The 56570-nt window shown below is 71.2% G+C and carries 55 protein-coding genes and 2 pseudogenes (1 of these 57 only partly in view); 22 read left to right on the top strand and 35 right to left on the bottom strand.

Annotation, left to right across the window (positions count from 1 at the left end):
* Positions 1-444 carry the start of a hypothetical protein gene (locus SSQG_RS21785; protein WP_167545793.1) on the bottom strand. The gene continues 810 nt to the left of window position 1, outside the view, so the window shows 444 of its 1254 coding nt (coding positions 1-444); its start codon is at positions 442-444; the stop codon falls past the left edge of the window.
* A 145-nt stretch (positions 445-589) separates the two neighbouring features.
* Positions 590-1708, bottom strand: a complete 1119-nt coding sequence (locus SSQG_RS21780; RefSeq protein ID WP_039935322.1) for an alpha/beta hydrolase — start codon at positions 1706-1708, stop codon at positions 590-592.
* 240 nt (positions 1709-1948) lie between these two features.
* Between SSQG_RS21780 and SSQG_RS21775 the strand changes: the two genes are divergently transcribed.
* From SSQG_RS21775 to SSQG_RS21750, 6 genes are all read left to right on the top strand, one after another.
* The gene (locus tag SSQG_RS21775; RefSeq protein ID WP_039933351.1) at positions 1949-3793 is read left to right on the top strand and encodes a phosphatidylglycerol lysyltransferase domain-containing protein; all 1845 of its coding nucleotides are present in this window, start codon (positions 1949-1951) and stop codon (positions 3791-3793) included.
* Positions 3794-3855: 62 nt separating this feature from the next.
* Complete coding sequence (gene folP, locus SSQG_RS21770; RefSeq protein WP_003991995.1) at positions 3856-4746, top strand: dihydropteroate synthase; 891 nt, start codon at positions 3856-3858, stop codon at positions 4744-4746.
* Positions 4743-5246 carry a nuclear transport factor 2 family protein gene (locus tag SSQG_RS21765; RefSeq protein WP_003991994.1) on the top strand — a complete coding sequence of 168 codons (504 nt, stop codon included), beginning with the start codon at positions 4743-4745 and terminating at the stop codon, positions 5244-5246. Before folP ends, SSQG_RS21765 begins: the two co-directional genes overlap by 4 nt.
* Before the next feature lie 295 nt (positions 5247-5541).
* Positions 5542-5901, top strand: a complete 360-nt coding sequence (folB, locus tag SSQG_RS21760; RefSeq protein ID WP_039933349.1) for a dihydroneopterin aldolase — start codon at positions 5542-5544, stop codon at positions 5899-5901.
* The gene (gene folK / locus SSQG_RS21755; RefSeq protein ID WP_003991992.1) at positions 5898-6509 is read left to right on the top strand and encodes a 2-amino-4-hydroxy-6-hydroxymethyldihydropteridine diphosphokinase; all 612 of its coding nucleotides are present in this window, start codon (positions 5898-5900) and stop codon (positions 6507-6509) included. The genes folB and folK overlap by 4 nt, the downstream gene beginning before the upstream one ends.
* A 62-nt stretch (positions 6510-6571) precedes the next feature.
* Positions 6572-7060, top strand: coding sequence for a DUF3180 domain-containing protein (locus SSQG_RS21750; RefSeq protein WP_003991991.1), 489 nt, complete (start codon positions 6572-6574; stop codon positions 7058-7060).
* 114 nt (positions 7061-7174) lie between these two features.
* On the opposite strand, the gene folE is transcribed toward SSQG_RS21750, so the two are convergent.
* The 6 genes from folE to dacB all read right to left on the bottom strand — a co-directional run bounded on the left by folE (position 7175) and on the right by dacB (position 14934).
* Positions 7175-7780: a GTP cyclohydrolase I FolE gene (folE, locus tag SSQG_RS21745; protein ID WP_003991990.1), complete on the bottom strand. Its 606-nt coding sequence runs from the start codon at positions 7778-7780 to the stop codon at positions 7175-7177.
* 130 nt (positions 7781-7910) lie between these two features.
* The gene (gene ftsH / locus SSQG_RS21740; RefSeq protein ID WP_039933347.1) at positions 7911-9953 is read right to left on the bottom strand and encodes an ATP-dependent zinc metalloprotease FtsH; all 2043 of its coding nucleotides are present in this window, start codon (positions 9951-9953) and stop codon (positions 7911-7913) included.
* Between the two features lie 185 nt (positions 9954-10138).
* Positions 10139-10699, bottom strand: a complete 561-nt coding sequence (gene hpt / locus SSQG_RS21735; protein WP_039933346.1) for a hypoxanthine phosphoribosyltransferase — start codon at positions 10697-10699, stop codon at positions 10139-10141.
* 60 nt (positions 10700-10759) lie between these two features.
* A complete protein-coding gene (gene tilS, locus SSQG_RS21730; protein ID WP_003991988.1) occupies positions 10760-11836 on the bottom strand; it encodes a tRNA lysidine(34) synthetase TilS in 1077 nt (358 codons plus the stop codon).
* A gap of 195 nt (positions 11837-12031) precedes the next feature.
* Positions 12032-13159 (bottom strand): zinc-dependent metalloprotease, encoded by a 1128-nt coding sequence (locus SSQG_RS21725; RefSeq protein WP_003991987.1) that lies wholly within the window; start codon positions 13157-13159, stop codon positions 12032-12034.
* Positions 13160-13353: 194 nt separating this feature from the next.
* On the bottom strand, positions 13354-14934 hold the full coding sequence (dacB, locus tag SSQG_RS21720) for a D-alanyl-D-alanine carboxypeptidase/D-alanyl-D-alanine endopeptidase (RefSeq protein WP_039933344.1): 1581 nt from the start codon (positions 14932-14934) through the stop codon (positions 13354-13356).
* 79 nt (positions 14935-15013) lie between these two features.
* Here dacB and SSQG_RS21715 point away from each other — a divergent pair, with 79 nt between their 5' ends.
* Positions 15014-15505, top strand: a complete 492-nt coding sequence (locus tag SSQG_RS21715) for an inorganic diphosphatase (RefSeq protein WP_003991985.1) — start codon at positions 15014-15016, stop codon at positions 15503-15505.
* Positions 15506-15627: 122 nt separating this feature from the next.
* Positions 15628-17325, top strand: coding sequence for a threonine/serine ThrE exporter family protein (locus SSQG_RS21710; protein WP_003991984.1), 1698 nt, complete (start codon positions 15628-15630; stop codon positions 17323-17325).
* Positions 17326-17462: 137 nt separating this feature from the next.
* Here the strand turns inward: SSQG_RS21710 and SSQG_RS21705 are convergent, their stop codons facing one another.
* Positions 17463-18335 carry a DedA family protein gene (locus tag SSQG_RS21705; protein ID WP_003991983.1) on the bottom strand — a complete coding sequence of 291 codons (873 nt, stop codon included), beginning with the start codon at positions 18333-18335 and terminating at the stop codon, positions 17463-17465.
* A gap of 136 nt (positions 18336-18471) precedes the next feature.
* Here SSQG_RS21705 and SSQG_RS21700 point away from each other — a divergent pair, with 136 nt between their 5' ends.
* On the top strand, positions 18472-18846 hold the full coding sequence (locus tag SSQG_RS21700) for a YbjQ family protein (protein WP_003991982.1): 375 nt from the start codon (positions 18472-18474) through the stop codon (positions 18844-18846).
* A gap of 82 nt (positions 18847-18928) precedes the next feature.
* Here the strand turns inward: SSQG_RS21700 and SSQG_RS21695 are convergent, their stop codons facing one another.
* From SSQG_RS21695 to SSQG_RS38275, 4 genes are all read right to left on the bottom strand, one after another.
* Positions 18929-19768 carry a hypothetical protein gene (locus tag SSQG_RS21695; protein WP_244299212.1) on the bottom strand — a complete coding sequence of 280 codons (840 nt, stop codon included), beginning with the start codon at positions 19766-19768 and terminating at the stop codon, positions 18929-18931.
* 180 nt (positions 19769-19948) lie between these two features.
* Positions 19949-20122 (bottom strand): linaridin family RiPP, encoded by a 174-nt coding sequence (locus SSQG_RS40670; RefSeq protein WP_158681081.1) that lies wholly within the window; start codon positions 20120-20122, stop codon positions 19949-19951.
* A gap of 143 nt (positions 20123-20265) precedes the next feature.
* Complete coding sequence (locus SSQG_RS21690) at positions 20266-20847, bottom strand: hypothetical protein (protein WP_078507044.1); 582 nt, start codon at positions 20845-20847, stop codon at positions 20266-20268.
* A 2-nt stretch (positions 20848-20849) separates the two neighbouring features.
* Complete coding sequence (locus tag SSQG_RS38275) at positions 20850-21710, bottom strand: alpha/beta fold hydrolase (protein ID WP_276327122.1); 861 nt, start codon at positions 21708-21710, stop codon at positions 20850-20852.
* Here SSQG_RS38275 and SSQG_RS41880 point away from each other — a divergent pair, their 5' ends adjacent.
* The gene (locus tag SSQG_RS41880) at positions 21711-21893 is read left to right on the top strand and encodes a hypothetical protein (RefSeq protein WP_167545764.1); all 183 of its coding nucleotides are present in this window, start codon (positions 21711-21713) and stop codon (positions 21891-21893) included. It abuts the gene before it with no gap.
* Between the two features lie 52 nt (positions 21894-21945).
* On the opposite strand, the gene SSQG_RS39445 is transcribed toward SSQG_RS41880, so the two are convergent.
* The 6 genes and pseudogenes from SSQG_RS39445 to SSQG_RS21665 all read right to left on the bottom strand — a co-directional run bounded on the left by SSQG_RS39445 (position 21946) and on the right by SSQG_RS21665 (position 27751).
* Positions 21946-22248, bottom strand: coding sequence for a helix-turn-helix domain-containing protein (locus SSQG_RS39445; RefSeq protein WP_276327088.1), 303 nt, complete (start codon positions 22246-22248; stop codon positions 21946-21948).
* A gap of 90 nt (positions 22249-22338) precedes the next feature.
* Complete coding sequence (locus tag SSQG_RS21680) at positions 22339-23097, bottom strand: class I SAM-dependent methyltransferase (protein ID WP_003991976.1); 759 nt, start codon at positions 23095-23097, stop codon at positions 22339-22341.
* A gap of 238 nt (positions 23098-23335) precedes the next feature.
* The gene (locus SSQG_RS43710) at positions 23336-24070 is read right to left on the bottom strand and encodes a hypothetical protein (protein ID WP_338117317.1); all 735 of its coding nucleotides are present in this window, start codon (positions 24068-24070) and stop codon (positions 23336-23338) included.
* Between the two features lie 107 nt (positions 24071-24177).
* A pseudogene (locus tag SSQG_RS43705) lies at positions 24178-24774 on the bottom strand (phytoene desaturase family protein); the annotation flags it as partial.
* 53 nt (positions 24775-24827) lie between these two features.
* Positions 24828-26762, bottom strand: a complete 1935-nt coding sequence (locus SSQG_RS21670; RefSeq protein ID WP_244299206.1) for an ABC transporter ATP-binding protein — start codon at positions 26760-26762, stop codon at positions 24828-24830.
* Between the two features lie 215 nt (positions 26763-26977).
* Positions 26978-27751, bottom strand: coding sequence for a MerR family transcriptional regulator (locus SSQG_RS21665; protein WP_003991973.1), 774 nt, complete (start codon positions 27749-27751; stop codon positions 26978-26980).
* Positions 27752-27853: 102 nt separating this feature from the next.
* Between SSQG_RS21665 and SSQG_RS21660 the strand changes: the two genes are divergently transcribed.
* Entirely contained in the window at positions 27854-29140 is a 1287-nt protein-coding gene (locus tag SSQG_RS21660) for an ion channel protein (RefSeq protein ID WP_003991972.1), read from the top strand.
* 38 nt (positions 29141-29178) lie between these two features.
* Positions 29179-30585, top strand: coding sequence for a glutamate decarboxylase (locus SSQG_RS21655; protein WP_039933341.1), 1407 nt, complete (start codon positions 29179-29181; stop codon positions 30583-30585).
* On the opposite strand, the gene SSQG_RS21650 is transcribed toward SSQG_RS21655, so the two are convergent.
* The 6 genes from SSQG_RS21650 to SSQG_RS21625 form a co-directional block, all read right to left on the bottom strand.
* On the bottom strand, positions 30582-31343 hold the full coding sequence (locus SSQG_RS21650; protein WP_003991970.1) for an ABC transporter permease: 762 nt from the start codon (positions 31341-31343) through the stop codon (positions 30582-30584). The genes SSQG_RS21655 and SSQG_RS21650 overlap by 4 nt on opposite strands.
* Positions 31340-32290, bottom strand: coding sequence for a daunorubicin resistance protein DrrA family ABC transporter ATP-binding protein (locus SSQG_RS21645; RefSeq protein WP_003991969.1), 951 nt, complete (start codon positions 32288-32290; stop codon positions 31340-31342). Before SSQG_RS21645 ends, SSQG_RS21650 begins: the two co-directional genes overlap by 4 nt.
* A 72-nt stretch (positions 32291-32362) precedes the next feature.
* Positions 32363-33004, bottom strand: a complete 642-nt coding sequence (locus SSQG_RS21640) for a PadR family transcriptional regulator (protein ID WP_003991968.1) — start codon at positions 33002-33004, stop codon at positions 32363-32365.
* 10 nt (positions 33005-33014) lie between these two features.
* A complete protein-coding gene (locus SSQG_RS21635; RefSeq protein WP_003991967.1) occupies positions 33015-33566 on the bottom strand; it encodes a DinB family protein in 552 nt (183 codons plus the stop codon).
* A gap of 131 nt (positions 33567-33697) precedes the next feature.
* The gene (locus SSQG_RS21630; RefSeq protein WP_003991966.1) at positions 33698-35161 is read right to left on the bottom strand and encodes an aldehyde dehydrogenase family protein; all 1464 of its coding nucleotides are present in this window, start codon (positions 35159-35161) and stop codon (positions 33698-33700) included.
* Between the two features lie 96 nt (positions 35162-35257).
* A complete protein-coding gene (locus SSQG_RS21625) occupies positions 35258-36082 on the bottom strand; it encodes a helix-turn-helix domain-containing protein (protein ID WP_052310471.1) in 825 nt (274 codons plus the stop codon).
* 363 nt (positions 36083-36445) lie between these two features.
* On the opposite strand from SSQG_RS21625, the gene SSQG_RS21620 reads away from it, so the two are divergent.
* Complete coding sequence (locus tag SSQG_RS21620; RefSeq protein WP_003991964.1) at positions 36446-36940, top strand: ATP-binding protein; 495 nt, start codon at positions 36446-36448, stop codon at positions 36938-36940.
* Positions 36941-37032: 92 nt separating this feature from the next.
* Here the strand turns inward: SSQG_RS21620 and SSQG_RS21615 are convergent, their stop codons facing one another.
* The 5 genes from SSQG_RS21615 to rpmG all read right to left on the bottom strand — a co-directional run bounded on the left by SSQG_RS21615 (position 37033) and on the right by rpmG (position 39782).
* Entirely contained in the window at positions 37033-37251 is a 219-nt protein-coding gene (locus SSQG_RS21615; protein ID WP_052310470.1) for a DUF397 domain-containing protein, read from the bottom strand.
* A 608-nt stretch (positions 37252-37859) separates the two neighbouring features.
* Positions 37860-38093, bottom strand: coding sequence for a 30S ribosomal protein S18 (rpsR, locus tag SSQG_RS21610; protein ID WP_003991962.1), 234 nt, complete (start codon positions 38091-38093; stop codon positions 37860-37862).
* Between the two features lie 6 nt (positions 38094-38099).
* Positions 38100-39353 carry a CobW family GTP-binding protein gene (locus SSQG_RS21605; protein ID WP_039933336.1) on the bottom strand — a complete coding sequence of 418 codons (1254 nt, stop codon included), beginning with the start codon at positions 39351-39353 and terminating at the stop codon, positions 38100-38102.
* Between the two features lie 4 nt (positions 39354-39357).
* On the bottom strand, positions 39358-39615 hold the full coding sequence (locus tag SSQG_RS21600; protein WP_003991960.1) for a type B 50S ribosomal protein L31: 258 nt from the start codon (positions 39613-39615) through the stop codon (positions 39358-39360).
* Between the two features lie 2 nt (positions 39616-39617).
* Positions 39618-39782: a 50S ribosomal protein L33 gene (gene rpmG, locus SSQG_RS21595; protein WP_003991959.1), complete on the bottom strand. Its 165-nt coding sequence runs from the start codon at positions 39780-39782 to the stop codon at positions 39618-39620.
* 65 nt (positions 39783-39847) lie between these two features.
* Here rpmG and rpmB point away from each other — a divergent pair, with 65 nt between their 5' ends.
* The 3 genes from rpmB (at position 39848) to SSQG_RS21580 (ending at position 41110) form a co-directional block, all read left to right on the top strand.
* On the top strand, positions 39848-40084 hold the full coding sequence (gene rpmB / locus SSQG_RS21590) for a 50S ribosomal protein L28 (protein ID WP_003991958.1): 237 nt from the start codon (positions 39848-39850) through the stop codon (positions 40082-40084).
* Positions 40084-40389 (top strand): 30S ribosomal protein S14, encoded by a 306-nt coding sequence (gene rpsN, locus SSQG_RS21585; protein ID WP_003991957.1) that lies wholly within the window; start codon positions 40084-40086, stop codon positions 40387-40389. The genes rpmB and rpsN overlap by 1 nt, the downstream gene beginning before the upstream one ends.
* Positions 40390-40561: 172 nt before the next feature.
* Positions 40562-41110: a hypothetical protein gene (locus SSQG_RS21580; RefSeq protein WP_039933334.1), complete on the top strand. Its 549-nt coding sequence runs from the start codon at positions 40562-40564 to the stop codon at positions 41108-41110.
* On the opposite strand, the gene SSQG_RS43515 is transcribed toward SSQG_RS21580, so the two are convergent.
* Positions 41107-41229 carry a hypothetical protein gene (locus SSQG_RS43515; RefSeq protein WP_276327087.1) on the bottom strand — a complete coding sequence of 41 codons (123 nt, stop codon included), beginning with the start codon at positions 41227-41229 and terminating at the stop codon, positions 41107-41109. The genes SSQG_RS21580 and SSQG_RS43515 overlap by 4 nt on opposite strands.
* Positions 41230-41247: 18 nt before the next feature.
* Here SSQG_RS43515 and SSQG_RS21575 point away from each other — a divergent pair, with 18 nt between their 5' ends.
* Complete coding sequence (locus SSQG_RS21575; protein ID WP_039933332.1) at positions 41248-41790, top strand: DUF4232 domain-containing protein; 543 nt, start codon at positions 41248-41250, stop codon at positions 41788-41790.
* 7 nt (positions 41791-41797) lie between these two features.
* On the opposite strand, the gene SSQG_RS21570 is transcribed toward SSQG_RS21575, so the two are convergent.
* Complete coding sequence (locus SSQG_RS21570) at positions 41798-42898, bottom strand: DUF2786 domain-containing protein (RefSeq protein ID WP_039933330.1); 1101 nt, start codon at positions 42896-42898, stop codon at positions 41798-41800.
* A gap of 164 nt (positions 42899-43062) precedes the next feature.
* Between SSQG_RS21570 and SSQG_RS21565 the strand changes: the two genes are divergently transcribed.
* The gene (locus SSQG_RS21565; protein WP_003991953.1) at positions 43063-43806 is read left to right on the top strand and encodes a Clp protease N-terminal domain-containing protein; all 744 of its coding nucleotides are present in this window, start codon (positions 43063-43065) and stop codon (positions 43804-43806) included.
* A gap of 74 nt (positions 43807-43880) precedes the next feature.
* Positions 43881-45574, top strand: a pseudogene (locus tag SSQG_RS21560) (bifunctional 3'-5' exonuclease/DNA polymerase).
* Here SSQG_RS21560 and SSQG_RS21555 read toward each other — a convergent pair.
* Together SSQG_RS21555 and SSQG_RS21550 are read right to left on the bottom strand one after the other, a co-directional pair.
* A complete protein-coding gene (locus SSQG_RS21555; RefSeq protein ID WP_003991951.1) occupies positions 45575-47524 on the bottom strand; it encodes an AfsR/SARP family transcriptional regulator in 1950 nt (649 codons plus the stop codon).
* A 383-nt stretch (positions 47525-47907) separates the two neighbouring features.
* A complete protein-coding gene (locus SSQG_RS21550; protein WP_003991950.1) occupies positions 47908-48801 on the bottom strand; it encodes a glycosyltransferase family 2 protein in 894 nt (297 codons plus the stop codon).
* 208 nt (positions 48802-49009) lie between these two features.
* On the opposite strand from SSQG_RS21550, the gene SSQG_RS21545 reads away from it, so the two are divergent.
* Together SSQG_RS21545 and SSQG_RS21540 are read left to right on the top strand one after the other, a co-directional pair.
* Positions 49010-49885 carry an AraC family transcriptional regulator gene (locus SSQG_RS21545; RefSeq protein WP_003991949.1) on the top strand — a complete coding sequence of 292 codons (876 nt, stop codon included), beginning with the start codon at positions 49010-49012 and terminating at the stop codon, positions 49883-49885.
* Between the two features lie 147 nt (positions 49886-50032).
* On the top strand, positions 50033-50464 hold the full coding sequence (locus SSQG_RS21540) for a PPOX class F420-dependent oxidoreductase (RefSeq protein WP_003991948.1): 432 nt from the start codon (positions 50033-50035) through the stop codon (positions 50462-50464).
* Between the two features lie 78 nt (positions 50465-50542).
* Here the strand turns inward: SSQG_RS21540 and SSQG_RS21535 are convergent, their stop codons facing one another.
* Positions 50543-52126 carry an aspartate aminotransferase family protein gene (locus SSQG_RS21535; RefSeq protein ID WP_039933328.1) on the bottom strand — a complete coding sequence of 528 codons (1584 nt, stop codon included), beginning with the start codon at positions 52124-52126 and terminating at the stop codon, positions 50543-50545.
* A 296-nt stretch (positions 52127-52422) separates the two neighbouring features.
* Here SSQG_RS21535 and SSQG_RS43510 point away from each other — a divergent pair.
* The coding region (locus tag SSQG_RS43510) for a type I polyketide synthase (RefSeq protein WP_039933327.1) at positions 52423-56570 on the top strand (4148 nt) is incomplete at its 3' end.

Genomic DNA, 56570 nt, shown 5'->3' with positions numbered 1-56570 from the left:
CTCGAGGACCCGGCGTTCCTCCAGGACGCTCGCGCGATCCGCCTCCGCCGTGGCGTACCGGCGCAGCAGCGCGGCGTGCTCGTTGCGCAGCTTGGCCAGTTCCGTGCGCTTGGCGCGCAGTCGCTGCTCCAGCTTCCCGCGCAGCTCGCGGGACTCCTCGAGGTCGGTCTCCAGTTCGGCGACGCGCTCCTCGAAGCGCCACTCGTCGCTCGCCCGCCCGCGCGTGAGGTCGGCGACGCGCTTGCCCGCCTGGATGTCCCAGTGGCGCAGCACGACGGCGCCGACGACCGCCGTCGCCGCGGCGGCAGCGGCCAGAGCGCGGAGCACCGTCGGCTCCGTGAACACCCAGGGCCCCAGGGCGCAGACGAGGGAGACGCCTGCGATCGCCGACGGGGGCAGCAGCCTGTGCAGGGGCGGGGAATGGCGATGACGTCCACGTGGCATGGCCAGAAACTTACCGCGCGTAGGCGAATCATGGTGAGCCACCCCGCAAAAACAAAGCCACACCGATGCGTTCACACCGCATCAGAACTCGGGAAGACCCGGTAAGAAGCGGAATCCGCCCCTCACTCAATTCCCAAGATCATTTTCAACGGCCGTTCAGCCGCTCGCCGATCCACTCCAGCGTCGCCGGAATCTCGCGCCGCCACGTGTTGAAGTTGTGGCCGCCGCTTTCCAGGATGATCGACGAGATCCGCGTCCGCCCGGTGGCCTTCACCCGCTCGATGAACCGCAGCGTGTCCTTGTGGTTGGACTCGCCGGACCTGCTGCTGGTGACGAGCAGTGAGGTGTCGGGTGCGGGCTCGTGCCTGAGACACCACCACAGGTCGGCGCGATTGCGCAGTTCTTTGTCACCCTGGAAGAGATCACCCGTGGTGGCGTCGATCGGCGCCTTGTAGTACGCGGACAAGCCCGCCCCTGCGGCGTACACATCGGGATGGTGCATGGCGATCTTCAAGGCGCAGTAGCCGCCCGTCGAGTTGCCGATGATGCCCAGGCCGCCCCGCTTTTCCGTCACCCTGTAGTGCGCGCGCAAGGCCTCGGGCAGATCCCTCGCGAAGAACGACTCGGTCTGCGGACCGCCCGGGATGTCCACGCACTCCGTGTCCCGGGGCGGCGCCACCGTCGGCCGCAGCATCACCAGGATCATCGGCCGCGCCCGGCCCGCCCGGGCCAGCTCCAGTGCGGTGCGCGGATAGTGGAGCTTCTCCACCAGCGCCGAGGCCGTACCCGGGTAACCGGTCAGGACGACGGCCGCGGGGAAGGTACGGGTGCGGTACCGGGGCTGGAAGTACTCCGGCGGCAGGTACACGTACGCGGGCGTGGCGATCCGCGTCGTCCGGCCCACGATGCCGACCTGCTGGACCCGGCCGCCGGACCGGGGCCGTACCCCACCCGCCCCCGGCACCCGCCCGGTGCCGACCACCTCCAGCGGCCCGCCGCCCGGCGTGTGGTCGACGACGACGCCCTGGTCCTTCTCCTGCCCGAACAGGTCCGCCCAGCTCGCGTAGAAACCGAAGGCCTGGTTGGCGGCGAGGCCCACCGCCGCGAACAACGTCACCTGCGTGGCGAGCAGCAGACCGACGCGTCCGCCCACGGACCGCCAACCGCGCCGGGCCAGCCGCGGCCACAGCCAGACCGTGCCGGCGAACAGCAGCACCGCGGACAGCACCGCGAGCGTCAGCACCATGTTGCTCGTGAGACCCAGACCCATGGATGAATACCTGCACGCGCTTTCCGCCCAGGGCCCTCGCCACGCTCACACCTTCGCAAGGGCTTGTCCCGGACTTTCCTTGGCCTTTGAAACACCTTTGATGTGGGGAGTGAACCTCTCTCCCCGAGACACCGTCCTAGAGGGCGCAATGTCGCCGGATGCCCGAATCGGCACCGGATCCAAGGTCTCTCGCAAGAACTACGGGATGCGATGTCTGTCAGGACAGATGAGGAAATGTCGGGTGAGGTTCCGCGTCGCGGCAACGGCGCGGCTCGTCCAGGCCGGGTGAGCCGGGGGCGCCGGCTGCTGCGCGGTCCACGCCCCGAGGCCGTCCCCCTCCTCGTCGGCAGAGCGTGCGCCCTCGTGGGCCTCCTGGACATCGCGGGGGGCGTCTTCCCACGCTTCCGGCACAGCCGCATGCACGCGCTTGCCGAGGTGCTGCCGGGCGCGTTCGGCCCGTTCGCGGCCGCCCTGTCCCTCAGCGCCGGTGTGCTGTTGCTGCTGCTCGCCCACGGCCTCAAACGCGGCAAGCGCCGGGCCTGGCGGGCGGCCGTGGCCCTGCTCCCGGCCGGTGCCGTCGCGCAGTTCACCTACCGGCACTCGATCCTGGGCGTCCTGATCTCCCTGGCCCTGCTGGCGCCCCTGCTGCGCCACCGCGACCAGTTCGACGCGCTGCCCGACCCGCGCAGCCGCTGGCGGGCGCTCGCCAACTTCGTCCTCATGAGCGCCGGTTCGCTCCTGCTGGGCCTGCTCATCGTCAGCGTCCAGGGCGAGCGCATGGTCGGCGACCCGAGCCTGGCCGACCGCATCGCCCACGTCGTCTACGGCCTGTTCGGCTTCGAGGGGCCCGTCGACTACCAGGGCACCACCTCGTGGACGGTCGCCTTCTCGCTCGGCGCCCTCGGCCTGCTCACCGCCGTCACCACCATCTACCTGGCCTTCCGCCCCGAACACCCCGCCGCGCACCTCACCGAGGAGGACGAGGCCCGGCTGCGCGCCCTGCTCGACAAGCACGGCGGCCGCGACTCCCTCGGCCACTTCGCGCTGCGCCGCGACAAGGCCGTCGTCTTCTCCCCCAGCGGCAAGGCCGCGGTGACGTACCGCGTGGTCTCCGGCGTGATGCTCGCCAGCGGCGACCCCATCGGCGACGTCGAGGCCTGGCCCGGCGCCATCGAACAGTTCATGGACGAGGCCAAGGCCCACTCCTGGACCCCCGCCGTCATGGGCTGCTCCGAGACCGGCGGCGAGGTGTGGACCCGCGAGACCGGGCTCGACGCCCTCGAACTGGGTGACGAGGCGGTGGTGGACGTCAAGGATTTCTCACTCGCCGGCCGCGCGATGCGCAACGTGCGCCAGATGGTCAAGCGCATCGAGCGCGCCGGTTACGAAACCCGGGTACGACGTGTCCGTGACCTCGGCGAGGCCGAGCTGGAACGCATCCGCGGCGCCGCCGACGACTGGCGCGGCACCGACACCGAGCGCGGCTTCTCCATGGCACTGGGCCGCGTCGGCGACCCCGCCGACGGCGACTGCCTCATCGCCACCGCCCACAAGCAGGACGACCACCCCGGCCCCTACGGCGACCTGAAGGCGATCCTGCACTTCGTGCCCTGGGGCACCGACGGCGCCTCCCTGGACCTCATGCGCCGCGACCGCACGGCCGACCCGGGCATGAACGAACTGCTCATCGTCGCCGCCCTCCAAGCCGCCCCCAAGCTCGGCATCACACGCGTCTCCCTCAACTTCGCCATGTTCCGCGCGGCCCTGGCACGCGGCGAGAAGATCGGCGCCGGCCCGGTGCTGCGCGCCTGGCGCGGACTGCTCGTCTTCCTCTCCCGCTGGTTCCAGATCGAATCGCTGTACAAGTTCAACGCCAAGTTCCAGCCCCGCTGGGAACCCCGCTTCGTCGTCTACCGCGCCTCCGCCGACCTGCCCCGCATCGGCTTCGCCGCCATGCAGGCCGAAGGCTTCGTCAACCTCGCCCTCCCCCTGCCGCGCCTCCTGCGCCGCCGTCGCCCGGCCGGCCGCCGCCCCTGCGCCCACGGCACGACGGCGGAGCGGAACGTCCGGGCGGCGTGAGCGGTCCGGACCGGCCCGGGCCGCAGCGCCTGACGGCCGCCCCCTGGGCCTACGCTGAACATATGAGCAACCAGAGCGGACGCGGGCGCGTCGCGGGCCTGCCGGGATGGGACCGCTGCGCGGTCATGGGAGTCGTGAACGTCACCCCCGACTCCTTCTCCGACGGCGGCCGCTTCTTCGACACCACGGCCGCCGTCAAACGCGGTCTGGAACTGGTCACCGAGGGCGCGGACCTCGTCGATGTCGGCGGCGAGTCCACCCGCCCCGGCGCCACCCGGGTGGACGAGTCCGAGGAGCTCCGCCGCGTGATCCCCGTCGTCCGCGGTCTGGCCTCCGAGGGCGTCACGGTCTCCGTCGACACCATGCGCGCCTCCGTGGCCGCACAGGCCCTCACCGCGGGCGCCGCCCTCGTCAACGACGTCAGCGGCGGCCTCGCCGACCCGCGCATGATCCCCGCCGTCGCCGACGCCGGCGCCCCCTTCGTCGTCATGCACTGGCGCGGCTTCCTCCAGGGCGGCAACGTCAGGGGCGTGTACCAGGACGTCGTCACCGAGGTCGCCGACGAGCTCCACGCGCGCGTGGAGGCCGTACTGGAGGGCGGCATCGCACCCGACCGCGTCGTCGTCGACCCCGGCCTCGGCTTCTCCAAGGACGCCGGGCACGACCTCGCGCTCCTCGCCGGCCTCGACCGGATACTCGGCCTCGGCCACCCCCTGCTCGTCGCCGCCTCCCGCAAACGGTTCCTCGGCCGGGTCCTCGCCGGCCCGGACGGCCCTCCCCCGCCCGCACGCGAACGCGACGCCGCCACCGCCGCCGTCTCCGCGCTCGCGGCGCACGCCGGCGCGTGGGCGGTACGGGTGCACGAGGTGCGCGCCACAGCGGACGCGGTACGGGTCGCCCATGCCATCGAAACGGCGCGGGCGGCTCACCCCGGCGCAGAAGGAGCCCGGTGAGCGCCCCACACACCGACGTCGAGCAGGTCGAGGCCGCCAACACCGCCTTCTACGAGGCGCTGGAACAGGGCGACTTCGAGGAACTGGCGTCCCTCTGGCTGACCCCCTCCGACCTGGGCGTCGACGAGGAGTACCACGACCCGGCCGACTCCGGCGTGGTCTCCTGCGTGCACCCCGGCTGGCCCGTGCTCACCGGCCGCGGCGAGGTCCTGCGCTCCTACGCGCTGATCATGGCGAACACCGACTACATCCAGTTCTTCCTGACCGACGTGCACGTCTCCGTCACCGGCGACACCGCCCTGGTCACCTGTACGGAGAACATCCTCAGCGGCGGCCCCGCCCCCAAGGGCGACGAGGAGCTCGGCCCGCTCGTCGGACAGCTCGTGGTCGCCACCAATGTGTTCCGGCGCACGCCCCAGGGGTGGAAGCTCTGGTCGCACCACGCTTCCCCCGTTCTGGCCGAAAACGACGAGGAGGAGGGGGACGAGACCCCCTCCTGACTGGGTAGTCGCCTGACAAGAGCCCTCCGGAGCCGGGAACGGAGGCCGGAGCGGCCCGCCCGTGAGGACCAAGAAGTGGTTGGAATCACGGACCTCCGGGTATGGGCGGCTACCAACCCATGAGCCGCCGGGTTCGCCAGGGGAAACGCTGGATGAATCCTTCCGGGCCCGGCCCGGGCCCACACCCCCCGTGGCCCGGCCCCGTCCGGGCTCGCAGGTAGATTCGACCGAGGCCGGTGTGCCGCCCGCACACGGCACCGCCCGGCCGTGACCGACGATTGCAGGAGTGATTCGCGTGGATCGTGTCGCGCTGCGCGGCCTGAAGGCCCGCGGGCACCACGGTGTGTTCCCGAGGGAGCGCGAGGAGGGCCAGACCTTCATCGTGGACCTCGTCCTCGGCCTGGACACCCGGCCGGCCGCGGCCGACGACGACCTGGCGAAGACCGTGCACTACGGCATCGTGGCGGAGGAAGTCGTGGCCGTCGTCCAGGGCGAGCCCGTCAACCTCATCGAGACGCTCGCCGAGCGCATCGCCCAGGTATGCCTGAAGCACGACGGGGTCCAGCAGGTCGAGGTGTGCGTCCACAAGCCGGACGCCCCGATCACGGTCCCCTTCGACGACGTGACCGTCACCATCATCCGGAGCCGAGTATGACTGCACCGTTCATCAAGGGTCCCAGCGACCCGACCGTACAGCCGGTACCCGCCTCCGTCGTCGACAAGGTCGACGCCGCCGACACCACGCTGTCCAACCCGAAACGGGCGGTCGTCGCGCTCGGCTCCAACCTCGGCAACCGCCTGGAGACCCTCCAGGGAGCCATCGACGCCCTGGAGGACACCCCCGGCGTCCGCATCAAGGGCGTCTCCCCCGTGTACGAGACCGAACCGTGGGGCGTGGACCCCGGCAGCCAGCCCGCCTACTTCAACGCGGTCGTCGTCCTGAAGACCACCCTCCCGCCGTCCTCGCTCCTGGAGCGCGCGCACGCGGTCGAGGAGGCCTTCCACCGCGTCCGAGACGAACACTGGGGCCCGCGCACCCTGGACGTCGACATCGTGTCGTACGCGGACGTCGTCTCCGACGACCCGCAGCTCACACTCCCCCACCCCCGCGCCCACGAGCGGGCCTTCGTCCTGGCCCCCTGGCACGATCTGGACCCCGAGGCGCAGTTGCCCGGCCGCGGCCCCGTCGCCGGTCTGCTGGACGCCGTCACCCGTGAAGGCGTGGCGCCCCGCGGGGACCTGGAACTCCGGCTGCCCGAATAGCCGTTAAGGTCAAGACGGCCGCGGCACGGGGCCGGAGCCGGGGGGGGAACCGAAGGGACACCGTGAAAGAGCTGCGCATCAGGGTCCTGGCCGGCGTGTTCGTCGTGGCCGGGGTCCTGTCCTGGGCCGGCGCCCGCCTGTGGAACGCGGTCGGGACCCTGCCCGGCGTGCCCATGGCCGCCCCCATCGTCCTCGCCGCGATCGCCGTGATCCTGCTGGCCACGGCGCTCTCGCTGCGCGCCCGCCTGAAGGCCCAGCGCGAGCGGCAGCCGGACGCCAAGGGCGTCGACCCCATGATGGCGGCCCGCGCGGTCGTCTTCGGCCATGCCAGCGCCCTGGTCGCGGCCCTCGTCGCCGGGATGTACGGCGGCACCGGCGTCTTCCTCCTGGAGTACCTGGAGATCCCCGCCCGCCGCGACCAGGCCATCTACGCCGGCGTCTCCGTCCTCACAGGCATCGCCGTCATAGCGGCGGCCATCTTCCTGGAACGAGTCTGCAAACTCCCCGACGACGACGAACACAACAACGCGGGCACGGCCCCTACGACGTGACCCGTACCGACCGTGCCGTCCGAGCACGTAGCTCCGACCAGGTAACCGAATTCGTATCCCGGCTTGATCGTCAGCCGTTCCCAAGGACGATGTCGGGCACCACTGACAATCGGGTCAGCGCGCCAGTATCAGGCTCATCGCCTCGGCACGCGTCGTAGCGTCCCGGAGCTGGCCGCGGACCGCCGATGTCGTGGTCTTGGCCCCCGGCTTGCGGATGCCGCGCACGGACATGCACATGTGCTCCGCCTCGATGACGACGATCGCGCCCCGTGCCTCGAGGATCTTCATGAGGGAGTCGGCGATCTGCGTGGTGAGTCGTTCCTGCACCTGCGGCCGCCGGGCGAACACCTCGACGAGACGTGCCAGCTTCGAGAGGCCGGTGATCTTGCCCGTCTCCGCCGGGATGTAGCCGACGTGAGCCACGCCGTGGAACGGCAGCAAGTGATGTTCGCACAGAGACACGATTTCGATGTCCTTGACCAGGACCATCTCGTCATGCCCAAGGTCGAACGTAGTCGTCAGGACATCCTCAGGCTCCTGGCGAAGCCCGGCCAGGAGCTCACGGTATGCCCGCGCCACCCGCGCCGGCGTCTCCCGGAGACCCTCGCGGTTGGGGTCCTCGCCGACCGCGATCAGCAGTTCGCGGACGGCGTTCTCGGCCCGCTTCTCGTCGAACTCGCCGATCTGGCCCTCGCCGTCCAGCGTCACGGGGTCGGTCATCTGGTGCCTCGTTCCTGTGTCCATCACGGGGGCGGCCTGCGGGAATGGCGGAAAGCCGCGCCCCCCAGGCTAAAACCTGGGGGGCGCGGCTTTCATTCCGGGCCCGGTGGGGGCGCCGGGAGAGCGATGGTCAGCTCTCGGGGCGTTCCTCCGGGGCGTGCTCGGGCGCCGGGGTGGGCTCCGCCGCGGTGCTCTTCGCGGTGCTGATCGCCGGCGACGCGCCGTTCGCCCCGTTCGTCAGGGCCAGCTCCTTGGGGGAGAGGACCGGCGGACGGGTGGACGGCGTGCGGCGGGAGGAGCCGGTCCAGGCGGGCCTGGGCGGACGCTTGACGATCGGGGCGAAGATCTCGGCGATCTCCTCCTTGCCCAGCGTCTCCTTCTCCAGCAGCTGCAGCACCAGGTTGTCGAGGACGTCGCGGTTCTCGACCAGGATCTCCCACGCCTCGTTGTGCGCGGTCTCGATGAGCTTCTTGACCTCTTCGTCGACCAGCGCGGCGACCTCTTCCGAGTAGTCGCGCTGGTGAGCCATCTCACGTCCGAGGAAGGGCTCGGTGTTGTCCCCGCCGAACTTGATCGCACCGAGGCGCTCGGTCATGCCGTACTGCGTGACCATGGCCCGAGCCAGGCCGGTGGCCTTCTCGATGTCGTTGGCGGCACCCGTCGTCGGGTCGTGGAAGACGAGCTCCTCGGCCGCGCGGCCGCCCAGCATGTAGGCGAGCTGGTCGAGCATCTCGTTACGCGTGGTCGAGTACTTGTCCTCGTCCGGAAGCACCATCGTGTAGCCGAGGGCGCGGCCTCTCGACAGGATCGTGATCTTGTGGACGGGATCGGAGTTCGGGGAGGCCGCCGCGACCAGGGCGTGTCCGCCCTCGTGGTACGCGGTGATCTTCTTCTCCTTGTCCGACATGATCCGGGTCCGCTTCTGCGGGCCCGCGACCACACGGTCGATCGCCTCGTCCAGCATCTGGTTGTCGATCAGCTTCTTGTTGCTGCGGGCCGTCAGCAGGGCGGCCTCGTTCAGCACGTTGGCCAGATCGGCACCCGTCATGCCGGGCGTACGGCGGGCCATGGCCGACAGGTCGACGTCGGGCGCGACCGGCTTGCCCTTCTGGTGAACCTTGAGGATCTCCAGACGGCCCTGCATGTCCGGGCGGTCGACGGCGATCTGCCGGTCGAAGCGGCCGGGGCGCAGCAGCGCCGGGTCGAGGATGTCGGGCCGGTTGGTCGCGGCGATGAGGATCACGCCGCCCTTGACGTCGAAGCCGTCCATCTCGACGAGCAGCTGGTTCAGCGTCTGCTCGCGCTCGTCGTGACCACCGCCGAGGCCGGCGCCGCGGTGGCGGCCGACCGCGTCGATCTCGTCGACGAAGACGATCGCCGGGGCGTTCGCCTTGGCCTGCTCGAAGAGGTCACGGACTCGGGAGGCACCGACACCGACGAACATCTCGACGAAGTCGGAACCGGAGATCGAGTAGAACGGCACGCCCGCCTCGCCCGCGACGGCACGCGCGAGCAGGGTCTTGCCGGTGCCGGGCGGGCCGTACAGCAGCACACCCTTGGGGATCTTGGCGCCGACGGCCTGGAACTTGGCCGGCTCCTGGAGGAACTCCTTGATCTCGTGGAGCTCCTCGACGGCCTCGTCCGACCCGGCGACGTCCGAGAAGGTCGTCTTAGGGGTGTCCTTGGTGATGAGCTTCGCCTTGGACTTCCCGAAGTTCATGACGCGGGAGCCGCCGCCCTGCATCTGGTTCATCAGGAACAGGAAGATGACCACGATGAGGACCAGAGGCAGCAGGAAGGAGATCAGCATCCCGATGAACGGGTTCTGCTTGGACGGCGAGACCGTGTAGCCGTCCGAGATCTGCTTGTCCTGGTACTTGTTCTGCAGCGTGTTGGCGATGTCCACGCCCTGGTCGCCGATATAGCTCGCCTGGATCTTCGAGCTGCCGTCGACCTTTACGCCGTCCTTGAGCGTGACCTTGATGGTCTGCTCGTCACCGGTGGTCAGCTTGGCCGACTCCACCTTGTTCTGGTTGATCGCCTGGACGACCTGGCCGGTGTCCACCGTCTTGTAGCCGCCGGACGAGCCGACGACCTGCATCAACACGACCACGGCAAGGACGGCCAGCACGATCCACATGACCGGCCCACGGAAGTATCGCTTCACGTCCATCCATACGGAGCGATGTCGCCCCGTCCCTCCTGCCATAGTGAGTTTGATAAAGACTGTTCTTCGGACGGTACCCCAGCATTGTCACCTGAAGCTGCGCGGGACGGCTGGCGATCCGTCTACGCATGCTCCAACGGCGGGAAGGGCGCTGGGGTTCCCGATCACGTTCACGGCACCCCGGGCGGGGTTCAGCCGCCGTACACGTGGGGCGCGAGCGTACCGACGAACGGGAGGTTGCGGTACTTCTCGGCGTAGTCCAGGCCGTAGCCCACGACGAATTCGTTGGGGATGTCGAAGCCGACCCATTCCACGTCGATGGCGACCTTGGCGGCATCGGGCTTGCGCAGCAGGGTGCACACCTTGAGGGATGCGGGCTCGCGCGAGCCGAGGTTGGAGATCAGCCAGGACAGGGTGAGGCCGGAGTCGATGATGTCCTCGACGATGAGGACGTGCTTGCCCTTGACGTCGGTGTCGAGGTCCTTGAGGATCCGCACCACACCGGAGGACTGGGTGCCCGCCCCGTACGAGGACACGGCCATCCAGTCCATGGTGACGGGGGTGGACAGCGCCCGGGCGAGGTCGGCCATGACCATCACCGCGCCCTTGAGGACGCCGACGATCAGCAGGTCCTTGCCCGCGTACTCCGCGTCGATCTTCGCTGCCAGCTCGGCCAGCTTGGCGTCGATCTCTTCTTTGGTGATGAGCACCTGCTGGAGGTCGGCACCCATGTCTTTCGCGTCCACCCGCATCACTTTCGGTCGTCCCTGGCCGAGCGGCCCCTCAACCGACTGCTCGGAGGGGCCGTGGTTTCAGCCTTGCCGAATCACCAGTCTGCCACCCTGCCGCCGGGCCACTACCTTGCCGGGGAGGTTGATGGCTCCCTGACCGCGCCAGCCGGTGATCAGCCGGTCGACTTCCTCGATGTGGCGGGCGAACAGTGAGCCGGCGGGGGCACCGGCGGCGATGGCGGCCCGGCGCAGGACGCGGCGGCGTACGGCGGGCGGCAGGGCGTACAGCTTGGCGCACTCCAGGAGGCCTGCGGCGTCGCGGACGCCGGCCTCGGCCTGGTCGGCCCAGCTGTCGAGGGCGTCGGCGTCGTCGCGGGAGAGCCGGGCCGTGCGCGCCAGGGCCTCGACGACGCCCTTGCCGAGGGCCTTCTCCAGGGCGGGCAGGCCCTCGTGGCGGAGCCGGGAGCGGGTGTAGGCCGGGTCGGCGTTGTGCGGGTCGTCCCAGACGGGCAGGGACTGGACCATGCAGGCCTTGCGGGCGGTCTGCCGGTCGAGCTCCAGGAAGGGGCGCCGGTAACGGCCGTCGGCCCCCGAGACCGCGGCCATTCCGGACAGGGAGCGGATGCCGGATCCGCGGGCCAGGCCCAGCAGGACGGTTTCGGCCTGGTCGTCGCGGGTGTGGCCGAGCAGGACCGCGGTGGCGCCGTGGCGTTCGGCCGCGGTGTCGAGGGCGGCGTAGCGGGCGTCGCGGGCGGCGGCCTCGGGGCCGCCCGACCGGCCGACGGTCACGGTGACGGAGTCGACGGGGTCGAGTCCGAGTTCGCGCAGGCGCAGGACGACTTCCGCGGCGCGTACGTCGGAGCCGGCCTGGAGGCCGTGGTCGACGGTCACGCCGCCGGCGCGGATGCCGAGTCTGGGGGCCTCGAAGGCGAGGGCGGAGGCCAGGGCCATGGAGTCGGCGCCGCCGGAGCATGCCACGAGCACGAGCGGCGAGGGTGGGGGTACCTCCCTGCTCGAGCGCGGCCGAGAGCTTGGGGGAGGCTCGTGCGAGGGGGCGTGCGGGAGTGCGGCTGTGGCGCCGTGGTGTTCGGTGAGGAGGTCGTGGAGGACGCGGCGGACCGCCAGGCGTATCGCCGCGACCGCAGGATGGGGACCCATGTCCGGTTCCCTTCATGAAGTTTTCGGGGGGTGAACCCGATGCCAGTCACGCAGAGTGTATAGATGGTGACAGAATCGGGCCGTTCCCCGAGCATTGCACGCCTACCCCTCGCTCACGGTCCCTCGGACGGGTGATTGGAGGGGCGTTCGCCTGCCGTCTGCCGGTTCCGCTTCACGACCTTCCCGCGTCGTTCACTACTCGGCCCGCCGATGCACCCGCGCGATCCAGTCCGCCGGTTTGGCGATCTCCGCCTTGGTGGGGAGGGTGTTGGGCGAGGTCCAGACGCGGTTGAAGCCGTCCATCCCGGCCTCGTCGACGACGGCCCGTACGAAGCGCTCGCCGTCCCGGTACTGGCGGAGTTTGGCGTCCAGGCCGAGCAGTTTGCGCAGGGCCAGGTCCAGGCGGGAGGCGCCCTTGGCGCGGCGCTGCTGGAACTTCTCGCGGATCTCGCCGACGGTCGGTACGACGTCCGGGCCGACTCCGTCCATCACGAAGTCGGCGTGGCCCTCCAGCAGGGACATCACGGCGGTGAGGCGGCCGAGGATCTCGCGCTGGGCGGGCGTCTGGACGATCTCGACGAGGGAGCGGCCGCCGTCGTCCTCCTCGGCCTCGGGGCGGCCCCCGGCGAGCGTCTGGGCGGCTTCCCGGACGCGCTCCAGGACGGTCATGGGGTCGACGTCGGTCTCCTCCAGGAACGCCTGGATCTCGCCCTCGAGGTGGTCCCGCAGCCAGGGCACGGCCGTGAACTGGGTGCGGTGGGTCTCCTCGTGCAGGCAGACCCAGAGCCTGAAGTCGTGCGGGTCGACGTCGAGTTCGCGCTCCACGTGCACGATGTTCGGGGCGACGAGCAGGAGCCGGCCGCCGCCGTTGCCGCCTGCCGGGAGGTCGCGGGTGGCCGGGGCGAAGGTCTCGTACTGGCCGAGGACGCGGGAGGCGAGGAAGGACAGCAGCATGCCGAGCTCGACGCCGGTGACCTTGCCGCCGACGGCGCTCATGACCGCGCCGCCGGGGGTGTTGCCGCGCCGTTCCTGCATCTTGTCGAGGAGGGGCCTGAGGAGCTCCCGGAAGCCGGCGACGTTGGCCCGGATCCAGCCGGGGCGGTCGACGACCAGGACGGGGGTGTCGTGGCCCTCCTCCGTGCCCAGACGAGTGAAGCCCCGGACGTGTTCCTCCGAGGCCTTCGCGTGCCGCCGCAGTTCCGCGACGACGGCCCTCGCCTCGTCGCGGCTGACGTCGGGGCCCGGTCGTACGAGCCGGGTCGCGGTCGCGACCGCGAGATTCCAGTCGACCATGCCGGTTGAAGCACCACCGATGCTCGTCATGCGTCAACCGTACGTGAGCTCTCGCCGGTGGGGCAGGGCGACGAGGGTGGGATACGTCGAGGTCGGTTGCGGGTGCTCGGCGTGGTGTGCCGTGCCCACCCGTGCCGCCCCGGCGGCACGACTGCCCACGGCGGGGCGCGGCGGCCGGCTCACGGCGGGGCGGGTGCGGCGAGCGGGCGTGGCGCGCCGGGCCGCTAGCGGCAGCCGCAGTTCGACAGGGTCGTCGCCGCTCTGTCCAGGGCCTTCTGGGCCTCCTCCGGGTTCGTCGTGTCGTTGGCCATGAACGCGAAGGCCAGCAGGCGGCCGTCCTGGTCGACCACCGTGCCCGCGAGGGTGTTGACCCCGGTGAGGGTGCCTGTCTTGGCGCGGACCGCGCCGGCTGCTCCGTCCGTGTAACGGCTGGTCAGGGTGCCGGTGAAGCCGGCGACGGGCAGGCCGGTGAGGGCCGGGCGGAGTTCGGGGTGGGCGGGGTCGGCCGCCTTGGTCAGGAGCGCGGTGAGGAGGTCCGGCGTCAGCCGGTCGGCGCGGTCGAGGCCGCTGCCGTCCTTGAAGGAGGAGCCGTCGAGCGGGAGGCCGAGCTTGCGGAGCCGGGCGCTGATCGCCCGGCCGGCTCCGGCGAAGTCGGCGCGGTCGCCCGAGGCGAGCGCCGTCTGGCGGGCCAGGGCCTCCGCGATGTCGTTGTCGCTGTCGGTCAGCATGCGTTCGACCAGGGCGGACAGCGGGGGCGAGGAGACCGCCGCGAGTGTCTTCGCGCGGGTCGTGGCCTTCGACGGGCCCGGGGCCGTGGCCTTGACGCCGCGGGACTTGAGGAGGTCGCCGAAGCGGTGGGCCGCGTCCGCCGCCGGGTCCTCCACGCGGTCTGCCGGGCCGCTGGTCGAGTCGTTCGTGCGGCCCTCGTCGGCCATCAGGGGGCTGAGGGGGGCGAGGTTGGGGTTGACCCCGATCGGGTGCATTTCGGTGCCCGCGTAGAGGGTCGTGTCGTAGGAGAGCGTCACCTCGCGGACGCCGCGCTGGGCCAGGGCGGCGGCCGTCTTGTCGGCCAGGACGCGGAGGCTGGCCCACCCGCCGGCGGCCTCGCGGGCGGTGAGGGTGGGGTCGCCGCCGCCGACCAGGACGACTTCCTTCGTGTCCGGTTCCAGGGCGGCGCGGGTGGTGAGGCGGTGGTCGGCTCCCATCGCGGACAGCGCGGCGACGGCCGTGGCGATCTTCGTCGTCGAGGCCGGGGTGAGCGCGGCGTCCTGGTCCGTGCCGTACAGGCTCCTGCCGGTCGTGACGTCCACGACCGACGCGGCGGGGCGCGTGCCGAGCGCCGGGTCCTTCAGCAGGGGCGTCAGAGCCTGCGCGAGGGCCTTGCCGTCCGGGGCGGACTTGACGGTGCTGATGCCGCCGAGGCCGGTCAGCACCGGCCCGGCGCTGGGGGCGGGCCGGGGCTGCGCGGGTGCGCCGGGAGCCCGGCCGTGATCTGTGCCACCCACGCGGCCGAGGGCGGCGGCCCGGTCCCGCTCGGCCGTACGCTGACCCGAGGAGTCCCAGGGACCGGTGGCGGTCACCACACCGGCGGCCAGTGCCAGCCCGGCGGTGGCGGCGCCTGCGGCGTACTGCCAGGTCTTCGGCCGCGTGACCCGCGCGACCTGCGGTTTCCCGGCCCGTGCGAGCCGCGCGATCCGTGGTTTCGCGGCTGCGGCGGCCCGGGCCAGCCGCGGTCGTACGGCGTCCGCGATCCGCACCACGTGCGGTCTCGCGGCCCGCCAAGGCCTCAGCTCTGGCACGACCACCAGCCCCTTTCGCGATCACACAGCTGCGTGAGGGACACTTAACCACCAGAACTATGTGTTGATCATGGAGGAGCCACCGGTGGAGTTCGACGTCACGATCGAGATTCCGAAGGGTTCGCGCAACAAGTACGAGGTGGACCACGAGACCGGTCGGATCCGCCTGGACCGTCGCCTCTTCACCTCGACCAGCTACCCGGCCGACTACGGCTTCGTCGAGAACACCCTCGGCGAGGACGGCGACCCGCTGGACGCGCTGGTCATCCTGGACGAGCCGACCTTCCCGGGCTGCCTCATCCAGTGCCGTGCGATCGGCATGTTCCGTATGACGGACGAGGCCGGTGGCGACGACAAGCTGCTGTGCGTGCCGGCGCACGACCCGCGTGTGGAGCACCTGCGGGACATCCACCACGTGTCGGAGTTCGACCGCCTGGAGATCCAGCACTTCTTCGAGGTCTACAAGGACCTGGAGCCCGGCAAGTCGGTCGAGGGCGCCAACTGGGTGGGCCGTACGGACGCGGAGGCCGAGATCGAGCGGTCCTACAAGCGCTTCAAGGAGCAGGGCGGCCACTGACCTCCCCCTCCCCTGATGCCGATGGGCCGCACGCGTGCGCGTGCGGCCCGTTCGTCCGTGTGTGCGCATACTGAGGCAGTGGGGGGTACGAGGCCGACGTGTCGTACAGGGAGCACCAGGCAGTGACGGACGCGGAGGACCGCAAGCCGAAGTCGGACGAGGCGAGGAGTGGGTTCCTGCCTCCGGCCGGGACCGCCGTCGACGGGGACATGTCGACCACCTCGGAGTTCGCGATCCCCGAGGGGCTCGCCCTCCACAGGGGGGCCGTCTCGGAGTCCGAGACGACATCCGAGTTCGCCGTGCCGGACGGGCTGGATGTGTCGCACGCGCCCCCGGCGGAGTCCGAGGGCTCGGCGTTCACACCGCCGAACACGTACAGCTCGAAGTACGCGCCGTCGGCGTTCACGCCGCCGAGCGGGATCCCCGTGGTCAGTCTGACCAAGGACGTGCCCTGGCAGGACCGGATGCGCACCATGCTGCGCATGCCGGTGGCGGAGCGGCCGGCGCCGGAGCCGGTGCAGCGGCACACCGACGAGGCGGGGCCCGCCGTGCCGCGCGTGCTCGACCTGACGCTGCGTATCGGCGAGTTGCTGCTGGCGGGCGGTGAGGGCGCCGAGGACGTGGAGGCGGCGATGTTCGCCGTCTGCCGGTCGTACGGTCTGGACCGCTGCGAGCCCAACGTCACCTTCACGCTGCTGGCGGTCTCGTACCAGCCGTCCCTCGTCGACGACCCGGTCACGGCGTCCCGGACCGTGCGGCGCCGGGGCACCGACTACACGCGGCTGGCGGCCGTGTACCAGCTGGTGGACGACCTCAGCGACGACGAGACGGCGGTCTCCCTGGAGGAGGCCTACCGGCGGCTGGCGGAGATCCGCCGTAACCGGCACCCCTATCCCGGCTGGGCGCTGACCGTGGCGAGCGGGGCGCTGGCGGGTGCGGCCTCCGTGCTGGTCGGCGGTGACCTGCTCGTGTTCGTGGCGGCGGCGCTCGGCGCGATGCTCGGCGACCGGCTGGCGTGGTTGTGCGCCGGGCGCGGGCTGCCGGAGTTCTACCAGTTCACGGTGGCCGCGATGCCGCCGGCCGCGATCGGGGTCGCGCTGACGGTGGGCCACGTCGATGTGAAGGCCTCCGCGGTCATCACCGGTGGACTGTTCGCGCTGCTGCCCGGGCGGGCGCTGGTGGCGGGCGTGCAGGACGGGCTGACCGGCTTCTACATCACCGCGTCGGCGCGTCTGCTGGAGGTCCTGTACTTCTTCGTGGGCATCGTCGCGGGTGTGCTGCTGGTGCTGTACTTCGGTGTGCAGCTGGGGGCGCGGCTGAACCCGGACGCGGCGCTCGGGGCCTCCGACGAACCGGTGCTGATGATCGGTGCGTCGATGCTGCTGTCGCTGGCGTTCGCGGTGCTGCTGCAGCAGGAACGTTCCACCGTGGTGTGGGTGACGCTGAACGGGGGTGTCGCCTGGGTCGTCTACGGGGCGATGCACTACGCCGGGGGCATCTCGCCGGTGGCGTCCACCGCGGCGGCCGCGGGACTGGTGGGGTTGTTCGGGCAGTTGCTGTCCCGGTACCAGTTCGCCTCCGCCCTGCCCTACACGACCGCGGCGATCGGACCGCTGCTGCCGGGTTCCGCCACGTACTTCGGTCTGCTGGCGATCGCGCAGAGCAAGGTGGACGAGGGGCTGGTGTCGCTGTCCAGCGCGGTGGCTCTGGCCATGGCTATCGCCATCGGGGTGAATCTGGGGTCCGAGATCTCGCGGATGTTCCTGCGGATCGGGTCTGCGGAGAAGCGGCGGGCCGCCAAGCGGACCAGGGGGTTCTAGCTCCGCGGGCCTACTCGTGCCTACTGGGGGGCGGGGATTGCGACCGACGGCGGCTGCGTGTTGTCGGTGGCTTGTCGCGCCCACGCGGCGGAGCCGCACATCCAGCCCCGCGCCCCCAAGAAACGAGCAGGTCGCTTTCAGTAGCCGTTGTTGTAAGGGCCCTGCTGGGTGCCGTACTGCTGCTGTTGGCCGTAGCCCGGGGACTGGGGGTACTGGTTGTAGTACTGCTGGTCGTCGTAGCCGTTCTGGCCGCCGTAGGGCTGCTGGGGCTGCTGGTGCTGGTGGTGCTGGTGGGGCGGCTGGTCGTCCGGGGTGATGCGGCGGAGCTGGGTCGTGGCGTCGTCCATGGCGGGGGGCTGCTGCGACTGTGCCGGGGCCTCGGCCGCCGCGCGCTTCTTCTTCGAGCGTTCGCGGAGGTACTCGATGATGATCGGGACGACGGAGAGCAGGACGATCAGGACGAGGATCGCCTCGACGTTCTTCTTGATGACGTCGATCTGGCCGAGCCAGTAGCCCGCGAGGGTGACGCCGGTGCCCCAGGCGATGCCGCCGATGACGTTGTACGTGAGGAACGTGCGGTACTTCATGCGGCCGGCGCCGGCCACGATGGGGGCGAAGGTGCGCACGATGGGGACGAAGCGGGCCAGGACGATCGCCTTGGGGCCGTACTTCTCCATGAACTCGTGGGCCTTGTCCAGGTTCTCCTGCTTGAAGAGCTTGGAGTTCGGACGGCTGAAGAGCTTCGGGCCCAGGAACTTGCCGATCATGTAGCCGACCTGGTCACCGATGACGGCGGCAAGCACGATCAGCATGCAGACCAGCCACAGCGGCTGGGTGATGTAGGTGCCCTCGGCCACGAAGAGGCCCGCGGTGAACAGCAGGGAGTCGCCGGGCAGGAACGCGAAGAGTCCCGACTCGGCGAAGACGATGAGCAGGATCCCGGGCAGGCTGAACGTGGAGATCAGGTAGTCCGGGCTGAGCCACTCGGGGCCGAGCGCAAGCGTGGTCACGGGGATGTGGCTCCTGCTGCTGGGGGGATACGGGCTGGGGCTGACTGCTTCAAAGTATCAACGCAGCCGTCATGGCCCAGGTTCCACGGGCGTACTCAGGATGCACTGTGCGCGGTCCCGGTCAAAGCTGTGAACCATGGGCATCGATGAATACGGCGGCGGACAGGGCCCCCGGCCCGACGTCCTCGTCGTCACCACGAACGACGTACCCGGCTATCGCGTGCGGGAGGTGGTCGGTGAGGTCTTCGGCCTGACCGTGCGCTCCCGGCACCTGGGGAGCCAGATCGGCGCCGGGCTGAAGTCGATGGTCGGCGGTGAGCTGCGCGGGCTGACCAAGACCCTCGTGCAGACCCGCAACCAGGCCATGGAGCGGCTCGTCGAGCAGGCACGCGCGCGTGGTGCCAATGGTGTGCTCGCGTTCCGCTTCGACGTGACCGAGGCGGCGGACGTGGGCACGGAGGTGTGCGCCTACGGTACGGCCGTGGTGATCGAGCCCGTGCACACGGAGTGACCGGGGCGTCTTCGGCGGTGGCCGGAGCCCCACCGTGCACTCCGTGGGAATCCGGCTCGCCGCACTCGCCCGTACGCGGGTGTCACCTGGCGGAGGCCGCCACGGGGGCGATGGCCGCGAGGGTCTTTCCGGCCAGCTCGGCCGCCCGCTCGGCCGCCCGCTTGTCGCTCTCGCCGAAGACGTAGAGGAGCGCCGGGTGGGTGGCGCCGAAGGCCAGCACGAAGCGGTTGAGGCCCATGAACTGCCCGATGCCGAGGTGGAACAGCGTCATCGAGCCGAGGAACGCCTTCGCCGCGGGCTTGGGCAGGACGAAGACCAGCGGGAAGGAGACCTCCGCCGCGATCGTTCCCCAGGTCACGAGCTTGCCGACCGTGGGGTACTCGTGCACCAGCCGGTAGACGCGCTGATCACCGTAGTTGCGCGTGCGGATGACTCCGCTGAACGCCTCTCCGCTGAGCCACACCGGGGACACGAGCTTGACCACGCCGGACGCGACGTAGGAGATGGTCGTCTCCAGCGCCAGCGCGCGCATCGCCACGTCGCGGGCCTTCTCGCCGTCCTTGAAGGTGCCGGTCGAGGCGAGGACGACGTTGATCACTTGCTGGAGCTGGTCGGCGCCGTCCCCGCCGAAGGGGGTGCGCAGCCGCCCGGCCGCGCCCGTCACCGCCAGGACGGCACTGCCGGCCGTGCGCACTCCGCGCTTGTGGGCCCAGATCAGCGTGGCGGCGGAGGCACCCGCCTGTACCCCGTACAGGGCGACCGCCGCCTTCTTGGACTCGAGGGCGCGCGTCAGCCGGGGAAAGCGTTTGGCGAACTTGGGGCGCATGTTGGCCAGTTGGCCGCTCAGCATTTCGCCCTCTTCGAACTTACGCGTCTGGCTCAGCATTTCCAGTGCGGAGACCAGCGTACCCAGCGAAGCCACTCGGCGTGCCGTGACCTCGGGTGGAGCGCTGAGGAACATGGATAGGTGCTCCCGTTGGTGTGATGCGAGTACGGTGGATACGGCAAACGGCGGCACGGTATGCGTATCGGGCGTACCGTGCCGCCGCTTTCGTCAAACGGAGCTAGCGATGCCGGTCAGCATCGCCTGCCGGCCCGTTGTTCAGCCGGCGAGGTCGTTCGTGACCTCGTTCAGCGCGTAAGCGGTCGCGGCGGTGACCGCGACACCCTCCGGGGTGGCGAGGGCGGCCAGCGGGGTGAGCATGGTCGGGGTCGCGTCGTTGCCGATACGGCCCGGGGTCACGTCGGCCAGCTCGGTGTTGGCGAAATCAGCCACAACAGACATTGTTGTCCTCTTTCTGTCAGTAATTCGCAGAGCGAGTTCTCCAGCCGTTCGGCGGGAGGGCGCGGACTCACGCGGCACGAGGGTGCGGTGCCGAGTGAGCTCGCAGCTTCCAGTCGAGAGGGTCGGTGTTCTCGCTACGCGGCTATTCGAGAAGGCGCTTCGGCGGGGGTGACGTCTCCCTCCAGGGGGAATTCCATGGAGACGAAGACGGGCTCGATGTGCCGGTCCTCCGGGCTCGTGGGATACGAGTGGAGCAGCATGAACTGGCTGTGCGTGGCGCCCTCGGCATGCGGCAGGTGGAGCTGGATGTGGCGCCCCAGCAGCCGGTACCCGGTCGCCGTCGTCACGGGAAGCACCGCCGATCCGAAGGCGACCGCGTGGGCGAGGGCGTGCTGGGTCGCGTCGAACAGGGCCTTCGGGCTCCGGTTGCGGGCGTTCCAGGCCAGTGCGTACCACGGCCGGTCCTGGACGATCGGGACCTCGGTCCACTCTCCGGGCTTGCCGTCCGTGAGGTCGCGGTAGAGCAGGTGGTTGTCCTTGACGCCGGGGTTGGGCCCGAAGAAGCGCCAGTTCGGGGTAGGTATGCGCAGCTTGCCGCGGTGCAGGAGACCGTCGAAGCGCTGCTCGGGGATCTGTGCCACGGCCGTCGCGATCAGCCATGCGGCCAGTGACGTCGTCACCGCGGCGGTCTTCACGCGTTCGGTGTTCACCTTCATGATCACGCCAGTTCCTCCTCCCGCTCGGCGACGCTCTCGGCGGCGGCCGGGCGCACCTTGGTGGACGGCCGCCACGACGTCCCGAGCGACTCGGAGGGCGGTTCGCCGACGATGAGCTCCGTCACCTCTTCGGCGTGCTTGCGCACGGAGAGGAGGGACTCGTGATCGGAGCCGGCGACGAAGTGGTGGCGGGCCCGCGTGGAGATGACGGCCAGCCTGGCCTGGATCCCGGCGTGCAGGGTGTTGTCGCCGATGTTGTTCTCCGCCGTGACGACGGTCAACGGGCAGTCCAGGGACGTCAGTTCCGGATAGGTCTGCGCGTCCCGGTACTCCCGGTGGGCGGTGGCCCACGTACGGGGGGTGGCCAGGAACGCCCGGTAGCTCCGGTTGATGTCCGGGCGGTACTGCTGGTGCGCGTTCATGGCGGGGCGGAAAACGGAGAGACCCGTGCCGGCGAACACCTGCTCCATCACCATCCGCTGGTGGGACCAGCGGTCCACGTCGGTGCGGCGGGCGTGGCGCAGGCTGACCACCTCGGTGGCGTCGATCATGACCACGTGGGTGACGCCCCGCACCGCGTCCGGGTGCAGCGACGCGTAGGCGGCGGCGAAGTACCCGCCCAGGGAGTGGCCGGCCAGGACGACCGGAAGATCGGCGATGTAGGTGTCGCGCAGCTCCTGCACCAGCTCGAAGTGTGCTTCCAGGCCGTACCGGGCACCCGGGGTGCTGAGCCCGTAGCCGGGGCGGTTGAACCGCACGTATCCCATGTCCTCGGGAAGTGCGCCGCAGACCCAGTCCCAGTATTCCTGGGGCGCGCCCATTCCGTTGTCCAGCAGAACGGCGCGCTGTGCGTGCGCAGGAATATGAACATCGACCTCGACGAGGCTGCCGTCCGGTCTTTCGTGCAGCTGATAGCGACGCGCACGCTCGCGCTTACCGGTGAATCGAGTTACCGCACCGGTCAGAAGGCTAGCGCCGGCCAATCCAGCAATGCCGACGGCAAACTGGCGCTCCAGAGACGCCACATTCCCTCCCCCGTGATGTGAAGTGACTGTCTGCCCGAAACACTAACAGGTGATGCCGGGCTAAATTAATGAGTTAATTGACCAGCCGACCCGGGCGGACCCTGCCCCGCGGCTGTGGCGGACGAACAGCCGCACTCCGGCCGTACTTCCGCAGTTCCAGGTAGAGTTCACCGATTGTTGTCTTCAGCATCGCGTTTTCTTTGGCCAGTTCGGCCATTCGGGACGCTTCTTCGGTGTCTCTTCCGCCTTCGCCGGCGAGGCCGTTACGGCCGCCCTCAATAAACTGTCTGCGCCAGTTCGACACCGACTGCTCGGACACTCCGGCTTCCCGCGCGGCTTCCGCCGCTGTCAGGTCACCGCTCATCACTCTGACCACCAGGCCGAGTTTCTTGTCTACCGGAAGTACTGGCGGACGCCCCACGCGTGCAACCCCCTCATAGCCAACCGTGTGCAGTGTGTAGTGCGCTCAGGGTTTGACGTAACAGCACATGAACAGGGGTGCCTGTTCGCTGTAAGGGGTGCCGTCCCAGCGGGACATGCGGGCCTCGGGCTCCAGCCCGGCCGCGCGGGCGTAGCCGTCGACGTCGTCCGGAGTGGTCAGCCGGGTGAGTTCGTTGCCCACCCTGGTGGTGCCGTCGCTCTGGTACAGGATGTGTGAGCACTGCCACAGACCGCCGTCGAGCAGGGTGGAGTGGGTCTGTACGCCTGTCCCCGGCTCCGGGTAGGGGACGAAGTACGTGGTGCGGGTCAGGCCCTCGTGGAGGTTCAGGATCGCCGGCTTGTTGTGCGTCTCGATCACCAGCCGGCCGCCGGGGACCAGGAGGTCGGCCGCGCGCCGCACGGCCCGCTGCTGGTCCTCGGCAGTGGTCAGGCACGACAGGGTCGCGCATACGGAATACACCATTCCGTAACGGGATTTTGAGGTGTAGCCGCGTATGTCCCCGTGCACCGGGGTGACGTCCCCGCCGTCCTTCAGCTTGACGCGCAGCGCGTCCAGCATCTCCGGGGAGGAGTCCACGCCGGTCACGTGGCCGACGCTCCGGGAGAGCGGGATGGCGATCCGCCCGGTGCCGACTCCGAATTCAAGGGTTCCAGCCTCGGGAGCGGGGTGGCGTGCCACCAGCCCCTTTACTGCCTCGGCGGTAAGCCGGTCGTCCGGGATGAGCCGGTCGTACCAGCCTTCGAACTGTCTGCCGTAGCCTATGTCGTCGACTCCGGTATCCACAGATATTCCCCCTACATGCTGTCCCCACTGACATACCGATGGGAGCGTCATGAAGCCGAGGAGCTGGAACCGGGCACGACATGATGCCGGCTACATCGGTGGCGGAAAGCTCCGCGACCGCCCGCGTGGTTAGTCAGACATCAACGCGGTTACGCCTCAACGGAGCCTGTGGGGAGACTTCGTTATCTACACCGTACCAAAGCGTTATGGCCCGTTCCACGGATTATCGGGCGCAAATTCATCGATCCAGGCCAGGCCGCCCGAATTCGAGCGACGATGCGTCGAACGCCAAGTCCGGTGCGTCATATATCCCGAAACAATGGCGGAGAGCGGATAGTGCGGACAGGTATCCAGACATTCCGTGCACACTGGGGCCCGGTGGCGTGGCCGAGGAGCACAGGAAGACTCCGGGCAGCGGGGTGCGGTACGGGTCGAAGCGCGGTACGGGCCGTGCGATCGTCTGGTACAGCGTCATCGCCCCCGAACCGATGTCCCCGCCGACGTAGTTGGGGTTGTAGTCCTCGTACGCGGCGGCTGCGACGGACCGGTGGGCGACCACGGTGTCCCCGAACCCGGGGGCGTAGCGCTCGATGCGCGCCCGGACCAGGTCGTAGGGGTCGGTCGGGTCGCCGTTCGGAACGTGCGCGTACGCCCACACCGGGCGCTTGCCGGGCAGGGCGCGCCCGGGGTCGACCGCCGCCGGGTCCACCACGAGGACGAACGGCTCCCCGGTCCGCACTCCGCGGGCGTTCGCCGTCTCCTGCCGCACCATCTCGGCGTGTGTGCCGCCCAGATGCACGGTCCCGGCGCGGCCCACCGCCGGGTCGGTCCAGGGGATCGGCTCGGAGACCAGGAAGTCGACCTTGGCGGCGCCCGGGCCGTAGCGGAACCGCTCCAGACCGCGTGCGTAGGCACGGGGCAGCCGGCCGCCCGCGAGGGCCAGCAGGCCTTTGGGGCTGACATCGAGCAACACCGCGCGTGCGCCGCGCAGTTCGGCGAGGTCCCGCCACGTGGTGTCCGGTGTGGAAGAACGCCGCCGTGCGCGGTGATGTCCTCGGCCAGCGCCTGTGCGATACGGCCGCTGCCACCGCGCGGCAGCGGCCATCCCGTCCCGTGGGCGAGGTGGCCCAGCAGCATGGCCACTCCCGCGGACGCCAGGCTCGGCAGCTTGCCGACCGCGTGCGCGGCGACGCCGGTGAGCAGGGCGGGTGCCTGCTCGCCCCGGAAGCGGGCCGCGCCGAGCCCGCTGCCGTGGACCGCCGCCCGGCTCGCCAGCAGCAGGGCCGCCACGGGGTCACGCGGCAGCCGGCGCAGGTCGGAGAGGACGAGGTCGACGACGGCTTCGCTGCGCTCCAGCAGCGGGCCCATCAGCCGGCGCCAGCGGGGCCCGTCGACGCCCAGGTGCTCGCAGGTCTTCTCCAGCGAGCGGTAGGCCAGGGCGGCAGGGCCGTTGTCCAGGGGGTGGGCGTAGCTGATCTCGGGTTGCAGGAGCTCGACCCCGCGGGCCGGCAGGTCGAACGCGCGGAAGAACGGGGAGGCGGCGGCCATGGGGTGGACGGCGGAGCAGATGTCGTGCACCACCCCGGAGTCGAAGAGCGAAGCGGTGCGCAGCCCTCCCCCGATGGTCTCGGCCGCCTCGTGCAGCTCCACGCGCAGTCCGGCACGGGCCAGGACCACCCCGGCCGCGAGGCCGTTGGGTCCGGTGCCCACGATGGCGACGTCGGTGGTGCTCACCACTGCTCCTCACTCTTGATGGGCCGAAGCTGCAACGTCTGCTCGGTGAGTCCGGCGTACGACGGCCAGCCGACGGCGATGGAGGGCGGGGGCGACCACGGTTCCACCGGTTGCTGACGGGGTGCCGGGGCTACGGGGCCGGGCTCGGCGCGCAGTTGCGAGCCGGCGAGGCGCCGGTAGAGCTCGTCGCGTTCCATCAGGTCGTGGTGCACGCCGGTGGCCCGGACCCTGCCCCCTTCCATCACCACGATCTGGTCGGCGTCGACCACCGTGGAGATGCGGTGGGCGATGGCGATGACCGCGCACCGCCGGGAGACCCGGCGCAGCACCTCGCGGAAGTCCCGCTCCGAGTCGGAGTCCAGGTTGGAGGTGGCCTCGTCCAGCAGCATGACCGCGGGCCGCTGCAGCAGCGTGCGGGCGATGCACAGGCGCTGGCGCTGTCCGCCGGACAACCCGCTGCCCTGGTCGCCGAGTTCGGTGTCGAGGCCGTGCGGGAGCTGGGCGATCACCGAGGTGAGGCCGGCCATCTCCACCGCCTCGCGGACGGCGTCCTCACCGGCGTGGGGATTGGCGTAGGTCAGGTTCTCCCGGATGGTGCCGCGCAGGGCCGTGCTGTCCTGCTGGACGTAGCCCACCAGTCCGCGGACCGTGTCGAGGGGCAGCGCCTCGACGTTCTGCCCGCCGAGCCGGACGAGGCCGCCGTCCACCGGGTAGAAGCGCTCGATCAGCTGGAACATGGTGGTCTTGCCGGCGCCCGAAGGCCCGACCACCGCCGTCAGCCCGCGCGTCGGCACGCTGAACGAGACGCCGTTGAGGACCTGCGTCCGCTCCGCCTGCCTGCCTCGCCGGTAGCTGAAGCGCACGTCGTGGAACTCGACCGCCGGCCAGTGCGGGGCCAGTTGCCCGAGGGGCGCGAGGCCCGCCGCGCCGCCCGGCGCGTCGCCTTCCTGGGGCAGGCGGGCGAGTTCGTCCACCCGCTGGATGGCGGCCCGGCCCTGGACGAACTGACCCACCCCCATGAACAGCATCACCAGCGGCGACACCAGCTGGAAGAGGTACATGATGAACGTGGTCAGACTGGCCATGTCCATCTCGCCGCGGGCCACCCAGGACATCCCGACGCCCACGACGACGGCCAGGGCACCCTGCGTACCGACGTTCATGGACGGCATCAGCAGGGCGTTGTAGGCGTTGACCCGGATGCCCGAGCGCCGTGTCCTCTCGGCCAGTTCGCCGATGCGGGCGGCCTCACGGGACTCGGCGCGGGACGCCTTGACCGTGGGAAGGGCGGAGAGCACGCGCTGTATGCCGGCGGCGAAGGCACCGGTGTCGTCCCGGTTCCGCAGCGCGGCCTTGCGCAGCTTCCGGGCGAGGGTGACGGAGATGATGCTGGCGGCTCCCAGGCAGCACGTGGTGATGACCATCAGCCACAGATCGATGAGGAACATCAGCACGACGCCGCCTATGACCGTGGCGCCGCTGACGATCAGCTGGGCGAGGCTCTGTGCCAGGGCGATGCGCGCCAGTGAGGTGTCGGTGACCGTGCGGGTGAAGATGTCGCCCTGGGACTCTTTCGCGAACGCGGTGAGATCGGCGCGCAGGAGCCGTCCGACCAGGACCTTGCGGACATCGAAGACGATGTTCTCCCCGGCCCGCCCGATGACGTAGGCCTGGAGCGAGGAGAAGAGGGCCCCCGCGCAGAAGAGACCGACGAGCTGGGCGACGGGGCCGGTCATCGAGGCCCCGCCGCCCGCCGCCTCGATCAGGTTGCCGATGGCCCAGGGCTGGGCGAGTGAGGCACCCACCCCCAGCAGGCCGAGCAGCACGCCGGTGAGCAGCAGCCCGGTGTGCGCTCTGGCGACGCTCGCCACCGACTCCGCGCCGTTCGGGCCCCCTGCTTCCGGGCTCGCGTTTTTCACGTGACTCGCCACAAGCGCTCCCCCCGTTTGCCGACGGTCACCGCGCCTCGGCACGCTCCGGAAAGCAGCTCTGCCACACGGGTCCCGTCGTCAAGACGTTCGAAGCTAACACGCACGTCCGGCCTAAAGTTATGAGTAAATTGACCGGTGAGCGGGCGGCCGTCGCACTGCGGGAAGAGGCGAGCAAAGCCGCGAAAGTTAAGCGCTCGCCCTCCTTACGTGACTTCTTACCCGGCCCGCTCCGGGCGGTCGCGGTCCGCGTTCGCGGCGATCGCGTCCTTCAGGTGCTCGGCGAGACCCGGGCGCATCCCGTCGTACAACTCCTTGAAGCGTTCGTCGGAGACGTACATCTCGCCGAGGCAGCGGTGGAGTTCGTGGGAGCACTCGTAGAACCACGTGCAGATGTGCTGCCGGTGCTCCTCGGCCAGGGTCATGGCCGCCTCGCCGGTGGGCGGCTCGCCCGCCGACATCAGGGCGCCGTAGCGTTCCGCCCAGTCGGCGGCCTCGGCCTGGATGCGCTGCCAGTCCTCCTTGGTGTAACGCGCGGTGCGGCGCTGCGACTCGGCGTACTCCTCGGTGTCGCCCCAGCGCTCCTCCACCTCTTCCGCGTACTGCTCCGGGTCCTTGCCCCCGAAGACCTCGAACTTCTCCTCGGGCGTGAGGTTGATGCCCATCTTCCGTGCCTCCATGGCGTGCTCCACGGCCGCCGCCATCTTCCGCAGCTTCTCGATCCGGGCGGTCAGCAGTTCGTGCTGCCGGCGCAGGTGTGCGCGCGGGTCCGCGTCCGGGTCGTCGAGCAGGGCGGCGACCTCCTCGAGCGGGAAGCCGAGCTCCCGGTAGAACAGGATCTGCTGCAGCCGGTCGAGGTCGGCGTCGCCGTAACGCCGGTGCCCCGCGTGGCTGCGTGCGCTCGGGACGAGCAGGCCGATGTCGTCGTAGTGGTGCAGCGTGCGCACCGTGACGCCGGCGAAGCCCGCGACCTGTCCCACGGAGTAGCTCACTTCCGCTCCCTTCTCGGTACGCGCTCCACGGTCGGGCCTCACGCCACGTGAGGTGCAAGCGTGTCGCCCATCTGTTCACATTTGTCCGCTTATCGTGAGCCCGTGGCCCAGGACTCCCCGCAGCAGGCGCCCTCCGTCACCCCGACTACGCCCGCCCGCACCCTGCTGCGGTCGATCGTGCCCGCGGTGGCCGTGGGGGTGGTCTCCAGCCTGCTCCTGATCGGGCTGGAGACCGCCGCCGAGCAGCTCCAGGACGTGCTGTGGCAGACCGTGCCGGACGCGCTCGGGGTGGGCCGGTACTCGGTGGCGTGGATGTTCGCGGTGCTCTTCGCCACCGGAGTCGCGGTCGGACTGGTGGTGTGGAAGGTGCCGGGGCACGCGGGCCCGGATCCCGCCACCGTCGGCCTGGACGCCCCCGTGCTGCCCCCTGCGGTACTGCCGGGGCTGCTGCTGGCGACCGCGCTGATGCTGGCCGGCGGGCCCAGCCTCGGCCCCGAGAACCCGATCATCACCATGAACGTCGGCCTGGCGGCCTGGCTGGGCGCCAGGGCCGTCCCCCGGGCGCCGGGCCGGATCTGGCCGGTCCTCGCCGAGTCGGCGACGATCGGCGCACTGTTCGGCACGCCGGTGGCGGCCGCCCTGGCGATCTCCGAGGCGCTGGCCGGGCGAACGATGCGCGGCCTGCTGTGGGACAACGTGTTCACGCCCCTGATCGCCGCGGCGACCGGCGCCCTGACCGTGACCTTCCTCGACCGCCCGAGCTTCGACCTGGGTCTGCCGTCTTTCGGGCGTCCCGGCTGGGGCGACCTGGCGGCGGCGGTGGTGGTCGCCTCGGTGGGCGCGGTGCTCGCCATGTGCGCCGTGTACGCCTTCCCCTTCGTGCACGGAGCCTTCCGACGGCTGCGGCACCCGATGCTGATGCTCCCCGCCGGCGGGCTCGTGCTGGGGTGCCTCGCGGCCCTGGGCGGCCATCTGACGTTGTTCAAGGGGCTCGACGAGACCGCGACCCTGGCGCACGACCCGAACGGCTGGTCGGCCGGGGAGTTCGCCGTCATGACGGTGGTGAAACTCGCCGCCCTGCTCGTCGCCGCGTCCTGCGGTTTCCGCGGCGGGCGGATCTTCCCGGCCGTGTTCGTCGGCACCGCCCTCGGCCTGTGCGCGCACGCCCTGGTGTCCGGGGTGCATCCCTCGGTGGGCGTGTCCGCCGGTGTGCTCGGGGTGCTGCTCGCCATCACCCGGCAGGGCTGGATCAGCCTCTTCGTCGCCGCGGTGCTGGTCGCCGAGCCCGGGATCGTCACCCTGCTCGTTGTCGCCTCACTGCCGGCCTGGCTGCTGGTGACGGGCCGGCCGCAGATGCAGCTCCGGCCGGACGGGACATCGGTCCGATGACTTCCCTCTCTCACACTCAATCGACCCTGGAGGCTCCCTTGCCGCTCCACAAAGGCCCCCGTCAGTCCGGCGAGCGCCGGCTGTCCGTCAACCCTTTCTACGGCCCCGCCAACCCGCTCGGCGACATGACCGAGGCCCCGCCCACGCACCGGCTCCCGGACCAGCCCATGGCACCGGCCACCGCCCACCAACTGGTGCGCGACGAGCTGATGCTCGACGGCAACGCGCGGCTGAACCTCGCCACCTTCGTCACCACCTGGATGGAGCCGGAGGCCGGGCTGCTGATGGCCGAGTGCCGCGACAAGAACATGATCGACAAGGACGAGTACCCGCGCACGGCCGAACTGGAGCGGCGGTGCGTGGCGATGCTCGCCGACCTGTGGAACGCCCCCGACCCGGCGAGCGCCGTGGGGTGTTCGACGACCGGGTCGAGCGAGGCGTGCATGCTGGCCGGGATGGCGCTGAAACGGCGCTGGGCCAAGCGCAACGCCGACCGCTACCCCGGGGCGCGGCCCAATCTGGTGATGGGCGTGAACGTGCAGGTCTGCTGGGAGAAGTTCTGCAACTTCTGGGAAGTCGAGGCCCGCCTCGTCCCCATGGAGGGCGAGCGGTTCCACCTGGACCCGCAGGCCGCGGCCGAACTGTGCGACGAGAACACCATCGGGGTCGTCGGGATCCTGGGCTCGACCTTCGACGGGTCGTACGAGCCGATCGCGGACCTGTGCGCGGCGCTGGACGCACTGCGGGAACGGACCGGGCTGGACGTCCCGGTGCACGTGGACGGGGCGTCGGGTGCCATGATCGCGCCGTTCCTCGACGAGGACCTGGTGTGGGACTTCCGGCTGCCGCGGGTGGCGTCGATCAACACCTCGGGGCACAAGTACGGCCTCGTCTACCCGGGCGTCGGCTGGGCGCTGTGGCGGGACGGGGAGGCGCTGCCGGAGGAGCTGGTGTTCCGGGTGAACTACCTGGGCGGTGACATGCCGACGTTCGCGCTGAACTTCTCCCGGCCGGGCGCACAGGTCGTGGCGCAGTACTACACGTTCCTGCGGCTGGGCCGGGACGGCTACCGGGCCGTCCAGCAGGCCGCGCGGGACGTGGCCACGGGCATGGCCGCGCGGATCGAGGCGCTCGGTGACTTCCGGCTGCTGACCCGGGGCGACCAGCTGCCGGTCTTCGCCTTCACCACCGCGCCGGACGTGGAGACGTACGACGTCTTCGACCTCTCCCGGCGGCTGCGCGAGAGCGGCTGGCTGGTGCCCGCCTACACCTTCCCGGCCAACCGCGAGGACCTGTCCGTGCTGCGGGTGGTGTGCCGCAACGGCTTCTCAGCCGACCTCGCCGAGCTCCTCACCCAGGACCTGGAACGGCTCCTGCCGGAGCTGCGCCGGCAGCCGCACCCCCAGACCCAGGACAGGAGCGCGGCCACCGGGTTCCACCACTAGCGGCTCAGCCGCCCGAACCTCCGTACCGCCAGCGGGAAGAACACCGCCAGCAGGGCCAGGGGCCAGATCACCGCCGGCCACACGTGCCCGGACTCCGCGCCGGGCACGCCGAACAGGTCCCGTACGGCCGTGGCCGTGTGGGACATCGGGTTCCACTCGACGACCGTGCCCAGCCAGCCGGGCATGGTGTCGGGGAGGGCCAGGGCGTTGGAGAGGAAGCCGACCGGCCAGACCAGGATCTGCACGGCCTGGACCATCTCCGGTTTGCCGGCCACCAGCGCCAGGTGGATGCCGATCCACAGCATGGCGAACCGGAACAGCAGGAGCAGACCCACGGCCCCCAGGAAGGCGGCCGCACCGCCGTGGACGCGCCAGCCGAGCGCGGCGCCCACACCGATGAGCACCACCAGGGCCATCGCCGACTGCAGCATGTCGGCGGCGGAACGGCCCACCAGGACGGCTCCGTTGGCCATGGGCATCGAACGGAAGCGGTCGATCACGCCCTTGTTGAGGTCCTGCGTGACGGCGAGCATCGTGCCCTCCAGGCCGAAGGCCATGGTGAGCGCGAGCATGCCCGGGATCAGGTAGTCCCGGTACTCCCCGCTCACCCCCCGGCCGCCGCCGACCAGGTAGCCGAACATGAGCAGCAGCATCACCGGGAAGACGAGGTTGACGACCAGCTGGACCGGCTGCCGCCCCCAGCGGGAGAGTTCCCGGCGGGTCATGGTCCAGGCGTCGGTCAGGGCGTAGGCGGTCACACGGCCTCCTTCACTCGGTGGTCGTCCCCGGTCAGGTGCAGGAACACCTCGTCCAGCGTCGGTCGCCGCAGCGCGATGTCCTCCGCCTCGATCCCGGACTCCTGAAGGGCCCTTACGACCCCGGAGAGCGCCTCCATGCGGTCGGTCACCGGGGCGCTCAGCAGGCGGCGGTCGGCGTCGACGGTGACCCCGGTGAGGGGCAGCAGGGCGACGGCCGCGCCCAGTTGACCGGCGTGCCGCAGGACCACGTCGATGTGGTCGCCGCCGATCCGCGCCTTCAGCTCGTCCGCCGTGCCCTCCGCGATGACGCGGCCGGTGTCGACGACCGAGATGCGGTCGGCGAGCTGGTCGGCCTCCTCCAGGTACTGCGTGGTGAGCAGGACCGTCGTACCGCCGCCGACCAGGGAACGGACGGAGTCCCACACCTCGGCGCGGCCCCGCGGGTCGAGGCCGGTGGTCGGCTCGTCCAGGAAGAGCACCTCCGGTTCGGTGATCAGGGAGGCCGCGAGGTCCAGCCGGCGCCGCATGCCGCCGCTGTACTGCCGGACCGCCTTGCGGCCCGTGTCGGCCAGGTCGAAACGCTCCAGGAGCTCGTCGGCACGCGCGCGTGCCCGCTTCGCGCCCAGGTGGTGCAGCCGTCCGAACAGTTCCAGGTTCTGGCGGCCGCCGAGCTCCTCGTCCAGCGCGGCGTGCTGGCCGAGCAGTCCGATGCGCAGGCGTACTTCGTAGGCCTGGCCCAGCACGTCGTGTCCGGCCACCTCGATCCGGCCCGCGTCGGGCCGCAGCAGTGTGGACAGGACCCGGACCAGGGTGGTCTTGCCCGCCCCGTTCGGGCCGAGCACCCCGTGCACCGTGCCGCGCGCGACCCGCAGGTCGAGCCCGTCCAGCGCCTTCTTGTCGCCGTACCTCTTCTCCGCGCCTTCGACGGTGATCGCCGCGTCGGCCACTGCCCCTCCCTCACTAGTCAAACTTGAATACGAGTCGAAGGTAGACCCGCCTCACCCATTCGTCAAACTTGATTAGCGGGCGTCCCCGGGGTGCTGGTCCCCCGTCGCGTACGGGTTCTCCTGGTCCTCGGCGAGGATGCCGACGAACGGATCACCCTCGTCGGCGAAGGTGTAGGCGCCGCCCTCGATGCGCTCGATCAGGCCTCGGGTCCACTCGGCCTCGGAGTCGGCCGTGTGGACCCACATGTTCATGATCTCGCCGATGTGACCGAGCTGTTCGGGCCCCTCCTCGGGCACGTAGTGCTCCAGGACGGAGGCCCGCCACTGTTCGATCCGCAGCGTCCGCTCCTTCAGCAGCGCGACGGCCTCGGCCCGCGGCAGGTCGACGACGAAGCCGACGGCGGCCGTCTTCACGTCCCCGCGCTGGTCGTAGGTGACCAGCGCGTCCCGCAGCAGCCGGTAGTACTCCTCGGTCCCCTGCTCGGTGATCTCGTACTCCGTGCGCGGCGGGCCGCCGGCCGTGGACGGGGCGATCTCGTGCGCGTGCAGCAAGCCCTGTTTCGCCATCTGCTTCAGTGCGTGGTAGATCGAGCCGGGCTTGGCGTTGGACCACTCGTGCGCACCCCAGTACTCCAGGTCGTTGCGCACCTGGTAGCCGTGGGCGCGGCCGTGCATACGGACCGCGCCGAGCACGAGGAGACGGATCGCTGACATGCGGTCCAGGTTAGGACCCGGCCGCCACCCGCTGTTCCTCGGCCACCAGCTCGAAGGCCGTCCGGCCGTCCAGCGACTCCCGGACGATGTCGGCGTGGCCGGCGTGCCGGGCCGTCTCGCGGATGAGGTGGAGGCAGAGCCAGCGCATGGAGACGCGGCCGTCCGGCGGGAACCAGGGCTGGGCGGGCAGCGCGAAGGTGTCGTCGAGGCTCGGCACCGAGCGGATGAAGTCCTCCGTCTCGGCCGCGACCTTCTCCCAGTACGCCAGCTGTGACTCCACGCTCTCGCCCTCGACCAGCCGGAAGCACTCGTGCCAGTTGCTCTGGTCCCGCACGACGGCCGGGGGCTCGCCCTTGGCCATGGAGATCCACATCTGCTCGACCTCGGCGACGTGCTTGACCAGCCCGGCGAGGGACAGCTCGCTGGCGCTGGGCGTGCTCGTGGCCTGTTCGCCGGTCAGCCCGAGCACCGACCGGCGGATGCCACCGCGCTGCTCGGCGAGGAAGGACAGCAGCGCTCCGCGCTCGTCACCGTGTGCCTCCGCGGGAACGTGAGTGACCATGACCGCCACCTTTCGCCGGACCGGGGGCGTCTCCCCCTGACACCTACGACGCTACGGGCCCTTGCGGTCAGCCGCTGTCCGCAAGGGCCCGCCGGGCCGTACGAGATCCGGTACCAGGTCCGGTGCGAGCTCTAGAAGGGGAACCCGCTGCGCCCGTGCTGCACCGAGATCCACTTGGTCGTGGTGAACGAGTCCAGCATCGTGTCGCCGTTGAGCCGGCCGATGCCCGAGTGCTTCTCGCCGCCGAACGGGACGATCGGCTCGTCGTGGACGGTGCCGTCGTTCACGTGGAACATGCCCGTGTCGATCTGCTTGGCGAAGGCGACGCCCCGCTCCACGTTCCCGGTGTGGACGGCGCCGCTCAGGCCGTACGGCGTGTCGTTGACGATGCGCACGGCCTCCTCCTCGCCGTCGAACGGGACGAGGAAGACCACCGGGCCGAAGACCTCCTGCCGCAGCAGCGCCGAGTCGGCGGGGACGCCGGTCAGCACGGACGGCTCGAGGAGGTTGTCGGTCCGGCCGCCGCGCACCAGGGCCGTGGCGCCCTCGGCGAGGGCCTGCTCGACCACACCGGAGACGGCGTCCGCCTGCGAGGAGTTGATGACCGGGCCGATGACGGTCTCCGGGTCGCGCGGGTCGCCCGCCTTGAGGGTCTTGACCTTGGCGACGAACTTCTCGGTGAACTCGTCCGCGACCGATCGGTCGACGAGGACCCGGTTGGCGGCCATGCAGACCTGGCCCTGGTGGACGTACCGGCTGAAGACCGCCGCGTCGACCGCGTAGTCGAGGTCGGCGTCGTCCAGGACCACCAGCGCGCTGTTGCCGCCCAGTTCGAGCACGGAGCGCTTGAACAGCCGGGCGCAGACGGTCGCCACGTGCCGGCCGACCTGGTCGGAGCCGGTGAAGGAGATGACCTTGGGGACCGGGTGCTCGATGAAGGCGTCGCCTATCTCCGCGATGTCGGTGATGACGACGTTCAGCAGACCGCCGGGCAGCCCCGCGTCCTCGAAGATCTTCGCGACCAGGGAGCCGCCGACGACCGGCGTGTTCTGGTGCGGCTTGAGCACCACGGCGTTGCCGAGCGCGAGCGCCGGTGCGACGGACTTGATCGACAGCAGGAACGGGAAGTTGAAGGGGCTGATCACGCCCACCACGCCGACCGGCACGCGGTAGACGCGGTTCTCCTTGCCGTCCACCGGCGAGGGGATGATCCGGCCCTCGGGCGCCAGCGCCAGATGGACCGCCTCGCGCAGGAACTCCTTGGCGAGGTGCAGCTCGAAGGCCGCCTTCAGACGGGTGCCGCCGAGCTCGGCGATGATCGCCTCGGAGATCTCCGCCTCGCGCTCCTCGATGAGCCTCAGGGCCTTCTCGAAGACCGCGCGACGGGCGTAGGGGTTGGTCGCCGCCCACTGCTTCTGGGCGCGGGCGGCGGCCCGGTACGCCTGATCGACCTCGTCGGCCGTGGCTATGGTGATCGACGCGAGCTTCTCGTCGTCGTACGGGTTGAAGTCGATGATGTCCCAGGAACCGGTACCCGGGCGCCACTCACCGTCGATGTACTGCTGTGCAAGCTCGGTGAAGTAGGACGACGACATGTGTGATCCCTCGATCCCTGGCAGACCCCTGATCGCGCCTTCACGATCTGATCACACGTCATCGTACTGTTGTCTGAGGCGAGTTGGAGGGGGCCTTCAGGAGAGTTGGAGGAGCCCTCGGAGAAGGTCCCGGCTCTCCGAGGGGCCCGGGCTGTCACTCTGGAGCTCCTTGAGCGCCTTCTCGTACTGGGCGACGTCCTCGGGCTTGTCCAGGTACAGCGCGCTGGTGAGCTGCTCCAGGTAGACGACGTCCGACAGGTCTGACTCCGGGAAGCTGAGGATCGTGAACGCGCCACTTTCGCCGGAGTGGCCGCCGAGGCTGAACGGCACGATCTGGAGGCGGACGTTGGGCCGCTCGGAGATCTCGATGAGGTGCTGGAGCTGGCCGCGCATCACCTCGCGGTCGCCGTAGGGGCGGCGCAGCGCGGCCTCGTCCAGGATGATGTGGAAGTCCGGCGCCCTCTCGTCGACCAGGTACTTCTGCCGCTCCAGGCGCAGCGCCACCCGCCGTTCGACGTCGGCCTCGCTCGCGCCCTGCATGCCCCGCCGGACCACCGCGTGGGCGTACGCCTCGGTCTGCAGCAGGCCGTGCACGAACTGCACCTCGTAGGCCCGGATCAGCGAGGCGGCGCCCTCCAGGCCGACGTAGGTCGGGAACCAGCTGGGCAGCACGTCGGAGTAACTGTGCCACCAGCCCGCGACGTTGGCCTCCTTGGCCAGCGACAGCAGGGAGGCGCGCTCCTGCTCGTCCGTGATGCCGTACAGCGTCAGCAGGTCCTCGACGTCCCTGGTCTTGAAGCTCACCCGGCCCAGCTCCATCCGGCTGATCTTCGACTCGGAGGCGCGGATCGAGTAGCCCGCCGCCTCGCGCGTGATGCCTCGCGCCTCACGCAGACGCCTGAGTTGTGATCCGAGCAGCATGCGCCGCACCACCGATCCCGGCTCTCCCGCGCTCACGTTCGCCAGCCTCCCCAACGTCTCAGGGGCCGAAGTCTGCCACTAAAACACTCCGAGCAGTACTCGTCCGGTTACGGAAACGGAATCGAGCCCGCGGGCGCTCGCGCGTGAAAGGAAGAAAGAGGTAAGCGAACGGCCGGAGTTGGGCAGGAAGACAGGGGAAAAATTGGCCAACAAGCGGTACGGGACAGCTCATTCCGGTCACGTGCACGTGCATCTGCCCTTGCATCTGCTGTACGCATCCGAAACCATGGTGCCGCACCACCGCTGCATCGCACCGACCGCGAATTCCCGGGAGTGCCTCGCATGGGGACGAATGGATCGACCATGCTCGAGCCGTTACGGCAGGGCCTTCCGCCGCTGGATCTCGCGGCCGTGTCCGACGCCGCCTCCTGCGCCCTGCCCGCCCGCTACGAAGCGGTGCGTGAGGCGCGGCAGTTCACGCGCGGAACTCTCGACCAGTGGGACATGGGCGACAGTTTCGACGACGTCTGTCTCGTGGTCTCGGAACTCGTCACCAACGCGCTGCGCCACGGCCTGCCGGGCAGCCCCCCGGGCGTCAACGGTCATGAGCCTCCCGTCCGGCTGCATCTGATGCGGTGCACCGAGCGGCTGGTGTGCGCGGTGCGCGATCCCAGTCACGACAGTCCCGTCACCCGGGAGACCGACGACTTCTCGTCCGAGTCGGGCCGCGGGCTGTTCCTCGTCGACTCCTTCAGCGACAGCTGGGGCTGGCATCCGCTCGCGGGCGCACTGAGCGGCAAGGTGGTCTGGGCGTTGTTCCGGCTGCCGCGGGCCGGTTCGGAGCCGAACGCGGAATGAGAAACCGCGACGCTTCCTCGCGTCGCGGTTCTACGCGCGTTACAGCGCGTTAAGCCACTGCTTGCCCCGGTTCCTCCGGGACCTACCGGCCGTCAGCCCCCCACCAGGTGGTCGAACTCGCCGTCCTTCACGCCCAGCAGCATGGCCTCGATCTCCGCACGGGTGTAGACCAGCGCGGGGCCGTCGGGGAAGCGCGAGTTGCGCACGGCCACGTCACCGCCCGGCAGCCGGGCGAACTCCACGCAGGAGCCCTGCGAGTTGCTGTGCCGACTCTTCTGCCAGGCCACACCATGCAGCCTGGTGGCCGCCATGCCGTTGTACGCGTCGTGGTCCACAGGTCGCTCCCCGGTGGTGCACTGGCTGGTGTGGCCATTGATGCAGTGGTCAACTGACCCGGATCATAGCCCTGTTCATGTGCAGATGCATGGGCAGATGCACGTGCACGCGGGGTGGTCCTGCGGTTACAGCTTTGACGACCGTTTTACCGAAGCTCTTGCCTGTTTGACGGGCCCGCACCGCCTCGCGTTCCCGGGACCCGGTGCCCAAGTCGGGGGGTTCGGGGGAGGTCCGATGGAGGCGGAGCATCCGCAAGGCGGCTCCGGCGGGCGGCCGCGCCGGAGAAGCGGGAGCTGGGAGCGGTCCGGAGAGGCTCTCCCGCCGGGCCTGCCTGCACTGATACGGAAGCGTGCGGCGCCGGGCGGGAGCAGGGAGAAATCGTGCACACGGTGGATGGTGAGGTCGTCCCCGAGTACGAGGTCCGGGTCACACCATCACCCGACACCGGGTCGGCCGTCCCGCCCCTGACGGCCCGTCAATCCTGCGGAACGGCAGGTCCGCAGGGCCGTCTGCCACGGCCGGACCACGCATATGGGGTTCCCCACCCGTCAAGCGTGGGGAACCTCACCCCGGCCTGACGGGCTCAACGGCTGGTATACGGCAGCAGCGCCATCTCGCGCGCGTTCTTGATCGCCCGGGCCAGCTGCCGCTGCTGCTGGGACGACACCCGGGTGACACGGCGGCTGCGGATCTTGCCGCGGTCGGAGACGAACTTCCGCAGCAGGTCGGTGTCCTTGTAGTCGACGTAGGTGATCCCGGCCTGGTCCAGGGGGTTGGGCCGGTTCTTCGCGGGCGTGCGGTCGGGCTTGCGGGGCATCTCGGGTCAGACCTCCAGGAGGGTGTCGAAGGCGTGCGGCAGCCGCTGCCAGGCGTCCGGCCCGGCGGCGTACTCGGCGTCGGTCAGCAGGCAGGACTCCAGCAGGCGTTCCAGGCCGTCCCGGTCGAGGCCGGGCGAGGTGAAGACGAGGTGCTGGCAGCGGTCGCCGTGCTCGCCGTGCCAGTCCAGCGCGGCGGCGGCGCGGCGCACCGGCGGGATCATCTCCCAGGCCGCGTCCGGCAGGGAGGCCAGCCAGGGCCCCGCGCTCTCCACGCACAGGGCGCCGCCCGCAGCGTCCCAGTGGAACAGCGTGTCCGGCTTGTCGGCCAGCCAGAACCGGCCCCGGCTGCGGGCCGCCGCGCAGGTCAGGTCCTCCAGGGCGGCGTAGAGCCGCTCCGGGTGGAAGGGGCGGCGCCGCCGCCAGACCAGCGTGGAGACGCCGTGCGCGTCGGCCTCGACGGGCAGCAGGGCACACGCCGGGTGCTGGGCCGCGGCGGCCGCCTCGACGTCGAAACCGGCCAGGGCCGCCTGGGCGAGGGGCGGGAGCCGACGCCGGCGCGGGGGTGACACGGTCAGGCCGTCGTCGGTGGGGTTCGGCTCAGGGGCGCCGCCCGGTCGCAGGGCTTCTCCGGACCCGTCCGGGTTCGGTCGGGTCGTGGGGCCGAGTGGGATCCGGCGGGCCGTCGGGTGCAGTTGTGCGAGCAGTTCGCGGTCCTCGTCGTCGGCCTCCGGGGACTCGGCGACCGCGAGGACGGGGGCGTACTCCAGCTGGCGGGCGAAGGTGTCGGCGACCGTGCGCTGATCGGTGGCGGCGGCGGCGAGACCGCCGTCGGCGAGGTCGTCACCGTTGCCGAGGTACGGCAGGACCAGGGCCGGGTCGACGGCGGTGACGACCCCGGTGACGGTGAACCCGCCGGCCGTGACGACCTCGGCCATGGCTTTGGGCTCGACGGAGTCCCACAGCTCGACGACGGCCAGCGGCGTCCGCCCGGCCTCCGCGAGCCGCTCCAGCTCCGGCACCAGGTCCTCGCGCAGTGCGCAGCAGGCACAGTCGTTGACGAGCGGCGCCTCGCCCGCGTCCAGGACGCCGGTGGCGTCCCGGACGGTCCGTACGACGGTGCCGGCAGCGGCCGTGGCCAGGTCGTGGTGGAGCACGACACTGCCGGGCACGTCGGCGAGCAGCTGCGCCACGACCGCCCGGCGGGCGTCGGCGTGCAGCCCGCCGACGATCACGACGGGGAGCCCGGTAGGGGCAGCCACGGGGTCAGCCCTTCTTTCCGTACCGGCGCTCGAAGCGCTCCACGCGGCCCGCGGTGTCCAGGACGCGGGCGGTTCCGGTGTAGAAGGGGTGGCTGACGTCGGAGATCTCGACGTCGACGACGGGGTACGTGTTGCCGTCCTCCCACTCGACGGTCCTCTCGCCCGCCGTGGCGGAGAGGGTCGAGCGGGTGAGGAAGGCGTAGTCCGCGGCACGGTCGCGGAAGACGACCGGGCCGTACTCCGGGTGGATTCCCTCGCGCATGGTCAGCGCTCCTCTCGGAAGTCGACGTGGCGGCCGGCGACGGGATCGAACTTGCGCAGGGTCAGTCGGTCCGGGTCGTTGCGGCGGTTCTTGCGGGTCACGTAGGTGAAGCCGGTCCCGGCGGTGGACCGGAGCTTGATGACCGGCCGGAGTTCGTTGCGTGCCATGCCGCTATACTACTGAAAATGAATTCCATTTGCATCACCTGAGGCAGAGAGGTACGTCACCACCCATGTCCGCGCACTGCATGCTGACCGGCGCCCGGCCGGGCTTCGGCAACCGCGTCTCCCACTCCCACCGGCGCACGTCCCGCAGGTTCGACCCCAACATCCAGTCCAAGCGCTACTGGCTGCCGAGCGAGGGCCGTTGCGTACGCCTCCGGCTGAGCGTCAGGGGGATCAGGACGGTCGACGCGATCGGGGTCGAGGCGGCCGTCGCCCGGATCCGCGCCCGGGGAGTGAGGGTCTGATGGCCAAGAAGAGCAAGATCGCGAAGAACGAGAAGCGGCAGGAGACCGTCGCCCGGTACGCCGCCCGGCGGGCCGAGCTGAAGGAGATCGTCCGGCGGCCGTCCTCGACGGAGGCGGAGCGGCTCGCCGCCCAGGCGGAGCTGCGCGGGCAGCCGCGCGACGCGAGCGCCACACGGGTACGCAACCGGGACCAGGTGGACGGCCGGCCGCGCGGTTACTTCCGGGCGTTCGGACTGTCCCGGGTGAGTCTGCGGGGGCAGGCGCACGCGGGGTATCTGCCCGGGGTGCGGAAGGCGTCCTGGTGAGAGGCCGGGGCTGATCGGCCGGCCCCGCTGAGCTGCCGCCCCGGTCGGGGCCCCCGGGGACCTCGCCCCGGGGGCTCTTGACCGGTCCTGGTAGCTTGCTGCGATCGTTCCGGTAAGGGTCGGCGGGGCCGGTCCGGGCCCGGTCGGACGGCTACAGCTTTGGGGGCTTGCAGTGACTTCGGTGATCTTCTCGCGCCGCCCGGGACCCCGTCGGCGGCTGCGGGTCGCGGCGGCGGCCGCCGGCCTCGCGGGCGCACTCGCGCTGACCGCGTGCAGCGGCGACGGCGGCTCCGGGGACGACGCGGCGTCCGGCCCGTCCCCCTCGGCCGCGTCGTCCGCGTCGTCCGCCGGAACCGGCGGCGGCTCGGCCGACTCCGGCTCAGGCTCCGGCTCTGACGGATCGGCCGCCGGCAAGCTCGCCGGCAGCTGGCTCGCGACGACCGGTGGCAAGGCCGTGGCCCTGGTGGTCACCGGCAAGCAGGCCGCGCTCTTCGCCACCGGCGGCAGCGTCTGCACAGGCACCGCGGGCGAGCAGTCCGGGATGCAGATGATCCGCCTGAAGTGCACGGACGGCAGCAAGGACCGGACGACCGGGATGGTCGACTCGGTGACCGGGAGCACCCTGAAGGTCACCTGGGAGGGCGGCCGGGGCGAGGAGACGTACACCAAGGCCGAGGGCGGCAAGCTGCCGACCGGGCTGCCGACGGGCGGCCTCGGCTAGTCCATGCCGTCGAGGCCGCTCACGAGGGCGGCCTCACGGGCACGGCCCCTCGGCATGCCCGGGTGCGTGAGGGCCCTCGCGTCGGAGATGATCCACACGTCGGAACCGCTCTTCGCCATCACGCACCAGAGGTCCCCATGCGCACCCTTTCTCCCCTCACCCTGGCCGCCGCCCTCGCCGCGACGCTCCTGATGACCGCCTGCGACGACGGCAAGTCCGCCGACGGCGACGCCAAGACCGCGGGCCGGCCGGCCGGCTCGGCGTGCGCGATCGGCGACATGGGCGTGGAGGTCGCGGCCGGCGCCGCGCCGGCCGCCGGCGACACCGGCACCGTCACCGTGACGCTCACCAACAAGGGCGCGCAGTGCACGCTGAAGGGCTTCCCCGGCGTGGACCTGCTGGCCGACGACAGCACGACATCCGTGTCCCCGGACGAGGGCGCGAAAGCCCAGTCGCTCACGCTCGGCAAGGGCGGCACCACGTCCTTCACCATCACCTACGTCCGGGGTGAGGCGGGCTCCCCGAAGAGCCTCCCCGTGCGGAAGGCGTCCTTCACCCTGCCCGGCGCCACCACGGACGCGCACACCCTGACGTGGTCGTACGGCGAGGTCGCCCGGAGGGACGGGGCCGGCGGCGCGGCACAGGCCTCGGTGAGCGGCTTCGAGTCCTCCGGCGACTGACGGGACGTCAACGCAGCGGCGGCCGGTGCCCGACCTGGGCCCGGTCCGCCGCCTGCGCGCCCTCACTCCAGCCCGCCGCGTCGCGCACGCCGCGCAGACGGGTGGTGGTCGTCTCCGGGAACATCCGGTCCAGCCGGCCGGTGACGGCGACGTCGCGGGAGGCGAGCACCGGCAGCAGGTCGTCGGAAACCTGGCTCTCGGCGGCTTCGGCCAGGCGCGTGCCGATGCGGTGGGCGTAGGCGGCGAGGAAGGACTGCCGGAACGTCTTGGTGCGCCCCCGGCCGCCGGCGCGCTGCGCGGCCTCCGCCTTCGTCATGGCCGTCGTGGCCTGCACGAGGAGCGAGGTGTGGAGGAGTTCGACCACCTCAAGGTCCGTCTCGAAGCCGACGACGGTGGAGAAGCCGAGGGGCTCGTTCCACACCGCCCGGCAGTGGTTGGCGGTGGCGACGGCGTCCAGCAGCACCGCCTTGGCCTGCTCGTACGGCGGTTCGACACCGATCCGGCAGGCGCCGGGCGTGTCGGGCGAGGGCGCGCGGGACGCGAGCAGCGCCTCGTCGACGCTGTGCCGGGCCATCAGCTCCTGCGCCTTGGCACTGAGCGCCTCGGCCTCCTCCGGGAACCCGGTGGCCTCCGCCTTGGCGAGCAGCGCGCGGATGCGGGTGAGCATGCGGGACTCGGTCCTCGGCCCCCCGGGCGACTCGTCGAGGGCCTCGATCGCGGGCAGGCGCAGCAGCAGGCGGTACAGCTCCAGCACGGCGGTGGCGTGCGAGAAGCGGTCGGTGCGGGACGGGGCGTCGGCGGGGAGCTCGTCGAGCTGTGCGCTCCAGCGGCGGCCTCGGGGCCGGTCGCGCCCGGACTGCGCGCGGATCAGCTCCGCCGTAAGGCGTACGTGGACGTCGTCCAGCTCGCGCCGGACGATCCGCACGACATCGGCCGGCTGCCAGCCACGCCGCCAGGCGCCTGCCACGAACTCCTCCCCGCGGCGTGCGAGTTCAGCGTCCGCCGCGGGATCGGCGGCGAGCAGGGACGCGCCGGCGTCGAGGGCCCTCTCGCCGGTCTCGTACAGGGCTGCCTCGAACGCGCGGTCGACGGTGCTGGAGGTACTCACGGGCCGATGGTGCCACGCCACCGCCCCGGGGCCCGCGTCGCGTCGGCCCGGTGCCCCCGCCCACCCCGTACCGGGTGACCTCCTACGTGGCGACCTCGCCGAAGTAGCCGCAGAGTGTCAACTCGCGGTTGACACCCTGAGGGGGGCAACCTACGGTTGACACCATGACGACGAACCCCAACATCACGTCATCCGTACGCCTCGACGACCTGATCGCGGCGATCAAGAAGGTTCACCAGGAACCCCTCGAGCAGCTCCAGGACGCGGTGATCGCCGCCGACCACCTCGGCGAGGTGGCCGACCACCTCATCGGCCACTTCGTGGACCAGGCCCGGCGTTCCGGCGCCTCCTGGACGGACATCGGCAAGAGCATGGGGGTCACCCGGCAGGCGGCGCAGAAGCGCTTCGTGCCCAAGGAGTCGGCCGACCTCGACCCGAGCCAGGGCTTCAACCGCTACACGCCCCGCGCCCGCAACACGGTGATGGCCTCGCACAACGCCGCCAAGGCCGCGCACAACGCCGAGGGCCTGCCCGAGCATCTCGTCCTCGGACTGCTGGCCGAACCCGAGGGCCTCGCCGCGAAGGCGATCGTCGAGCAGGGCGTCTCCCTCGACAGCGTCCGCGAGGCGGCGACGGCGGCGCTCCCGCCGGCCGTCGACGAGGCCCCGGAGCTCGTGCCCTACGGCCAGGCCGCCAAGAAGGTCCTGGAACTCACCTTCCGCGAGGCCCTGCGCCTCGGCCACAACTACATCGGCACCGAGCACATCCTGCTCGCCCTGCTGGAGCACGAGAACGGCGAGGGCGTCCTCAGCGGCCTCGGCATCGGCAAGGAGCGGACCGAGCAGTACCTCGCCCGGGTGCTGGAGAAGATCGCGGAGGCCCAGAAGGACGTGCTGGACGAGTCCTGACCGCCCGGGTGGGCGGCGGCGAGGGGCGTTGTCAGACCCTCCTCGTTGTCAGACCCTCCTGCCACACTCGCGGCATGGCCGACCGGTGGGCGCTCGCTCCGGCCGAGGACGGTGGCGTGGACGTCGCCCCCCTCGGTCCGGACGGGGTGCCCGCAGGGCCGGTGACGCGGGAGACGGACCCCGCCGAGGCCGTGCGGAGCCGGCCCGGGGTCACGCGGTGGGTGTGGCGGTCCACCGCCGAGGTCTACCCCCGCCCTGCTCGCCACGGGGGTGCGAGTCGAGCGGTGCTACGACATCGAGGCCCGCCGAGACGCTCCTCCTCGGGCACGAGGGGCGGTACGGGGAACCCCGCTCGGCCGCGGCCGCCCTGGCCCGGCTGCGCGGCGGCCCCGTACCGCCCGATCCGCCGCAGCGGTCCGCCGAACCGGGCTCGCAGTCCTCCCTGTTCGAACCCCAGGGCGTCCACCTGCCCTTGGCGGACCTCCTCGCCGTCTACGCCGAGCAGCAGCGCCGGCACGAGCGGGCCGGACACCCCGACCGGATGCGCCTGCTGACGGCCGCCGAGTCGGCGGGCATGCTGGTGGCCGCCGAGATGAACCGGTCAGGGCTGCCCTGGCGCGCCGAGGTGCACCGCGCGGTGCTGCACGACCTGCTGGGCGAGCGGTACGCGGGGGGCGGCGAGCCACGCCGCCTGGCCGAACTGGCCGACGAGGTGTCCACCGCGTTCGGCCGCCGGGTCCGCCCCGACCTGCCCGCCGACGTGGTCAAGGCCTTCGCGCAGGCCGGCATCAAGGTCTCCTCGACCCGTAAGTGGGAGATCGAGTCGGTCGACCACCCGGCGGTGAAACCGCTGCTCGAGTACAAGAAGCTGTACCGCATCTGGGTCGCCCACGGCTGGTCCTGGCTGCAGGACTGGGTGCGCGAGGGGCGGTTCCGGCCCGAGTTCCTCGCGGGCGGCACGGTGACCGGGCGCTGGGTGACCAACGGCGGGGGCGGGCTCCAGATCCCCAAGGTGATCCGGCGGGCCGTCGTCGCCGACCCCGGCTGGCGGCTCGTCGTCGCCGACGCCGACCAGATGGAGCCGCGCGTGCTCGCCGCGATCTCCCGCGACCCCGGCCTGATGGAGGTGGCCGGCCGGGAGAGCGACCTGTACCAGTCGGTCTCCGACCGTGCCTTCTCCGGCGACCGCGCCCAGGCCAAACTCGCCGTGCTCGGCGCGGTCTACGGCCAGACCTCCGGCGACGGACTGAAGAACCTCGCCGCGCTCAGACGCCGCTTCCCGAGGGCGGTGGCGTACGTCGACGAGGCGGCCCGCGCCGGCGAGGAGGGGCGGTTGGTGCGGACCTGGCTGGGGCGCACCTGTCCCCCCGCGGCCCGGGCGACGGACGAGGCCGCGGAGGAGGCGGGCATCCCGCTCTCGGAGGACGACACACAGCGGGACGCACAGCAGTGGGTGCCCGGTTACGCCTCCACCAACGCCCGCGCGCGGGGCCGCTTCGCCCGCAACTTCGTCGTCCAGGGCAGCGCCGCCGACTGGGCGCTGCTCCTGCTCGCCGCGCTGCGGAAGACCTGCGCGGAGCTCTCGGCCGAGCTGGTCTTCTTCCAGCACGACGAGGTGATCGTGCACTGCCCCGAGGAGGAGACGGCGGCGGTCGTGACGGCGATCCGTGAGGCGGCGGCCCTGGCCGGACGGCTCACCTTCGGGGAGACGCCGGTGCGGTTCCCGTTCACGACGGCGGTGGTGGAGTGCTACGCGGACGCCAAGTGATCACTCGGCGGCGCGGACCAGGTCATCCGCCGGGTGATGGAGGGGAGCGGGATCGGCCGGGTGTGGGAGGGCGGGCGGACCGGCCGGGTGAAGGAGGGGAGGCCGGTCGGGCACGGCCTGGTGCGGGCCGGCCGGGGACATGACGGTGCCGGTCGCGGGACCAGTACTGTCCGCGTCCCGCCCCGTGGCGAGTTCGCGGGCGAAGTCGCGTACGAGGTCGTGCGGTGCGTAGCGGCCGTACGCCGGCTCCTGGAGCAGCGCCACGTCGACCAGGCGGTCCAGCGCGGCCTCGGTACGGCGTTCGCCGGTGCCGGTGAGGCGGGCGAGCAGGGGTACGCCGTACTCGGGCAGATCGACGGCACCGATACGGCGCAGGATGAGGGCGGCGTCCCGGTCGGTCTGGCGCTCGGAGCCGGCGAGCGCGCGGTGCGCGACCGCCAGCGAGCGGCGCACGCTCAGGTCGTCGTACTCCAGATGCCGCAAGCGCCCTTCCCGCTCGGCCAGTTGGCCGGCGAGCTTCTCGGGCGTGAGGGCGGGCCGTGCGGCGAGCCGCGCGGCGACGACGCGCAGGGCGAGGGGGAGGCGGCCGGTGAGTTCGACGAGGGCACGCGCGGCCTGCGAACCGTCCAGGCCGTCGCGACCTGAGGCCGCTCGCAGCAGGTCGGCGCCCTCTTCCTGCGACAGCGGGGCGAGCGGGAAGCGGGCGACGCCGTCGAGGGTGGTGAGCGGCGATCGGCTGGTGACGATCACCGCGCACCCGGCGCCGCCCGGAAGCAACGGCCGGACCTGTGCGGCGCTCACGGCGTCGTCCAGCACCAGGAGCGTGCGCGTCGGCGCGAGCAGGGAGCGCAGCAAGGCGGACGCCGCGTCCGGGAGTGCGGGGACACGGCAGGATTCCACGCCGAGGTCGTGCAGCAGGGCGGTGAGCGCCTGGCCGGGGGTGAGCGGGGTCATGCCCGGGGTGGCACCGTGCAGGCCGAGGTGGAGCTGCCCATCGGGGAAACGTTCCGCCACCTCATGAGCGAGGTGCAGCGCGAGGGCGCTCTTGCCCACACCGGCCATGCCGCTGATGACGGTCGTGGGGCGCGGGCCGGGTGCGGTGAGGGTGTGGCGCAGGGAGGCGCGTACGAGGGTGCGGCCGGTGAAGTGGGCGGGGGGCGGGGGCAACTGGGCGGGCGGGGTCGGCGACGTCACGGCCCCCCGCAGCACCTCGGCGTGCGCCGCCCGCACGCTCGGCCCGGGCTCGATGCCGAGCCGGTCGACGAGGCGGGTGCGCAGGCCGTGGTGGACGGCCAGGGCCTCGGCCTGGCGGCCGGTGCGGTGCAGGGCGAGCATGAGCTGGCGGTGGTACACCTCCCGCAGCGGATACTCGGCGGTCAGCGCCGCCAGTTCCGCGACGAGCTCCTGGAGCCGTGGACCGCCGAGCGCCAACTCGGCGTCGTGGCGCCACTCCAGGAGCAGCAGCCGTGCCTCGCGCAGCCGCCGGGCGAAGGCGTACCCGCCCACCTCGGCCGGCAGCCCGGCGAGCGGCACGTCCCGCCACAGCGCGAGTGCGGCCGCACACTCGCGCACGACCCGCTCCCAGTCCTGGCCGGTGTGCGCGGCACGCGCGGCGGTGACATGGGTGTCGAACACATGGACGTCCAGCTCGCCCTCGTCGACCCGCAGCACATACCCGGTCGGTACGGTCCGCAGCCGTTCGGGATCGTCGAGCAGCCGCCGCAGCCGGGCCACGTGATTGTGCAGCGAGGCCTGGGCGGAAACCGGTGGGTCCTCGCCCCACAGCGCGTCCTTGAGTGACTCGACGGACACGACCCGCCCGGCGTCGAGCAGCAACGCGGTCAGCAGGACACGGGACTTGGGGCTCACGATGCCCCGGGCTTCCCTCCCGCCCCCGCCCGCGGCGTCGCGGTACAACACCGGCGGCCCCAGCAGCCCGAACCGCACCATCGCCCCCCTGCCTTCCGGCTCCTCCGCCCTTGACGAGTTTCCACCCTTGGGCAGCGGTTTTCCGCCACCCCGGCCTTCGTCCGTTCACTCCGGAGCAAGCCCGCTGCCTGGCCTTCTTCGATCCTGGTTCAGCGACTTCAGGCCAATCGGCAGATGACGCAACGGCGAACCATTGGCCATATGTTAGCGATCCGTTGGCAATGCCTGGTGTGATCACTGCATCGGATCTGGCCCGGGGGTGCGCGCGTCTGAACGCGCAACTCGGGGGAGTGTCGCCGCCGCGGCCGGGTCCGGGTCCCGGTCGGCAGAGGTGAACGACCGGGGCCCGCTTTCCTCCCCCGCCGTATCGGCCGATCTGCCTCCGCGCCATCGGCCGATCGGCCTCAGATGACCGGTGGGCGCCCCAGCCGGGTGAGCCGCCAGACCGTACGCCAGCGCATGGGCCGACGCTCCCCGGCCGACTCCCGCACGCCTTCCACGAACCCGCCGAACCACGCCCGCAGTCCGGCGCCCGACCGGTTCCGCAGGAGGGTGAGCAGCACCCACACGCCGAGGTGGACGGGCACGAGCGCGAGGGGCAGCCGGCGGCGTGCGAGCCAGACCCGGTTGCGGGCGTTCACGCGGTAGTAGATGGCGTGCCGGGCGGGCGAGGTCTTGGGGTGCTGGAGCAGCAGTTCGGGCGCGTACAGGATGCGCCACCCGGCATCCGCGGCGCGCCACGCGAGGTCGGTCTCCTCGTGCGCGAAGAAGAACTCGGCGGGCCAGTCGCCGACCTCGTCGAGCATCGCCATCCGCAGCGCGTGCGCGCCGCCGAGGAACCCGGTGACGTACCCGCCCCGCCGCGGGTCCGACTTGCCGAGCCGGGGCACGTGCCGCTGCTGCGTCTCGCCGAGCTCGTCGGCGATGCGGAACCCGACGATGCCGAGCCGGTCGTCGGCGGTGTACAGCTCGCGCACACGGCGCAGCACGTCGGCGTCCACGAGCAGACCGTCGTCGTCCAGATCGACGACGACGTCGATGTCGCCGAACTCCCGCAGCCGCGCGAGGGCCGCGTTGCGCCCACCAGGGCACCCCAGGTTCTCGTCGAGCTCGACCGGGGTGACCTCGCCGGGCAGGGAGAGCCGCTCGGCGAACTCGGGCAGCGGGCAGCCGTTGCCGACGATCACGATCCGCTCGGGCGCCACATCCTGCTTCGCCACGGACCGCAGCAGGGCGTCGACCTCCTCCGGCCGGTTGCCCATGGTCACCACGGCGACGGCGATCCTGGGCGCCCCCATGTCCTCACCTCGTCCCGGTCGGCAACTGACGGGTTGACGGGCGATGCTATCCGTTCACGGTAAGGACCCCTTAAGTACTCCTGGCGGACGGCGGTTCGCCTACGCCGTTCGGCCGAGGCGGCACCCGACCGGACCGGGCACAGGATGTCGGGTGCGGGAGGGCGCCCGCTGCCTAGCGTGAAGGCACGAGAAGGAAGGAAGGCCGGACGTGCTGGATCGGCTCAACCAGGCCATGGCGCACATCGAGAGCCGTCTCGACCGGACCGTCGACGCGGCGGACCTGGCGCGTACGGCGTGCACCTCGGAGTACCACCTGCGCCGCATGTTCTCCGCACTGGCAGGCATGCCCCTGTCGGAGTACATCCGCCGCCGGCGGTTGACGGTGGCGGGCGCCGAGGTGCTCGCGGGGGACGAGACGCTGCTGGAGATCGCGGTGCGCTACGGCTACGGCTCGGGCGAGGCGTTCGCCCGGGCGTTCCGCGCGATGCACGGCGTGGGCCCGGGCGAGGCCCGGCGCACCGGCGCCGCGCTCGTCTCCCAGCCCCGGCTGACCTTCCGCCTGACCATCGAGGGGAGCAGCAGCATGCATTACCGAGTGGTGGACCGCCCGTCCTTCACCGTCACGGGCTTCAAGGCCCGGGTCCCACTGATCCACTCCGGCCCGAACCAGGCGATCATCGACTTCGTCCGCGGGCTCGACAAACAGGCCCTGGAGCGGCTGGGGAAACTGTCCGACCAGGAGCCGCACGGCATCGTCGCGGTCTGCGACGACCTGGACCCGAGCCGGGCGCAGGGCACGCAACTCGACTACTACCAGGGCGTGATCACCTCTTCGCCCGTCCCCGCGCCCGAAGGCACCACGGCCCTCCCGGTCCCACCCGGCACCTGGGCGGTCTTCACCACCTCCGGCCCGGCTCCCCAAGCCGTCCAGGAGCTCTGGCGGGACGTCTTCACCGAGTGGTTCCCGTCGAACCCGTACCGCAGCCGCCCCGGCCCGGAGATCCTGCGGACGGAGCTGTCGGCCGACGGCTCCGAGGCGGACGCGGAACTGTGGCTGCCGGTGGAGCGGGAGTCCTCCCGCTGAGAACGCGAAAAGAACGCCCACCGGTTCTCCGCAGAATGCTGGTCATGCCGTGGAGGTACACGGGTTCCGCCTGTGATGTAAGGCCGAAGAAAAGGCGGCAGAAAGCTGCTCGACCACAAGGCGATACGAAAGGTTGATCAACGGGGCATGACCGCTACATCTTTCAACCCCCATGCGCTGCTCGCGAAGAGCCAGATCGGTGTGCTCGCGACCATCAAGGCGGACGGGCGACCCCAGCTCTCCCCCGTCCAGCCGTTCTACGACGAGTCGGCGAACGTGATCCATGTGTCCACCAGTGCGGGCGCGGCCAAGGTGGCGAACCTGCGGCGGGACGCCCGGGCCACGCTGGAGGTGACCAGCCCCGACGGCATGTCGTGGGCCACCGCCGAGGGCATCGCCACACTCACCGGGCCGGGCACCGACCCCCACGGTCCCGAGGTGGACGCGCTGGTGAACTACTACCGGGTCGCCGCCGGGGAGCACCCGGACTGGGAGGAGTACCGGGCGGTGATGGTCTCCGACCGCCGGGTGCTCATCACGATGACGGTCGACCACGTCTACGGGGCCGACATCAGCTGACGGGATGGGCGCGGGAACACCCCCGCCGTTCCCGTTCGGCCTTGTCCGCTTTCCCGTGTCCGTGCGCTCCGTCGCCGCTCAGGCGTGCGCGTGCAGCAGCGTCTCGCCGTCCTGCTTCCGCAGGACCTCGATCAGGTCGCGCAGACCCTTGTCCGCCCGGGCGATCTCGTCGTCCGTGAGGTACACGGACGGTTCGATGCGCAGGGTGTTCGTGGCGCTCGCGGTGGGGAAGATGCGGATCGCGTGGACGCGCAGCAGGTAACCGGCGAAGAGATAGCCGAGGAGGCCGGCCTGCGCCTGGTCGCGGATGATCTCCGAGGTGGACTCGGACTGGTCGTGGAAGTCCAGGCCGATCATCAGGCCCCTGCCTCGGACGTCCTTGACGATGTCGCCGAACTCCTCCCGCAACCGGCCGAGCATCGCCAGGAGTCGGTCGCCGCGCTCGGCGGCCAGCCGGTACGCCCTGCCGTCGTCGGCCTCCAGCAGGTCCACGGTGCGGCCGGCGATGAGGGTGGAGAAGCTGTCCTTGGCGTAGGTGGAGCTGTGGACGAGTTCGAAGTCGGTGCGGTAGCGGGAGCCGCGGATCAGGGTGAGCGCGGCCTTGGCGACGCCGCCGCCGAGGCTCTTGGCGAGGGTGTAGTAGTCGCCCTGGAGGCCGAGGTGGGAGCTGGCGAAGAACGCGCCGGAGCGGCCCATGCCACTCTGCACCTCGTCCACGATGATCGGGCAGTCGATCGTGGCGAGGACCTCCTGGACCCGGCGTACGGCGGCCCGGTCGAGGACCCGGATGCCGGCCTCGCCCTGTATGGGTTCGAGGATGAAGGCGCAGATGACGGGCAGCTCCCGTTCGGTCAGGCGGACGACGCCGTCCTCGACGGTGAGGTCCAGGACCGTCCTGCGCTCCTGCGCCACGGTCTTCTCCAGCGCGTCCGGCTGGTCGAGCGGCACGAAGCGGCACTGGGCCGCCAGGGCGCTGAACGGGCTGCGGTAGCCGACGTTGTGGGTGAGCTGGACGCTGCCGACCAGCTTGCCGTGGAAGGAGCCCTCCGGGGCCAGGAACACCGGACGGGCCGACAGGCGCTCGCTGTTGGCGGCCCGGACCGCGTCGAGCAGGCGGTCGATGTCGCCGGCGTCCCCCGGCGCGAGGTCGGGTCCGAGGAGGTCGACGGCGCCGTCGGTGGCGATGCGGGCACCGGATCGTACCGCCGCGCGGGCCTCGTCGAGGTGGGCCTCGATCCTCTCCGTCAGCTCGGCCACCTTCATCACCCGGTCGAGCTCGGCGTGCTTGACCGCCACCTCGACGGCCTCGGCGCCGCTGTTGGCGAAGACCGCCGCATAGTGCTCGTCGGTGCCGAACTCCCGCTGGATGATGCCGTTGATCTTCCAGGCGAGGTCGTTGGCGTACGGGTGCCGGGAGAACTGGGCGTGGATCGGGGTCCCCTCGTCGAGCAGGGACTTGGCGTAGGCCACGATGTCCGGGTTGTTGTGCCCGAGTATCGCCGAGCCGTAGCCGCCCACCAGGTCGAGGACGGGGATTTCCGCGCCCTGGTCGTCACGGTAGAAGAGGGTGTTTCCCTGGGAGCGGATGTATTCGACGCCGAGTCCGAGTGAGGACAGCCATCCGGCAAGGTGCGGTTCCGCCAGTTCGAGTTTCTCGACCACCGGGTTTTCCTCTCCGATTGCTTTCTGCCCGACCGATTTCGACAGACCCTAACATTTGCATCTCCCACCTGCCGGTTCTGCCGTAATGAGCCAGTAACCTCCCGCTCTCCGATAAGTCTCGGGAACATCTCCGGTAATGATCCGTCCTCGCAGAGCTTTCATTACGCAGCGAACGGCACGTTACCGGGCAGGGACTGGATTTTGGATCGCCTCGAAAAAACTCCGGATACGCTCGCTGGGAGCGCATGGTCGTTACCCGAGGTGATTTCCAGTATTGGAAGGGCAGCCGAGCGAAAATGACGAGTGAGCGACACTCCGCGGCAATCGACCCACTGGATCGGCGGGAACCGATCGCCGTCGTCGGCCTGTCCTGCCGGCTGCCCGGCGCCGCCGGTCCCGAGGAGTTCTGGAGGCTGTTGCGTGAGGGCCGGGACGCCGTCACGCAGATGCCCGGGCACCGGTGGGAGCCGATCTCGGCGGACGCCCACAGCGAGATACGCCGAGGCGGGTTCCTGGACGCCGTCGAGGAGTTCGACGCCGCCTTCTTCGGGATCTCGCCCCGCGAGGCCGTCGTCATGGACCCGCAGCAACGGCTGCTGCTGGAGATCGCCTGGGAGGCGCTGGAGGACGCGGGGATCGCCGCGGCGAGCCTCGACGGCAGCCCCACGGCCGTCTTCGTCGGCACCGCCCGCGAGGACTACACGAGCCTGCTCTATCGGCAGGGCTCCGCCGCCATCACCCAGCACACCGTCGCCGGCACCCACCGCGGCATCATCGCGGGCCGGGTCTCGTACGCGCTCGGGCTGAACGGACCGAGCCTCACCGTCGACACCTCCCAGTCGTCCTCGCTGGTCGCCGTGCACCTCGCGTGCGAGAGCCTGCGCGCCGAAGAGGCGGAACTGGCGCTCGCGGCGGGCGTCAACCTCAACCTCCTCGCCGAAGGGGTGGTGGGGCGCCGAGCGGTTCGGCGGGCTCTCCCCGGACGGGCGCTGCTTCACCTTCGACGCCCGGGCCAACGGCTACGTGCGCGGCGAGGGCGCCGGCATGGTCGTGCTCAAGCCGCTGCGGGCGGGGCCGTGGCCGACGGCGACCGGGTGCACGGCGTGATCCTCGGCAGTGCGGTCAACAACGACGGTGCCACGCCCGGCCTCACCGTGCCCAGCGCCGCCGCGCAGGAGAAGGTGGTCCGGCTCGCCCATCGGCGGGCCGGGGTCGTGCCGGACGCCGTCCAGTACGTCGAGCTGCACGGCACCGGAACCCCGGTCGGCGACCCGATCGAGGCCGCCGCGCTCGGGGCGGCGGTCAGTGCGCTCAAGGCCGCCGGGGACCCCCTGCGGGTGGGCTCGGTGAAGACGAACATCGGGCACCTCGAAGGGGCCGCCGGCATCGCCGGGCTCATCAAGACGGTCCTGTCCGTCCGCCACCGCATGCTCCCGCCGAGCCTCAACTTCCGTACGCCCAACCCGAAGATCCCGCTCGACTCGCTCAACCTGTCGGTCAACGACCGGCTGGGCGAGTGGCCGCACCCCGAGCGCCCGCTGGTCGCCGGCGTGAGCTCCTTCGGCATGGGCGGCACCAACTGCCATGTGGTCGTGGGCGAGGCACCCGGTACCCGGGAACCCCTGACCGCCCCGCGCACCCGCCCTGCGGACGCCGTGCTGCCCGTCGTGGTCAGCGCGCGGGGTACGCAGGCGCTGCGCGCCCAGGCCGGACGGCTCGCCGAGTTCGTCGAGACCCACGGCGACGCCGAGCCCGCCTCTGTCGGACGGTCCTCGGTCTTCACCCGGTCACGGCTCGGTCACCGTGGTGTCGTACTGGCCGCGGATCGGGACGAACTCGTCGCCGGACTCCGGGCGTTGGCGTCGGGGCTGCCCGCCGCCGGGGTGGTGGCGGGGGCCGAGGCGACGGGCCGGCTCGCCATGGTCTTCACCGGGCAGGGCGCCCAGCGGATCGGGATGGGCAGCGAACTCCGCGCCGCCTTCCCGGTGTTCGCGGCCGCCTTCGACACGGTGTGCGCCCATCTCGACCCGCTGCTGGAGCGGCCGCTGCGCGAGGTCGTCCCCACCGGCGAGGGACTCGACGAGACCCGGTACACCCAGCCCGCGCTGTTCGCCGTCGAGGTCGCGCTGTTCCGGCTGTTCGCGTCGTGGGGCGTACGGCCCGACCTCCTCGCCGGGCACTCCATCGGTGAGGTCGCCGCCGCCCATGTCGCCGGGGTCCTCTCGCTCACCGACGCCTGCGCACTGGTCGCCGCCCGGGGCCGGCTGATGCAGGAACTGCCCGCCGCGGGCGCCATGGTCGCCGTACAGGCCGCCGAGGACGAGGTGCTGCCGCTGCTGGCGGGCCAGGAGGGCGAGGTGGCGGTCGCCGCCGTCAACGGCCCCGCGGCCCTCGTGCTCTCCGGGGACACGGACGCGGTGCTGGAGATCGCCGCCGCTCTGAAGGACCGGGGACACAAGACCAAGCGGCTGACGGTGAGCCACGCCTTCCACTCGCCGCACATGGACGGGATGCTCGACGCATTCCGGCGGGTGGTCACCGGGCTGACCCTCCATCAGCCCCGTATCCCCGTCGTCTCCACGGTGACGGGCGAGATCGCGGCGCCCGAGCTGCTGACCTCCCCCGAGTACTGGGTCGAGCAGGTCCGCCGGCCGGTGCGGTTCCTGCGGGCCGCGCGGACCCTGGAGGCGGAGGGCGTACGGACCGTCCTCGAGATGGGGCCCGACGGCGTCTGCTCGGCGATGGTGGCCGAGAGCGTGCTCGACAAGGACTCCGTCGCCGCCGAACCGGCGCTGCGTCCGGGGCGGCCCGAGGAGCGGACGGCCTGGACGGCGCTGGCGCGGGCGTTCGTCCGCGGTGCGGCGGTGGACTGGGAGGCCGTGTTCGAGGGGGCCGGGGGGCGCCGGATCGATCTGCCGACGTACGCGTTCCAGCGGGAGCGGTACTGGGTGACGGATCCGGGCCGCGCGGAGGGCGCCGCGGCCGGTGTGTCCGCCGTGCCCGCGCTCGGGCCCGGAGCCTTGCCCGCCGCCGCGCGGCCGCAGCGCGCCGGCACGCCGGGGGCGGCGGGTGAGCTGTCGGCGGTCGAGCTGGTGACCTCGCATGTCGCCGCCGTCCTGGGGTACGCCGCCGGGCGGGCCGTCGAGATGGACGTGCCGTTCCGGGACCTCGGGTTCAGCTCCCTGATGACCGTGGAGCTGCGCGAGAACCTCGCCGCGTCGACCGGGCTGCGGCTGCCGACGGGGCTGGTGTTCGACCATCCGACACCCAGGGCCCTGTCGGAGTTCGTCGCGGCCGAGCTGGCGGGGGCGGACACGGGCGGGACCGGTGCGGTGCTGCCGGGGGCGGTGGCCGGGGCCGGTGCGGGCTCGGGTGGACAGGTCGCGTACGACGAGCCGATCGCGATCGTGGGCATGGCCTGCCGGTACCCCGGTGGTGTCGCCTCGCCCGAGGATCTGTGGCACCTGGTGGCGGAGGGCGACGACGCGATCTCCGCGTTCCCGACCGACCGAGGGTGGGCCGAGGACCTCTACGACCAGGACCACGAGCGGTCCGGCAAGAGCTACGTCCGCGAGGGCGGGTTCCTGCACGACGCGGGCCGGTTCGACGCGTCCTTCTTCGGGATCTCCCCACGCGAGGCGCATGCCATGGACCCGCAGCAGCGGCTGCTGCTGGAGACCGCCTGGGAGGCGCTGGAGCGGGCCGGACTGGTCCCGCGGGAGCTGCGCGGCAGCCGTACCGGGGTCTTCGTCGGCGCGACGGCCGGGGACTACGGGCCCCGGATGCACGACGCGCCCGAGGGCGTCGAGGGGCATCTGCTGACCGGCGGCGCGGCGAGCGTGATGTCCGGGCGGATCGCCTACCAGTTCGGGTTCGAGGGGCCCGCGGTGACCGTGGACACGGCGTGCTCGTCCTCGCTGGTCGCGCTGCATCTGGCGGTGCAGTCGCTGCGGCGGGGCGAGTCGAGTCTCGCCGTCGCGGGCGGGGTGACGGTCATGTCGACACCCGGCATGTTCCTGGAGTTCTCGCGCCAGCACGGGCTGGCGGCGGACGCGCGCTGCAAGGCGTTCGCGGCGGCGGCCGACGGGACCGCGTGGGCGGAGGGCGTGGGCCTGCTGGTCGTGGAGCGGCTCTCCGACGCGCGCCGCAACGGCCACCGGGTCCTCGCGGTGGTGCGGGGCTCGGCCGTCAACTCCGACGGCGCGTCCAACGGGCTGAGCGCCCCGAACGGGCTGTCGCAGCAACGGGTGATCCGGCAGGCGCTCGCCGACGCCGGGCTCACCACGGCCGACATCGACGTCATGGAGGCGCACGGTACGGGCACCGCGCTGGGCGACCCCATCGAGGCGGAGGCCGTCCTCGCCACGTACGGGCGGGACCGGGAGGGCCGGGAGCCGGTGCTGCTCGGTTCGCTGAAGACCAACATCGGGCACGCGCAGGCCGC

Source organism: Streptomyces viridochromogenes DSM 40736 (genome assembly GCF_000158955.1).
GTDB classification, from domain to species: domain Bacteria; phylum Actinomycetota; class Actinomycetes; order Streptomycetales; family Streptomycetaceae; genus Streptomyces; species Streptomyces venetus.
This window is presented reverse-complemented; position numbering and strand designations above follow the sequence as displayed.

Excerpts from the sequence above, each read along its gene's own strand:
- SSQG_RS21775 (WP_039933351.1), top strand. The coding sequence starts at position 1,949 with ATGTCGGGTGAGGTTCCGCGTCGCGGCAACGGCGCGGCTCGTCCAGGC.
- rpsN (WP_003991957.1), top strand. The coding sequence starts at position 40,084 with ATGGCCAAGAAGAGCAAGATCGCGAAGAACGAGAAGCGGCAGGAGACC.
- SSQG_RS41880 (WP_167545764.1), top strand. The coding sequence starts at position 21,711 with ATGAACATCGACCTCGACGAGGCTGCCGTCCGGTCTTTCGTGCAGCTG.
- folE (WP_003991990.1), bottom strand. The coding sequence starts at position 7,780 with ATGACCGACCCCGTGACGCTGGACGGCGAGGGCCAGATCGGCGAGTTC.
- SSQG_RS21550 (WP_003991950.1), bottom strand. The coding sequence starts at position 48,801 with ATGGGGGCGCCCAGGATCGCCGTCGCCGTGGTGACCATGGGCAACCGG.
- SSQG_RS21630 (WP_003991966.1), bottom strand. The coding sequence starts at position 35,161 with ATGTCGTCGTCCTACTTCACCGAGCTTGCACAGCAGTACATCGACGGT.
- folK (WP_003991992.1), top strand. The coding sequence starts at position 5,898 with ATGACTGCACCGTTCATCAAGGGTCCCAGCGACCCGACCGTACAGCCG.
- folP (WP_003991995.1), top strand. The coding sequence starts at position 3,856 with ATGAGCAACCAGAGCGGACGCGGGCGCGTCGCGGGCCTGCCGGGATGG.
- SSQG_RS21565 (WP_003991953.1), top strand. The coding sequence starts at position 43,063 with ATGACGACGAACCCCAACATCACGTCATCCGTACGCCTCGACGACCTG.
- SSQG_RS21640 (WP_003991968.1), bottom strand. The coding sequence starts at position 33,004 with ATGTCAGCGATCCGTCTCCTCGTGCTCGGCGCGGTCCGTATGCACGGC.
- rpmB (WP_003991958.1), top strand. The coding sequence starts at position 39,848 with ATGTCCGCGCACTGCATGCTGACCGGCGCCCGGCCGGGCTTCGGCAAC.
- SSQG_RS43515 (WP_276327087.1), bottom strand. The coding sequence starts at position 41,229 with ATGGCGAAGAGCGGTTCCGACGTGTGGATCATCTCCGACGCGAGGGCC.
- SSQG_RS21540 (WP_003991948.1), top strand. The coding sequence starts at position 50,033 with ATGACCGCTACATCTTTCAACCCCCATGCGCTGCTCGCGAAGAGCCAG.
- SSQG_RS21620 (WP_003991964.1), top strand. The coding sequence starts at position 36,446 with ATGCTCGAGCCGTTACGGCAGGGCCTTCCGCCGCTGGATCTCGCGGCC.
- SSQG_RS21700 (WP_003991982.1), top strand. The coding sequence starts at position 18,472 with ATGGGCATCGATGAATACGGCGGCGGACAGGGCCCCCGGCCCGACGTC.
- rpmG (WP_003991959.1), bottom strand. The coding sequence starts at position 39,782 with ATGGCACGCAACGAACTCCGGCCGGTCATCAAGCTCCGGTCCACCGCC.
- SSQG_RS21690 (WP_078507044.1), bottom strand. The coding sequence starts at position 20,847 with ATGAAGGTGAACACCGAACGCGTGAAGACCGCCGCGGTGACGACGTCA.
- SSQG_RS21600 (WP_003991960.1), bottom strand. The coding sequence starts at position 39,615 with ATGCGCGAGGGAATCCACCCGGAGTACGGCCCGGTCGTCTTCCGCGAC.
- SSQG_RS21575 (WP_039933332.1), top strand. The coding sequence starts at position 41,248 with ATGCGCACCCTTTCTCCCCTCACCCTGGCCGCCGCCCTCGCCGCGACG.
- SSQG_RS21625 (WP_052310471.1), bottom strand. The coding sequence starts at position 36,082 with ATGCTGCTCGGATCACAACTCAGGCGTCTGCGTGAGGCGCGAGGCATC.
- tilS (WP_003991988.1), bottom strand. The coding sequence starts at position 11,836 with ATGGGTCCCCATCCTGCGGTCGCGGCGATACGCCTGGCGGTCCGCCGC.
- SSQG_RS21555 (WP_003991951.1), bottom strand. The coding sequence starts at position 47,524 with ATGGTGCGGTTCGGGCTGCTGGGGCCGCCGGTGTTGTACCGCGACGCC.
- hpt (WP_039933346.1), bottom strand. The coding sequence starts at position 10,699 with ATGCGGGTGGACGCGAAAGACATGGGTGCCGACCTCCAGCAGGTGCTC.
- SSQG_RS21725 (WP_003991987.1), bottom strand. The coding sequence starts at position 13,159 with ATGACGAGCATCGGTGGTGCTTCAACCGGCATGGTCGACTGGAATCTC.
- SSQG_RS21635 (WP_003991967.1), bottom strand. The coding sequence starts at position 33,566 with ATGGTCACTCACGTTCCCGCGGAGGCACACGGTGACGAGCGCGGAGCG.
- rpsR (WP_003991962.1), bottom strand. The coding sequence starts at position 38,093 with ATGCCCCGCAAGCCCGACCGCACGCCCGCGAAGAACCGGCCCAACCCC.
- SSQG_RS21615 (WP_052310470.1), bottom strand. The coding sequence starts at position 37,251 with ATGGCGGCCACCAGGCTGCATGGTGTGGCCTGGCAGAAGAGTCGGCAC.
- ftsH (WP_039933347.1), bottom strand. The coding sequence starts at position 9,953 with ATGGACGTGAAGCGATACTTCCGTGGGCCGGTCATGTGGATCGTGCTG.